The sequence below is a fragment of the Novosphingobium sp. ERN07 genome (genome assembly GCF_012641335.1).
Classification (GTDB): domain Bacteria; phylum Pseudomonadota; class Alphaproteobacteria; order Sphingomonadales; family Sphingomonadaceae; genus Novosphingobium.
The window spans coordinates 1-54098 of the sequence record NZ_JABAID010000001.1; the positions used below are offsets into that span (position 1 = coordinate 1).

General features: G+C 62.5%; 64 protein-coding genes, 1 tRNA gene and 1 pseudogene (1 of these 66 running past the window's edge). 32 read left to right on the top strand and 34 right to left on the bottom strand.

Annotated features, from left to right (window positions below; genetic code table 11):
- Window positions 1-285: 285 nt before the first annotated feature.
- Both HGI47_RS00005 and HGI47_RS00010 read right to left on the bottom strand, forming a co-directional pair.
- Window positions 286-528: a hypothetical protein gene (locus HGI47_RS00005; protein ID WP_168850743.1), complete on the bottom strand. Its 243-nt coding sequence runs from the start codon at window positions 526-528 to the stop codon at window positions 286-288.
- Complete coding sequence (locus HGI47_RS00010; RefSeq protein ID WP_168850744.1) at window positions 521-2575, bottom strand: DEAD/DEAH box helicase family protein; 2055 nt, start codon at window positions 2573-2575, stop codon at window positions 521-523. Before HGI47_RS00010 ends, HGI47_RS00005 begins: the two co-directional genes overlap by 8 nt.
- 177 nt (window positions 2576-2752) lie before the next feature.
- On the opposite strand from HGI47_RS00010, the gene HGI47_RS00015 reads away from it, so the two are divergent.
- Both HGI47_RS00015 and HGI47_RS22475 read left to right on the top strand, forming a co-directional pair.
- Window positions 2753-3343: a ComF family protein gene (locus HGI47_RS00015; protein WP_168850745.1), complete on the top strand. Its 591-nt coding sequence runs from the start codon at window positions 2753-2755 to the stop codon at window positions 3341-3343.
- Between the two features lie 4 nt (window positions 3344-3347).
- Window positions 3348-4223, top strand: coding sequence for a helix-turn-helix domain-containing protein (locus HGI47_RS22475; RefSeq protein ID WP_168850746.1), 876 nt, complete (start codon window positions 3348-3350; stop codon window positions 4221-4223).
- Between the two features lie 97 nt (window positions 4224-4320).
- On the opposite strand, the gene HGI47_RS22995 is transcribed toward HGI47_RS22475, so the two are convergent.
- From HGI47_RS22995 to HGI47_RS00040, 4 genes are all read right to left on the bottom strand, one after another.
- On the bottom strand, window positions 4321-4632 hold the full coding sequence (locus HGI47_RS22995; protein WP_168850747.1) for a tyrosine-type recombinase/integrase: 312 nt from the start codon (window positions 4630-4632) through the stop codon (window positions 4321-4323).
- The gene (locus tag HGI47_RS22480; RefSeq protein WP_168850748.1) at window positions 4590-5540 is read right to left on the bottom strand and encodes an integrase; all 951 of its coding nucleotides are present in this window, start codon (window positions 5538-5540) and stop codon (window positions 4590-4592) included. The genes HGI47_RS22995 and HGI47_RS22480 overlap by 43 nt, the downstream gene beginning before the upstream one ends.
- Window positions 5537-6889: a tyrosine-type recombinase/integrase gene (locus HGI47_RS00035; RefSeq protein WP_240949893.1), complete on the bottom strand. Its 1353-nt coding sequence runs from the start codon at window positions 6887-6889 to the stop codon at window positions 5537-5539. The genes HGI47_RS22480 and HGI47_RS00035 overlap by 4 nt, the downstream gene beginning before the upstream one ends.
- A gap of 199 nt (window positions 6890-7088) precedes the next feature.
- A tRNA-Gln gene (locus HGI47_RS00040) sits at window positions 7089-7162 on the bottom strand.
- Window positions 7163-7322: 160 nt separating this feature from the next.
- Here HGI47_RS00040 and HGI47_RS00045 point away from each other — a divergent pair.
- The 3 genes from HGI47_RS00045 to HGI47_RS00055 all read left to right on the top strand — a co-directional run bounded on the left by HGI47_RS00045 (window position 7323) and on the right by HGI47_RS00055 (window position 9834).
- Complete coding sequence (locus HGI47_RS00045; protein WP_206065898.1) at window positions 7323-8606, top strand: Ppx/GppA phosphatase family protein; 1284 nt, start codon at window positions 7323-7325, stop codon at window positions 8604-8606.
- Complete coding sequence (locus HGI47_RS00050) at window positions 8603-9271, top strand: RlmE family RNA methyltransferase (RefSeq protein WP_168850750.1); 669 nt, start codon at window positions 8603-8605, stop codon at window positions 9269-9271. The genes HGI47_RS00045 and HGI47_RS00050 overlap by 4 nt, the downstream gene beginning before the upstream one ends.
- Before the next feature lie 122 nt (window positions 9272-9393).
- Window positions 9394-9834, top strand: coding sequence for a hypothetical protein (locus HGI47_RS00055; protein WP_168850751.1), 441 nt, complete (start codon window positions 9394-9396; stop codon window positions 9832-9834).
- Between the two features lie 2 nt (window positions 9835-9836).
- Here HGI47_RS00055 and HGI47_RS00060 read toward each other — a convergent pair whose 3' ends face one another.
- Window positions 9837-10445, bottom strand: a complete 609-nt coding sequence (locus HGI47_RS00060) for an NAD(P)-dependent oxidoreductase (protein WP_168850752.1) — start codon at window positions 10443-10445, stop codon at window positions 9837-9839.
- A 94-nt stretch (window positions 10446-10539) separates the two neighbouring features.
- Here HGI47_RS00060 and HGI47_RS00065 point away from each other — a divergent pair, with 94 nt between their 5' ends.
- Window positions 10540-10932, top strand: a complete 393-nt coding sequence (locus tag HGI47_RS00065; RefSeq protein ID WP_370521572.1) for a winged helix-turn-helix transcriptional regulator — start codon at window positions 10540-10542, stop codon at window positions 10930-10932.
- 67 nt (window positions 10933-10999) lie between these two features.
- On the opposite strand, the gene HGI47_RS00070 is transcribed toward HGI47_RS00065, so the two are convergent.
- Window positions 11000-11626 carry a cytochrome c family protein gene (locus HGI47_RS00070; protein WP_168850754.1) on the bottom strand — a complete coding sequence of 209 codons (627 nt, stop codon included), beginning with the start codon at window positions 11624-11626 and terminating at the stop codon, window positions 11000-11002.
- Window positions 11627-11793: 167 nt separating this feature from the next.
- Here HGI47_RS00070 and HGI47_RS00075 point away from each other — a divergent pair, with 167 nt between their 5' ends.
- The 8 genes from HGI47_RS00075 to HGI47_RS00110 are packed head-to-tail and all read left to right on the top strand — an operon-like array spanning window position 11794 to window position 19504.
- Complete coding sequence (locus tag HGI47_RS00075) at window positions 11794-12684, top strand: prephenate dehydratase (protein ID WP_168850755.1); 891 nt, start codon at window positions 11794-11796, stop codon at window positions 12682-12684.
- A gap of 46 nt (window positions 12685-12730) precedes the next feature.
- Window positions 12731-13408 carry a hypothetical protein gene (locus HGI47_RS00080; RefSeq protein WP_370521573.1) on the top strand — a complete coding sequence of 226 codons (678 nt, stop codon included), beginning with the start codon at window positions 12731-12733 and terminating at the stop codon, window positions 13406-13408.
- The gene (locus HGI47_RS00085) at window positions 13405-14685 is read left to right on the top strand and encodes a DUF4350 domain-containing protein (protein WP_168850756.1); all 1281 of its coding nucleotides are present in this window, start codon (window positions 13405-13407) and stop codon (window positions 14683-14685) included. Before HGI47_RS00080 ends, HGI47_RS00085 begins: the two co-directional genes overlap by 4 nt.
- A gap of 17 nt (window positions 14686-14702) precedes the next feature.
- Window positions 14703-15659, top strand: coding sequence for a MoxR family ATPase (locus HGI47_RS00090; RefSeq protein WP_168850757.1), 957 nt, complete (start codon window positions 14703-14705; stop codon window positions 15657-15659).
- On the top strand, window positions 15656-16984 hold the full coding sequence (locus tag HGI47_RS00095) for a DUF58 domain-containing protein (RefSeq protein ID WP_168850758.1): 1329 nt from the start codon (window positions 15656-15658) through the stop codon (window positions 16982-16984). The genes HGI47_RS00090 and HGI47_RS00095 overlap by 4 nt, the downstream gene beginning before the upstream one ends.
- Complete coding sequence (locus tag HGI47_RS00100; protein WP_168850759.1) at window positions 16981-18048, top strand: stage II sporulation protein M; 1068 nt, start codon at window positions 16981-16983, stop codon at window positions 18046-18048. The genes HGI47_RS00095 and HGI47_RS00100 overlap by 4 nt, the downstream gene beginning before the upstream one ends.
- The gene (locus tag HGI47_RS00105; protein ID WP_370521574.1) at window positions 18048-19040 is read left to right on the top strand and encodes an RDD family protein; all 993 of its coding nucleotides are present in this window, start codon (window positions 18048-18050) and stop codon (window positions 19038-19040) included. The genes HGI47_RS00100 and HGI47_RS00105 overlap by 1 nt, the downstream gene beginning before the upstream one ends.
- On the top strand, window positions 19040-19504 hold the full coding sequence (locus tag HGI47_RS00110) for a GNAT family N-acetyltransferase (protein WP_168851288.1): 465 nt from the start codon (window positions 19040-19042) through the stop codon (window positions 19502-19504). The genes HGI47_RS00105 and HGI47_RS00110 overlap by 1 nt, the downstream gene beginning before the upstream one ends.
- Here HGI47_RS00110 and HGI47_RS00115 read toward each other — a convergent pair.
- The 4 genes from HGI47_RS00115 to mutM all read right to left on the bottom strand — a co-directional run bounded on the left by HGI47_RS00115 (window position 19488) and on the right by mutM (window position 23371).
- On the bottom strand, window positions 19488-20735 hold the full coding sequence (locus tag HGI47_RS00115; protein ID WP_255460540.1) for a TIGR00341 family protein: 1248 nt from the start codon (window positions 20733-20735) through the stop codon (window positions 19488-19490). The two genes, HGI47_RS00110 and HGI47_RS00115, sit on opposite strands and share 17 nt — an antisense overlap.
- Window positions 20736-20747: 12 nt before the next feature.
- Complete coding sequence (locus HGI47_RS00120) at window positions 20748-21680, bottom strand: electron transfer flavoprotein subunit alpha/FixB family protein (protein WP_168850761.1); 933 nt, start codon at window positions 21678-21680, stop codon at window positions 20748-20750.
- Window position 21681: 1 nt separating this feature from the next.
- Window positions 21682-22428, bottom strand: a complete 747-nt coding sequence (locus HGI47_RS00125; RefSeq protein ID WP_168850762.1) for an electron transfer flavoprotein subunit beta/FixA family protein — start codon at window positions 22426-22428, stop codon at window positions 21682-21684.
- 130 nt (window positions 22429-22558) lie between these two features.
- Window positions 22559-23371: a bifunctional DNA-formamidopyrimidine glycosylase/DNA-(apurinic or apyrimidinic site) lyase gene (gene mutM, locus HGI47_RS00130; protein ID WP_168850763.1), complete on the bottom strand. Its 813-nt coding sequence runs from the start codon at window positions 23369-23371 to the stop codon at window positions 22559-22561.
- A gap of 60 nt (window positions 23372-23431) precedes the next feature.
- Here mutM and ubiE point away from each other — a divergent pair, with 60 nt between their 5' ends.
- The 3 genes from ubiE to HGI47_RS00145 all read left to right on the top strand — a co-directional run bounded on the left by ubiE (window position 23432) and on the right by HGI47_RS00145 (window position 26985).
- Entirely contained in the window at window positions 23432-24169 is a 738-nt protein-coding gene (ubiE, locus tag HGI47_RS00135) for a bifunctional demethylmenaquinone methyltransferase/2-methoxy-6-polyprenyl-1,4-benzoquinol methylase UbiE (protein ID WP_168850764.1), read from the top strand.
- A 142-nt stretch (window positions 24170-24311) separates the two neighbouring features.
- Window positions 24312-25871 carry a 2-polyprenylphenol 6-hydroxylase gene (ubiB, locus tag HGI47_RS00140; protein WP_168850765.1) on the top strand — a complete coding sequence of 520 codons (1560 nt, stop codon included), beginning with the start codon at window positions 24312-24314 and terminating at the stop codon, window positions 25869-25871.
- Window positions 25872-25884: 13 nt separating this feature from the next.
- The gene (locus HGI47_RS00145) at window positions 25885-26985 is read left to right on the top strand and encodes an acyltransferase (protein ID WP_240949894.1); all 1101 of its coding nucleotides are present in this window, start codon (window positions 25885-25887) and stop codon (window positions 26983-26985) included.
- A gap of 75 nt (window positions 26986-27060) precedes the next feature.
- Here the strand turns inward: HGI47_RS00145 and HGI47_RS00150 are convergent, their stop codons facing one another.
- Together HGI47_RS00150 and HGI47_RS00155 are read right to left on the bottom strand one after the other, a co-directional pair.
- Window positions 27061-27795 (bottom strand): 2OG-Fe(II) oxygenase family protein, encoded by a 735-nt coding sequence (locus tag HGI47_RS00150; RefSeq protein ID WP_370521575.1) that lies wholly within the window; start codon window positions 27793-27795, stop codon window positions 27061-27063.
- Complete coding sequence (locus tag HGI47_RS00155) at window positions 27792-28214, bottom strand: hypothetical protein (protein ID WP_370521576.1); 423 nt, start codon at window positions 28212-28214, stop codon at window positions 27792-27794. The genes HGI47_RS00150 and HGI47_RS00155 overlap by 4 nt, the downstream gene beginning before the upstream one ends.
- 76 nt (window positions 28215-28290) lie before the next feature.
- On the opposite strand from HGI47_RS00155, the gene coaBC reads away from it, so the two are divergent.
- On the top strand, window positions 28291-29481 hold the full coding sequence (gene coaBC, locus HGI47_RS00160; RefSeq protein WP_168850766.1) for a bifunctional phosphopantothenoylcysteine decarboxylase/phosphopantothenate--cysteine ligase CoaBC: 1191 nt from the start codon (window positions 28291-28293) through the stop codon (window positions 29479-29481).
- On the top strand, window positions 29468-29935 hold the full coding sequence (dut, locus tag HGI47_RS00165) for a dUTP diphosphatase (RefSeq protein ID WP_168850767.1): 468 nt from the start codon (window positions 29468-29470) through the stop codon (window positions 29933-29935). Before coaBC ends, dut begins: the two co-directional genes overlap by 14 nt.
- Before the next feature lie 78 nt (window positions 29936-30013).
- Here the strand turns inward: dut and HGI47_RS00170 are convergent, their stop codons facing one another.
- The 4 genes from HGI47_RS00170 to secB all read right to left on the bottom strand — a co-directional run bounded on the left by HGI47_RS00170 (window position 30014) and on the right by secB (window position 34100).
- A complete protein-coding gene (locus HGI47_RS00170) occupies window positions 30014-30751 on the bottom strand; it encodes a DUF4136 domain-containing protein (RefSeq protein WP_240949895.1) in 738 nt (245 codons plus the stop codon).
- 189 nt (window positions 30752-30940) lie between these two features.
- Complete coding sequence (gene trpS, locus HGI47_RS00175) at window positions 30941-31960, bottom strand: tryptophan--tRNA ligase (RefSeq protein WP_168850768.1); 1020 nt, start codon at window positions 31958-31960, stop codon at window positions 30941-30943.
- Window positions 31961-31971: 11 nt separating this feature from the next.
- Window positions 31972-33543, bottom strand: coding sequence for a murein biosynthesis integral membrane protein MurJ (murJ, locus tag HGI47_RS00180; protein WP_168850769.1), 1572 nt, complete (start codon window positions 33541-33543; stop codon window positions 31972-31974).
- Window positions 33544-33581: 38 nt separating this feature from the next.
- Entirely contained in the window at window positions 33582-34100 is a 519-nt protein-coding gene (secB, locus tag HGI47_RS00185) for a protein-export chaperone SecB (protein WP_168850770.1), read from the bottom strand.
- A 238-nt stretch (window positions 34101-34338) separates the two neighbouring features.
- Between secB and HGI47_RS00190 the strand changes: the two genes are divergently transcribed.
- Genes HGI47_RS00190 through HGI47_RS00200 form a run of 3 tightly spaced genes read left to right on the top strand, consistent with a single transcriptional unit; the run spans window position 34339 to window position 36814 of the window.
- A complete protein-coding gene (locus tag HGI47_RS00190) occupies window positions 34339-35022 on the top strand; it encodes a Tim44/TimA family putative adaptor protein (RefSeq protein WP_168850771.1) in 684 nt (227 codons plus the stop codon).
- A gap of 8 nt (window positions 35023-35030) precedes the next feature.
- Window positions 35031-36248, top strand: a complete 1218-nt coding sequence (locus HGI47_RS00195) for a murein transglycosylase A (protein ID WP_168850772.1) — start codon at window positions 35031-35033, stop codon at window positions 36246-36248.
- Window positions 36248-36814: a Smr/MutS family protein gene (locus tag HGI47_RS00200; protein WP_206065899.1), complete on the top strand. Its 567-nt coding sequence runs from the start codon at window positions 36248-36250 to the stop codon at window positions 36812-36814. Before HGI47_RS00195 ends, HGI47_RS00200 begins: the two co-directional genes overlap by 1 nt.
- Here the strand turns inward: HGI47_RS00200 and HGI47_RS00205 are convergent.
- Window positions 36811-38070: an RsmB/NOP family class I SAM-dependent RNA methyltransferase gene (locus HGI47_RS00205; RefSeq protein ID WP_168850773.1), complete on the bottom strand. Its 1260-nt coding sequence runs from the start codon at window positions 38068-38070 to the stop codon at window positions 36811-36813. The two genes, HGI47_RS00200 and HGI47_RS00205, sit on opposite strands and share 4 nt — an antisense overlap.
- A gap of 73 nt (window positions 38071-38143) precedes the next feature.
- Here HGI47_RS00205 and HGI47_RS00210 point away from each other — a divergent pair, with 73 nt between their 5' ends.
- Window positions 38144-38320, top strand: coding sequence for a DUF1674 domain-containing protein (locus HGI47_RS00210; protein WP_168850774.1), 177 nt, complete (start codon window positions 38144-38146; stop codon window positions 38318-38320).
- Here HGI47_RS00210 and HGI47_RS00215 read toward each other — a convergent pair.
- The 4 genes from HGI47_RS00215 to dksA all read right to left on the bottom strand — a co-directional run bounded on the left by HGI47_RS00215 (window position 38317) and on the right by dksA (window position 41283).
- Window positions 38317-38742 carry a DUF4112 domain-containing protein gene (locus HGI47_RS00215; RefSeq protein WP_168850775.1) on the bottom strand — a complete coding sequence of 142 codons (426 nt, stop codon included), beginning with the start codon at window positions 38740-38742 and terminating at the stop codon, window positions 38317-38319. The genes HGI47_RS00210 and HGI47_RS00215 overlap by 4 nt on opposite strands.
- A gap of 5 nt (window positions 38743-38747) precedes the next feature.
- Window positions 38748-40229 (bottom strand): ABC transporter substrate-binding protein, encoded by a 1482-nt coding sequence (locus HGI47_RS00220; protein ID WP_168850776.1) that lies wholly within the window; start codon window positions 40227-40229, stop codon window positions 38748-38750.
- Between the two features lie 57 nt (window positions 40230-40286).
- A complete protein-coding gene (locus HGI47_RS00225; protein WP_370521577.1) occupies window positions 40287-40646 on the bottom strand; it encodes a PilZ domain-containing protein in 360 nt (119 codons plus the stop codon).
- Between the two features lie 178 nt (window positions 40647-40824).
- Window positions 40825-41283, bottom strand: a complete 459-nt coding sequence (gene dksA / locus HGI47_RS00230) for an RNA polymerase-binding protein DksA (protein ID WP_168850778.1) — start codon at window positions 41281-41283, stop codon at window positions 40825-40827.
- 318 nt (window positions 41284-41601) lie between these two features.
- On the opposite strand from dksA, the gene HGI47_RS00235 reads away from it, so the two are divergent.
- Window positions 41602-41946, top strand: coding sequence for a sel1 repeat family protein (locus HGI47_RS00235; protein ID WP_168850779.1), 345 nt, complete (start codon window positions 41602-41604; stop codon window positions 41944-41946).
- 360 nt (window positions 41947-42306) lie between these two features.
- Here the strand turns inward: HGI47_RS00235 and HGI47_RS00240 are convergent, their stop codons facing one another.
- The 6 genes from HGI47_RS00240 to HGI47_RS00265 form a co-directional block, all read right to left on the bottom strand.
- A complete protein-coding gene (locus HGI47_RS00240; RefSeq protein ID WP_168850780.1) occupies window positions 42307-43065 on the bottom strand; it encodes a TonB family protein in 759 nt (252 codons plus the stop codon).
- A gap of 242 nt (window positions 43066-43307) precedes the next feature.
- The gene (locus tag HGI47_RS00245) at window positions 43308-44438 is read right to left on the bottom strand and encodes a GNAT family N-acetyltransferase (RefSeq protein ID WP_168850781.1); all 1131 of its coding nucleotides are present in this window, start codon (window positions 44436-44438) and stop codon (window positions 43308-43310) included.
- Window positions 44439-44445: 7 nt separating this feature from the next.
- Window positions 44446-45213, bottom strand: a complete 768-nt coding sequence (locus tag HGI47_RS00250; protein ID WP_240949896.1) for a glycerophosphodiester phosphodiesterase family protein — start codon at window positions 45211-45213, stop codon at window positions 44446-44448.
- Window positions 45194-45661: a RidA family protein gene (locus HGI47_RS00255; protein ID WP_370521578.1), complete on the bottom strand. Its 468-nt coding sequence runs from the start codon at window positions 45659-45661 to the stop codon at window positions 45194-45196. Before HGI47_RS00255 ends, HGI47_RS00250 begins: the two co-directional genes overlap by 20 nt.
- Entirely contained in the window at window positions 45658-46287 is a 630-nt protein-coding gene (locus HGI47_RS00260; protein WP_168850784.1) for an HAD family hydrolase, read from the bottom strand. The genes HGI47_RS00255 and HGI47_RS00260 overlap by 4 nt, the downstream gene beginning before the upstream one ends.
- Entirely contained in the window at window positions 46284-46523 is a 240-nt protein-coding gene (locus HGI47_RS00265) for a DUF3572 family protein (protein WP_370521579.1), read from the bottom strand. Before HGI47_RS00265 ends, HGI47_RS00260 begins: the two co-directional genes overlap by 4 nt.
- A gap of 102 nt (window positions 46524-46625) precedes the next feature.
- Here HGI47_RS00265 and HGI47_RS00270 point away from each other — a divergent pair, with 102 nt between their 5' ends.
- The gene (locus tag HGI47_RS00270) at window positions 46626-46988 is read left to right on the top strand and encodes a response regulator (protein WP_168850786.1); all 363 of its coding nucleotides are present in this window, start codon (window positions 46626-46628) and stop codon (window positions 46986-46988) included.
- Window positions 46989-47037: 49 nt separating this feature from the next.
- Here HGI47_RS00270 and HGI47_RS00275 read toward each other — a convergent pair whose 3' ends face one another.
- Complete coding sequence (locus tag HGI47_RS00275; protein ID WP_240949897.1) at window positions 47038-47625, bottom strand: Pycsar system effector family protein; 588 nt, start codon at window positions 47623-47625, stop codon at window positions 47038-47040.
- A gap of 148 nt (window positions 47626-47773) precedes the next feature.
- Between HGI47_RS00275 and HGI47_RS00280 the strand changes: the two genes are divergently transcribed.
- The 3 genes from HGI47_RS00280 to HGI47_RS00290 are packed head-to-tail and all read left to right on the top strand — an operon-like array spanning window position 47774 to window position 49999.
- Complete coding sequence (locus HGI47_RS00280; protein ID WP_168850787.1) at window positions 47774-48013, top strand: acyl carrier protein; 240 nt, start codon at window positions 47774-47776, stop codon at window positions 48011-48013.
- A gap of 4 nt (window positions 48014-48017) precedes the next feature.
- Window positions 48018-49217, top strand: a complete 1200-nt coding sequence (locus tag HGI47_RS00285) for an aminotransferase class I/II-fold pyridoxal phosphate-dependent enzyme (protein WP_168850788.1) — start codon at window positions 48018-48020, stop codon at window positions 49215-49217.
- Window positions 49217-49999: a GDSL-type esterase/lipase family protein gene (locus HGI47_RS00290; RefSeq protein ID WP_168850789.1), complete on the top strand. Its 783-nt coding sequence runs from the start codon at window positions 49217-49219 to the stop codon at window positions 49997-49999. Before HGI47_RS00285 ends, HGI47_RS00290 begins: the two co-directional genes overlap by 1 nt.
- Window positions 50000-50001: 2 nt before the next feature.
- On the opposite strand, the gene HGI47_RS00295 is transcribed toward HGI47_RS00290, so the two are convergent.
- The 4 genes from HGI47_RS00295 to HGI47_RS00310 are packed head-to-tail and all read right to left on the bottom strand — an operon-like array spanning window position 50002 to window position 52048.
- Window positions 50002-50169 (bottom strand): hypothetical protein, encoded by a 168-nt coding sequence (locus HGI47_RS00295; RefSeq protein ID WP_206065901.1) that lies wholly within the window; start codon window positions 50167-50169, stop codon window positions 50002-50004.
- Entirely contained in the window at window positions 50169-50717 is a 549-nt protein-coding gene (locus HGI47_RS00300; protein ID WP_168850791.1) for a pseudouridine synthase, read from the bottom strand. The genes HGI47_RS00295 and HGI47_RS00300 overlap by 1 nt, the downstream gene beginning before the upstream one ends.
- Window positions 50718-50727: 10 nt before the next feature.
- Window positions 50728-51348, bottom strand: coding sequence for a glutathione S-transferase family protein (locus tag HGI47_RS00305; RefSeq protein ID WP_168850792.1), 621 nt, complete (start codon window positions 51346-51348; stop codon window positions 50728-50730).
- 55 nt (window positions 51349-51403) lie between these two features.
- Window positions 51404-52048 carry a YqaA family protein gene (locus HGI47_RS00310; RefSeq protein ID WP_168850793.1) on the bottom strand — a complete coding sequence of 215 codons (645 nt, stop codon included), beginning with the start codon at window positions 52046-52048 and terminating at the stop codon, window positions 51404-51406.
- A 220-nt stretch (window positions 52049-52268) separates the two neighbouring features.
- On the opposite strand from HGI47_RS00310, the gene HGI47_RS00315 reads away from it, so the two are divergent.
- The 4 genes and pseudogenes from HGI47_RS00315 to HGI47_RS00330 all read left to right on the top strand — a co-directional run.
- Window positions 52269-52751, top strand: a complete 483-nt coding sequence (locus tag HGI47_RS00315; protein ID WP_168850794.1) for a hypothetical protein — start codon at window positions 52269-52271, stop codon at window positions 52749-52751.
- 52 nt (window positions 52752-52803) lie between these two features.
- Window positions 52804-53196: pseudogene (locus HGI47_RS00320) on the top strand (terminase large subunit domain-containing protein); the annotation flags it as partial.
- A gap of 1 nt (window position 53197) precedes the next feature.
- Entirely contained in the window at window positions 53198-53599 is a 402-nt protein-coding gene (locus HGI47_RS00325; protein WP_370521609.1) for a DUF2793 domain-containing protein, read from the top strand.
- A gap of 189 nt (window positions 53600-53788) precedes the next feature.
- Window positions 53789-54098, top strand: the start of a protein-coding gene (locus tag HGI47_RS00330; protein ID WP_168850796.1) for an OmpA family protein. It continues 776 nt past the right edge of the window; the window shows 310 of its 1086 coding nt (coding positions 1-310); it begins with the start codon at window positions 53789-53791; its stop codon lies off the right edge, out of view.

The following is a 54098-nucleotide window of genomic DNA, read 5'->3' on the forward strand; positions in this document are numbered from 1 at the left end:
ACGGGATTATCATAGGAGTAGCGCCTCGGCCCAAATCAGGCCCGGCAAGCTCAACGCTGGGCATCACCCGCGCAAGGTGGGGGCCGCACAGCGCTTACGAAGATGGTACATAACTCGATTATTGGAAAATGGCCGCACGGACAGGTTTCGGGCTCGTCGGCTTCGGAAATCTTGACAAGACGCCATTCTTTTTTGGCCGCTTCCCAATCAGTGGCGCGGCTCAGCGCCAAATATCTCGGCCTTGAGCTGCTGAAAGTTATATCTGTCCCCCATACCCCCGTTCCTTCAGCTCCCAGGCGGTAACAATCCAAGCCCTTCGTAGATCGTCTTTAGCTTCGCCCAAGCCTCATCGAGCATCGGCTTCGCGGCGTCTCGGCTGTAGCTGTAGTCGTCGTTGGTCGCGTTAGTCCGAACGACTAGACACCACTCGCCCTTGGAGATCGTGTGCGAAGTATTCCGCCGACATTTGCGCTGGCGCTGTGCCTGCTCGATCCTAACGCCGATCAGAATATCCCTGACTTTAGCCATTCTTTCCCCCCTTCAGGGCATCGCGCACGTTGTCTCCCAGCATGTCGAGCGCAGCCAGTGCGTCCTCATTGTCGCCTGCGTCGGGCGCCTTCCGGCTCCCAGACTTGATCCCCAGATGTTCGTTGATCGCCTTATTCAGCAGCGATGTTACGGCGGCCCGGTTGTCACGACCCGCGACCGTCTTGTCTCGCTGACCAACCTCGCGGCCGGCGGGCGAGAGCTTCAGGTCCTTGAGAATGCGGGCGACGACGGAGCCTGTGCGTTCGGAGAGCCGCTTGCGCGCGCCAACCCGCCGCGCCTGCGGCTGCACTGGAAGGTCACCAGAACTGCTGACTTGGGACAGCTCTTCCTGCTTTCGGCGCAGCGTCTCCCTGAGCTTGTCCTTCGCGATGACGTCGCGCAGGCGCAGGCCCGCGCCGATCTCATGGTCCAGCATTTCCTCGAGGACGCGATCGTCTTCCGGATCAAGGAATGACCGATTGATGAACGAGCCGACGATCTCGTTGTCGACCAGCATTCCGATGTCGAAACGACGGGACTCTCCTAAGCCGTCGCCATCGCCCTTCTCGTCACCGGCCTCCAGCCACTTCTTGACCATCGCTTGGTCATCGAAATCCAGTTCGCGGAAATCGTCCCAATGGGCGTCAGTGTTCAAGCCTACATGGGAGACCACGAAGGCGTGGTTGTCCGGATGTTCGGGCTTCGCCTCATGGACGACGCGCATCACGCGCCCAACGAACTGGATGTAAGGCGACAAGCTTGCGAACGGCCGGAAGATGGCCGCCACGCTCAGGGGCGGATGATCGAAGCCTTCGCCGAGCATTTGCACCTGCACGATGCAATCGAGCTTGCCGCTGCGCAGATCGGCAAGAACAGCGTCCTGCTTGTCTCGATCCATCTCACCAAAGATTTCGGCCGCCTTCAGGCCCCGCTCTGCGTACAGCCCGCGCACTTGGCGGGCATGGTCGACGGAACAAGCGACGGCGATGACCTGGTGGCGAAAACCGCTGCGCTCGCGCAGCTCATGGAGGTATTTGATGCTGGCGTCGACGATGTGGCGATTGCACTCCGGCGCCAGCGCGACGCCGCGCCGGAACCAGGCATGTTCCCGCAAGGCCAACACCTCTTCCAAGGTGTGCCGCTTCGTGTCGTCACGGTAGGTGAAGGACAGCTCCGACGGCGCTACGTTCCGAGAGTGGATCTGCTTGATGTACCCCTTCACCATCGCGCGGGTGAACGGGTAGCGATAGATCACCTTGCCGACAGGCCGCGTTCCGTCGCCCCGGAACGGTGTCGCCGTCAGGCTGATGATCTTGGCGTTCGGAAAGCGATCGAAGACTTTTGCCCAGCTCGGGGCCACGTTATGGTGGCCCTCGTCGATCATGATAATGTCGAAATAGTTCGGCGGGAACTGCGGGAGCCAGCGATCAGCCGAGCTAGCCAATTGGTGGATGTTGGTCACGACGAACTGGCTTGCATTGCAATCGTGGAGATTGGCGTCGACGCCATCCAAAACAGCCCGAAATGGTCCTGCCGAAAAATCGTGGAGCGCGCCCGTCCGCCGCCAGAAATTCTTTGGGTTGCTGATGTCGAGCGATTCCGCGACGCCCGACCGGATCGTCAAATTCGGTGTGATGACGAGCGCGCGCCCTTTGGCGACGCCGAAGGGCAATGTCGCAATGACCCCGGTCTTTCCGCAGCCGACAGGAATCTGCAGGATCACCGGCTCGTTCGAGGTTTCGAAGTGCGTTCGCACTGCCCGGTGGGCGCCCTGCTGCGGCTCGCGAATCTTGGGGTTCGCCTCAATGTCCGCAGTCAGCGTCTGAAACATATGGTCCGGCTCGTCGGCAGCCTGTTCGGCGCGCCGGTACTCGAGGCGGAAGGGCTCGAGATCAGGCCGGCGATAGAAGCGATAGCCGCTTCCTGGGCGGCGCACCGGCTTGAGCTTGCCGGAGGCATCCCAGCGTCGAAGTGTGTCCTTCGAGACGCCAACATACTCGGCGGCCTCAGCAAGGGTTAGGAAATCGGGGGCGTCATTCTGTGACATAGGGCAACCTTATGCAACTCTATGCATGCGGTCAACCCTATGGTCGACGACCCCGGCACAGGAAGCGCTCATCAATGAAGCAGCCATGAGGCCCTTGCGGCTCATACAAGATTTTGTATATATGTTGGATGGCCCCGTGGACGGCGTTCTGAGGGCCTGCAAGGGACACTCTTCGTCATGCAGGTTCAAATTCGAAAGCTTGAAGGCAGTTGGGATCTCGGTTACGCGCTCCACAAGCATACGCTGTCGAGCGTTTACCTGGGCGACGACGAATACGGCCATCCTCGATTTGACACGACGCGTTCAGAGCCTGGCGAGGCGCTATACCAGCTTAAATATCGAGCCGATTGGAATCAGGTTCAGCCGCTTGCGGCCCAAGTGCAGCAATCCTTGCTGCCGCTATTCGGCAAGATCGGGCTGATTATTCCAATGCCTGCCTCCACGGTGCGGGCGCGCCAGCCGGTCAATGAGATCGCCAACGAACTCGGCAAACTGACGAAAACGCCGGTATTCGACAACATCATCGTCAAGGCGCCCGCGCCCGAAGGCAGCCCGCAGCTCAAGAACTTGCATGGTCGCGAGGCGAAGGACGCCGCATTGGAGGGAAGCTTCAGCATCAACCCGTCCATCACCAACGAAGGGTGTTGGAACGCGCTTGTCCTTGACGATCTTTTCGACACGGGCGCCACGATGGACGCCGTCTGCAAAACGCTGCGCACTTACAAGAAAATCAACCACGTCTACGCCGCTTCGATCACATGGAAATAATACCATGACCACTGTCTTCATTGCCGGATCAATCTCCATCAGTCGCCTGCATGATAAGGTGGTGGATAGGATCAACAAGATTGTGTCTTCAGACTTCAACGTCGTGGTCGGAGACGCCGATGGCGCCGATACCTCAATTCAGGAATGCCTGCAGCGATACCAGGCCGGAAATGTGACCGTATATTGCACCGGGGACTCGCCCCGGAACAATGTCGCAGAATGGCCGGTCCACAGGGTCGTGTCGAAGGCGAAGCCGGGGACTCGCGCCTATTTTACCGCCAAAGACCTGGAGATGGCCCGCGACAGCGACTATGGCCTCATGGTCTGGGACTGCAAGAGCACGGGCACGCTCAGCAATGTCATTGAGCTTATTCGAGAGAAAAAGAAATCCGTCGTCTTCGTGAATAAGAACAAGGATTTTGTTACTATATCAGACGTGGGTGGCCTGGAGCGCCTCGTCGCCTACATGTCAGATCATGCCCGCGCGAAGGCAGAAGAAAAGATTAATCTTACAGCAAAAATCTCCAGCATCGCACAGGAGCAATTTTCGTTGGATATCGGCGCGAATGGGCAATCGTCATCAAACCCGGTTAAGGACGCAGAGCCTCCCGTACCGGCCGACGCAAGTCCTGCGCTAAGCGAGAGTGCAAAGCTGCGCTCGGCCTTAATGTCGGCGCTTAGGGATCATATTTCTCGCGCTCATCTCAACCAGACTCAAGCCGCTAGAGTCTTTGGCGTAACTCAGCCGCGGATCTCCGATCTTAACCGCGGCAAGGTCGATCTCTTCGGACTCGACGCGCTGGTAAACATGGCTGCAGCCGCTGGCTTGCGCGTCGAAATGCGGGTCGGTGCGGCTGATCGTCCAATCGAGCTGCGCTGACCCTCTGGTTTGGGATCAATTGCGGCCTGAATGAAGGGCAGCTTCACCGCGTTGGCGCCGGATTCCAGTCAGTCTCCAAGGTCCCTAATCTTGGTCATTACCGTCCGGACTGAAATCTTGAAATGTTGAGGTACTCCCCGATCGCTGATCCGACGATCTCTGCCGCATCGAGCAGATGCGCATCATCCAGGTGAGCATACCTCGCCGTGGATCCCACCTTTGCATGCCCGAGCAGCTTCCCAATCATCGGCAGGCTTTCGCGGTTCAATGCCGCATGGCTTGCATAAGTATGGCGGAGATCATGAAGCCTTACATTGGTCAGTAGCGCTTCTTTCCTGATTGCGCACCAGACGTGCGAAACCGTTACTACCGGGCGCTGATAGCGCGAGTTCCAGAACACATAGTCCACCCTTGGATGGCGCGGGAAGGTGTCGAGAACATCCCGTGCAGGCTGGCCAAGCCAGACAGTTCGGGGCCAGCTTTGCCGTCGCGAAGATGCGCCCTTAGCCCACGAATATCCGACCACTTAAGGGCCAGGATTTCCCCAACTCGGCATCCCGTGAGGATGAGCAGTGTTATCGCCGATGCATAAGTCTGCACCATGCCGTCCGGCGAGGCACGCCGCTCCAAGAGAACCGAGCCCAATCGACCAAGTTCTTCAACTGACAGAAACCGCTTCCGGTGAATGCGTTTGTTTCGACGAACGTCCCGGCAGGGGTTAGAATTCTCTGCGCGATACCCCCACGCCTCGGCCTTGTTCAACGCGGCGTGAAGTATGTCGATGCAGCGATTGGCTGCAGCAGGTCCCGCTCGGTCGGTCAGGCTCACGAACCACCGGACGACCTGCTCTTCGGAAAGCGTATCGATGAATAGGTCAGGGAAGGCTCCGTCGATGTGGCTTTTTCGATAGTTCGTGCAGGTCGCAACGGTTGAAGGTTTCCATCCTGGCGAACACTTCTCCCAATACTCCCCCATGAAATCGTCCATTGTAGGCGAGGTTCGCGCAGCAAGTCGGGTTTCGGCCGGATCTTGGCCGACCAATGCTCGAGCCAGCACTCGCCGACCGACGGTTATAGCGAGATGCCGGGTGAGGACATTGGCTGATCCCAGCGTCACAGTTCGCAAGCGACCTGACATGCGAGCCTGCACCACATACATCTTTCGACCGCTCTCATATTGCCGAAGCCCAATGCCACGCTCACCTGGAAACCAGATTGTAGTGCGCGCGCTGCCCTGCCCCTTTTCGATCGGAGGCGAGGCCAGACCGACTTCGGCAAGCGCGCCAGCTACTATTTCCTGCAGCGATAGACGGGTCATGGCTCGATCCCCAAAGCCGCAGCAAGATGCGACGCAACTCTCGCCGCTGCATCGGCGATCGTCTGGTCGGCAAGATGCGCGTATCGCGCTGTAGTTTCGGGAAGGGCATGCCCGAGTAGGCCGCCGATGGTTGCCAGAGGCAGGCCCTCGCGAACGGCTACGGATGCAAAACTGTGCCGCAAGTCATGCAGTCTAACGTCTGGAAGTGCGCAAGTGCGTCGAAATTTGCGCCACCAATTGTTCAGGTCGAGGAAGCCCTCACCCCTACTTCTCGGAAAGACGTAAGAAGTTCCCGATCGGAGCGGGATTTGCGCCAGGACCTCGCTCGCCTGCCTGTTGAGGACAATGACTTTTGCGCCTGTTTTGCTGTCTGGGAGGACAAGCCTCGGCGGTTGGACCCAATCCCACTGCAGAGCGCAAATCTCGTTAAGACGAGCCCCCGTGAAAATCAGCAGACGCACGGCAGCAACTTCCAGTGGAGACTGCTCCGCTACCTCATCCAAACGCCGGACCAGGCGAACGTACTCGACCGGGCTGAGGTACCGCTCGAGCAGTTTCCGCTTGAAACGAGGGATCCCTCGACAGGGATTTTTGCCCTTGGGTCGCAGGCCTAGTTGCTCGGCATACTTCAACATCGACGCAAGAACAGGGACCGCGCGATTGAACCGTGCTTCTGCCACATGAGCGCAGGCATCGCGCCAGCGAACGATGTCGGTCCGGGAAATCTCTGAAAGCCGGAACTCGGCAAAGTAGGGCAGGATCTGACCATTGATGGCCGATCGATTTCTGTGTTGGGTCGATGGCTTCCAATGACGAGCGTAATCGCGCCAAAATTCGTCGGCGAAGTCGATGAATACCGGTGAAGCGGAAACCTTCTCCTGCCGTGGAAGCCCATCAAGCGCGACATCGAGAAGAATGCGCCTCGCCTCGCGCCTTGCAGCCAGTGCATCGACATCGCAGCAGCGCCCCAAGGTCACGCGCCTGTTGGAGCCACGGTGCCGCTTTCGTACGAACCAGCAGCTGCGGCCATTTGGCTGGATCCGCATGCCAAAGCCAATCAGCACGGTGTCCCAGATTTCGTATTCTTTAGGCTGCGAGGCAACGTACTGTCGCGCAAAATTACCGTCGAGGAATGCTCTTCTCACCCCGCTGTCGGTCTGCGGGTGCAAATGGCTCCTGATCGGGTCCGAAAGCTCATCCGAATGCGCTGAATTTCCAGCATTTTCAGGGTGCAGACAGCCACCAGGAGACCCCAAACTGGAAGGCGTTTTCGGACCCGCCAACTTTGAATTTACAGGGTTTTTTCTCATAAAAATGCGATTAGTCGCGTAGGGTGTGTGCACAGTCATCTACCGCAGACCCAGCTCCAGTGCCTTTGCCCGCAATTCGTAGTGGAGCCATGCAAGCCAGTCCAGTCGGCTCCGCGATGCGCCGATACCACTGAAAGCTATTTCACCAACAATTAGACGCGATGTGGGGTAAAATGTGGGGATGGACTTTTACGCAATGCATCAATGTCTTGATAATTAAAGATAATATGTAGGAAATTGGATGCCCCGCGAGGATTCGAACCTCGATAGACGGAATCAGAATCCGTAGTCTTACCATTAGACGACGGGGCAGTGTGAGGCGCGCAACTAGGGGGCGGTTGCGTGCAAGTCAAGCGGGGGAAATGGCATTTTTGGGTGCTGGCCTTGCGGGCGGGGCGCTGCGGCGCTAGCATTGCGGGCAAGTACCCGGCAGGCATTGAGCGGCGCGGGAAAACATAAGTGAATTTGTGACATGGCGGGAACCATTCCGCCGGCCAGTGGGCAAGGTGCGCGTTTCGGCAGGAAGAAGGGGCAAAGGAAAAGGCCCCGCAAGCCACGCGGCAATGCGGGGAGCAACCTCCCGCCCGGATCTGCCGGCAAGACGAAACCGCCCGCAGCGCACAGCGCGGGCAGCACCGACACTTGCGTAACCGCGCCCGTTGTATCCGTGCCGATAGTATCCGTGCCCGCCCCTGCCCCGCCGCTTGCCGAATCGTCGCGCGCCGCTGGCTGGATCAAGCCACTGCCGCACTACCGTCAGGCCTATGCCGCAATCGATCTTGGCACCAACAACTGCCGCCTGCTGATCGCGCGGCCGTCGGGCGAACATTTCGTGGTGATCGATGCGTTCAGCCGCGTGGTGCGGCTGGGCGAAGGTCTGGCGCAGACCGGTCGGCTTTCCGATGCGGCAATGGACCGCGCGCTGGCCGCGCTGCATGTCTGCGCCGACAAACTGCGCAAGCGCAACGTCCACCTCGCCCGTTCGGTTGCAACCGAGGCGTGCCGCCGCGCCACAAACGGGCAGCAGTTCATCGACCGCGTGCTGGCGGAAACCGGCATTCACCTGAATATCATCACGGCGCAGGAAGAGGCGCGGCTGGCTGTGCTGGGCTGTCACATCCTGCTCGAACAGGGCACCGGCCCCGCCATGATCTTCGACATCGGCGGCGGATCGACCGAGATGGTTCTGGTGGAAACCGGTGAGACCGTGCCCCGCATCCTTGATTGGCAATCGGTGCCTTGGGGCGTGGTTTCCCTTACCGAAAGCATCGGCGCGATTGCCGACGATCCACATGCACGCGCCGTCGCCTACGCCGAAATGCGCCGCCGCGTGGACGAAGGCTTTGCCGATTTTGCCGAACGAGTCAGCCCGATGCGCAGCGCCGCGCGGGGCGAAGGGCGCATTCGCCTGCTTGGCACCAGCGGCACTGTCACCACGCTGGCCAGCGTCCATCTGGAACTCCCGCAATATGACCGGCGCGCGGTGGACGGGCTGGTCATGCCTGCGGAATCGATGCGCAGCATCAGCCAGCGTCTTTCGGTAATGACACCGGCAGAGCGTGTTGCCCTGCCCTGCATCGGGCGCGAGCGGTCCGATCTGGTCGTGGCAGGCTGCGCAATACTCGAATCGATTCTCGACATCTGGCCCGCAGACCGGCTTGGCATTGCCGACCGCGGCATTCGCGAAGGTATCTTGCGCAGCCTCATGGCCATCGGCGCAGACCCGCGCGGTCCAAAACGAACGGAAGCAGCATGAGCCGGTCAGGTAAAAACCCCAACGAGCGCCTGAAAACCGCCAAAGGCCGCAGCGCCTCGTCCGTCCGCTGGCTTTCGCGCCAGTTGAACGATCCTTACGTCAAGCAGGCGAAGGCCGATGGCTGGCGCAGCCGCGCAGCGTACAAGCTGATCGAACTGGACGAGAAATTCGGCCTGTTGCGCGGATCGAAGCGCGTGGTCGATCTTGGCATCGCGCCAGGCGGGTGGGCGCAAGTGGTGCGCAAAATGGCCCCGGCCGCAAGTGTCGTCGGCATCGACCTGCTGCCTACGGACCCGATTGAGGGCGTGACGATCTTCCAGATGGACTTCATGGCAGACGAAGCCCCTCAAGCCCTGCAGGACGCGCTGGACGGCCCGCCAGACCTCGTAATTTCCGACATGGCCGCCAATACCGTCGGCCACAAGCAAACCGATCACTTGCGCACGATGGGGCTGGTGGAAACGGCGGTGGACTTTGCGGTGCAGACGCTGGCTCCGGGTGGGGCGTTCGTGGCCAAAGTCTTTGCGGGCGGCACCGACACCGAATTGCTGGGCATCCTGAAGAAGAATTTCACCACGGTGAAACACGCCAAACCACCCGCCAGCCGCAAGGATTCATCGGAATGGTATGTCATCGCGCAAGGGTTCAAGGGCCGCGCGGAGTGATGCGTTAACCCGCTCTGCCAGCGCTGTAGCACATCGGGACTCAGGAAAACTCCTTAGCTGGCAGCAACGTTCGACGTGGTTATCAGCGCGTTAACCCGAACGCTAATTCGAGAACCACACCGATGACTTTCCGGCGCAACCTGCTGCTCCCTCTCGCTTTCCTCGGCTTCTCCGGCGGGGCTGCGGCGGAAGGGGATGTGGCAAGAGGATGGTCTGCCGACTGGAAAGTCATCGGCGTGGCGCAAGACCGCACCGAAGTTCTGGTGCGCCCCGAATCGGTCCGCGAATTGCCGCCCAGCACCGAACGGGCCTTCGCCGTCAGGCAGGTCTGGGCCGGTTTCGATTTCGCCGGAGCCGCAGCGCTCGATACCGGGCGCAAGCTGGTGCTGTTCCGCTATGATTGCACCGGCGAGCGCGTGCTGATCGCAGCGGCGACAGACTATGCCGTCGATGGCGGCGTGATCGCCCGCAATGCCGTGGACGCGGATCGGGCCGACCGGTACGAACCGGTCGAACCCGAAACGCTGAACGCCGCCATCATGGCAGAGGCCTGCCCGGCCTGAGATCAATAGGCCGCTGTAAACCGCGCGCGCGAGTGGCGGTGCTGTTCCAGTTCATCGACCATCGCGATGGCATAGTCGGCAAAGCTGATGCGGCTTTCGCCCTTCTCGTCCACCACCAGTTGATCGGTGCCCAGCCGGAACGCGCCAGTGCGCGGGCCTTCTTCGATAAAGGCGGCGGGCGAAAAGAACGTCCAGTCGATTTCGGTTTCAGCGCGCAGGTCTTTGAGGAAGGCAATGCCGCCAAGGATCGCGGGCTTCCATTCCTCCGGCAGGTCCATCGCATCGAACAGAATCTTGCCCGATGCAACTTCAAGGCTCGCCGCCCCGCCGGTCACCAACAAACGCGGCACGCCCGCCTCCTTGAGCGCGGAAAGCAGCGTTTGCGCCTTCACGTCGAAATGCAGCGCACTGATCACCGCATCCACACCCGCGATCAACGACGCCAGCGCTTGCGGATCGGAAGCGTCCCCCTGAACGGCAGTCACACCCGGCGCGGCGGCGATCGCTTCGGGCTTGCGCGCAATCGCCACCACATCATGCCCCCGTCGCGCCAGTTCGGCAGTGATTTCCGACCCAGCCCGACCGCTTGCACCCAGCACTGCAACTTTCATCGTATTCTCCATTGGCGGTTTCCAATGGATACCAAGTGCGCTATCGAAATCACCCATGCAAGAAGGCACGATTTCCATACCTGGTCACCGCGAAGTGACTGCACCAGCCCAAAGCCGCCCGCGCGGCGATGTCTATGCTGCCAATTGCCCCACACGGCAGTTGCTTGATCGCATTGCCGACAAGTGGAGCACATTGATCCTGATGCTGCTGGCGGCCGAGGATATGCGCTTCAACGCGCTCAAGCGCCGCATTCAAGGCGTCAGCCAGAAAATGCTTAGCCAGACCCTGCGTTCGCTGGAACGGGATGGATTGGTAAGCCGCAGCGTGGAGCCGACCGTGCCGGTTACCGTCACATATGCGATCACCCCGCTGGGGCGCGGGTTGTTCGGTTCGCTTTCAGCCATGATCGAATGGGCCGAAACCTGCATGATCGAAGTCACGGCCGCGCAACGCGCTTATGATTTGAAGCAGGCGTCAGCGGGTTAAATTTATACGAAAAAGGCGCCGGGAGCGATGCTCCGGGCGCCTTTTCATTCAGGGCACCTTGCGCGAATCAGGCACCCGGTGTGGCCTCGCTGGCTGCTGCATCAGGAGCAGCTTCGCTCGCTCCTGCGTCTGCCGGCGCGTCTGCCGCCGGAGCCGCTTCGGCGGCCGGCAGTGGCAGGTTGGAACCGAGCGAGTTGAGATAGAGGATCACGTTGGCGCGGTCTTCACCCTTGGGCAGACCCGCGAATGACATCTTGGTGCCCGCTGCGAACGCCTTGGGGTTCTTCAGCCAAGCGTCGAGGTTGGCGAAATCCCAGTTGCCACCGTGGCCAGAAAGATCAGCCGAATAGGCGAAGCCAGCGGCGTGCTTGCCGATGGGCTTGCCAACGATGCCGAAAAGATTTGGACCGATGCCGCTTGCCCCGCCCTGATCCGCCGTATGGCAGGCCTTACACTTGGCAAATGTTGCTTCGCCCTTGGCGACGTCGCCAGCAGCAAGGCGATTCGGCAGGGGCAGTTCGGCAGCGCCGCCAGCGCCCGCTTCTTCCTCAACGCCTTCGATGGCATATCCCATCTTTTCAGGGCGATGTTCCTTGTCAGCCTGAAAATAATGGCCAGACAGGCTCGAAAGCCCCAGAGCCACGATGCCCCCGAACAAGGCCCATCCGGCGATGGTATTGAAGCGGTCGTCCATTTAGAAGCCCCATAGGCGCACGCCGACACCTTGCCGACACCCGCGCGAGTTGCCGGACCCTCTAGTAAGCGGCTTGCCGCAGCGCAAGATGGTTTGACACCCATAAAGCCCACAAAAAAGTGTTGTCGCTTGCCGGAAAACACGCACAAGCCTAACGGACGCGCGTTATGCAGAGCTATCCCGCCCCCGCACTCGCCCTTGTTGAACAGATGGCCGCCGCCGCCGCCGCCGATCCGACGCGCGCCGTGTCGTTTCAGGGCGCACCGGGGGCCAATTCACATCGTGCGGCGATGGAAGCCCTGCCCAATTGCCTGCCACTGCCCTGCTTTTCGTTCGAAGATGCGCTGGATGCGGTAAAGGAAGGGCGTGCCGGATGCGCGATCATCCCTATCGAAAATTCGCAGCATGGGCGCGTGGCCGATATCCACTTTCTGCTGCCCGAAAGCGGGCTTTCCATCGTGGGCGAACACTTTCTTGAAATCCACGCCAGCCTGATGGCGCTGGGCGATGGTCCCTTCACCGCAGCCTACAGCCACCCGCAAGCGCTTGGCCAATCGCGCTTCTATCTGCGCAATCTGGGCATCGTGCCAATGAGCTATGCAGATACGGCAGGTGCTGCGGCCTATGTGGCAGAACTTGGCGATCCCACGGTAGCGGCTCTCGCCCCGCGAATCGCGGCAGACCTCTATGGCCTCAAAGTGATCGAAGACAACGTTGAGGACGCGCACGACAATACCACGCGCTTTGTGATTCTTTCGAAAACCCCGCTCGATCCAGCAACGATCACCGGCCCGGCGATGACGACTTTCGTCTTCGAAGTGCGCAACATTCCCGCCGCGCTCTACAAGGCGCTGGGCGGCTTTGCCACCAATGGCGTGAACATGACCAAGCTGGAAAGCTACCAGCGTGGCGCCAGCTTTGCCGCTACCGAGTTCTTCGTCGATATCGTCGGCGCACCGGGCGAACGCGCGGTCGATCTCGCGTTCGATGAACTGGGCTTCTTCGCCAAGGATCTGCGGATGCTCGGCACTTATCCGATGGAGCGCATCCGAGGCTGATACAGTTGCGCTTGAACCGGTGGGTCGCGCGTGCAAGTTTGCGTGCGTGACATTCGGTGCGGCGGCAAATTCGGACACGGCAGTTCCCACTGGCGATGATGCTGCGGCAGCCGAAGCGGCATGGCGCTCCATGCGCGATTCGGCGGATATCCAGTTCGCGCCGGTGCCCCCCGATCCTCCGAAGCCAACGCCCGAATGGATGAAAGTGCTGGGCGAATGGCTGGAATGGCTGCTTTCACCGCTCGGCAATCTGCTTGGCAAAGGCTGGGGCGTGATCGAGATCGTGCTGCTGGTCGGCGCCGGACTTGGCGTGGCATGGATCGCATGGGCACTGCTCTGGCCGCTGTGGCGTGATCGCAAGGGCCGCAGCAAAGTCGCCGCGCCTGAATGGACCCCGCCACGCGAAGAAGCGCTGGCCCTGCTTGAAGATGCCGACAGACTAGCCGCATCGGGCCTTTTTGGAGAAGCCGCGCACCTCCTGCTCCAGCGCAGCGTCGGCCAGATCGCACGCGCGCGCCCCGATTGGTTGAGACCTGCCAGTACCGCACGCGAAATCAGCGCGATCGAGGGGCTTCCCGGTGAAGCACGCACCGCTTTCGGCACCATCGCCAGCCTCGTCGAACGCGCACGTTATGCCCTGCGCCCACTGGGCGCCGATGATTGGTCCGCCGCGCGCGGCGCCTATGCTCGCTTCGCGCTCGAATCCTTGGGACCGCGTAGTTGAGCGCCGCGCCTTCGCCCTTTTCACGCGGCACGGTGATCGGCATGTTGCTGGTCGGCGCACTGGCTTTCGTCGCGCTGCTCTGGTTCCTTGGGAATAACACCGGCGGCAGCGGCAACGATGGCGGCGCGCATGTCGGCGGCAAGGGGCTGAACGGCTTTGCCGGCCTTGCGCAAATGCTGGAAACCGAAGGGCTGGACGTGCAGCGCCTGCGCAATCGCAAGACCATAGAAAGCACGCCCGGCCTGCTCATCCTCACTCCGCCCGCCGGGGCTGAGGGGAAGGAAATCTCGAAGATCGTGGATGCCCGGCGCTATATCGGGCCGACGCTGGTCATCGCGCCCAAATGGTTTGCAACGGCTGTCCAGTCCACCAAGGCAAAACAGGGCTGGGTGCAAATCCTTTCCACCAACCCGCCCGAATGGCCGGGCTTTGCCGACAATGTAACGGTCGAGATTGGCGACAAGAAATCCACGCCCGCAGGCGGCTGGCGCGTGGGCGCGCGGCGTGGAAAGCTGCCGGATGACCGTCAGGTGGAATACGGTTCCGGCAAAGGCCTTGTCCCTATCGTCAACGCCGGAAACGGCAAGATCCTCGCCGCGTGGCTGGATGACGATGGCTATTATCCCGGCCTCAACGCCCTTGCCGGGATCGACCCTGACTATGGCGGAGACGATGAAGACATCTACCCGGTGGTCATGGTGTTCGAACCGGACCTGATGGACAACTGGGGCCTTGCCGACAAAGCCACCGCCCTGCTGGCCCGCGATCTGGTACTGGCGACGGCAGACAACCGTTCGCAACCTTTCGCTTTTGACATGACATTCAATGGCTTCGGCGCAAGCCGCAACCTGCTGACGCTGGCGTTCGAACCGCCCTTCCTTGCCGCCACCATCTGCCTGCTGCTGGCCGCGCTGGCAGTGGCATGGCGCGCGCTGCATCGTTTTGGCCCGGCCCTGTCGCAGGGGCCGGAAATCGCGTTTGGCAAGGCCGCGCTGGTGGGCAATGCCGCCGGGCTGATCCGCCGCGCAGGCCGCGTCCACCTCGCCGCCGCGCCCTATGCCGATGCGATGCGGGAAAGGATCGCGCTGGCGCTGGGATTGCCGCGCGGTCTTTCGCATGACGAGATCGAACGCCTGATCGATGCCGCGCAAGACCGGCGCGGCGTTCCCGGCCCAACATTTTCCAGCGCTGCCCGCCACTTGCGCGATGCACGCAAGCCGCATGACGTGACCAGACGCGCGCTGGTCCTGCAACAGATCGAAAGGCTTCTGAAGTGAACCTAGATGCACCTAACATGACGCTGGCAGATCTTGGCGCACTGTCAGCCGCCATCCGGGCAGAGGTCGGCAAGGCTGTGGTCGGGCAGGAACAGGTGCTCGATCATCTCCTCGTCGCGCTCTTCGCAGGCGGGCACGTTCTGCTCGAAGGACCGCCCGGAACCGCCAAGACGTTCCTCGCGCAGACCTTCGCCGCCACGCTGGGTCTGGACTTTGGCCGCATCCAGTTCACCCCCGATCTGATGCCGGGCGATATCCTCGGCTCCAACCTGTTCAACTTCCAGACCAGCCAGTTCACACTGACGCGCGGCCCGATTTTCCACGAGCTGCTGCTGGCCGACGAAATCAACCGCACTCCGCCCAAGACGCAGGCCGCGTTGCTGGAAGCGATGCAGGAACGCCGGGTGACGTTGGATGGCGAAGCGCACGCGCTGTCCGACCGTTTCATGGTGGTGGCAACGCAGAACCCCATCGAGAGTCAGGGGGTCTACCCCTTGCCCGAAGCGCAGCTTGATCGTTTCCTGTTCAAGCTGCTGGTCGAATACCCCTCCGCCGAGGAAGAAGCCCGCATCGTCACCCGCTATGGCGAAGGGCGCGGCGCGCCAAAGCCTGCGGACCTTGGCGTTTTGGCCGTGGCCGATGCCGCGCAGCTCAAGGCAGCGCAGGCGGCGGTCGCTTCGGTCACGATGGCAGAATCGGTGGTCGATTATGTCGTCCGCCTGATCCGTGCCACGCGCGAAAGCGGCGATCTGGTGGTGGGCGCCAGCCCCCGCGCCGCCGTTGTGCTGGCGGGCGCAGCGCGGGCACGGGCCGCGTTGGATGGCCGCGAATACGTGATTCCTGATGACGTGAAGGCCCTTGCCACCGCCGTCCTGCGCCACCGCCTGATGCTCAGCCCGGCGGCAGAGATTGAAGGCAAGCAGGTGGAAGCCATTGTCGCGGCACTTGTTGAGGGCACGGAAGCCCCGCGGTGACCAAACCGCCTGCCCTCCTGCCCACAGGCCGCGCGGTCCTGCTGATTGCAGGGCTGGCCCCGGTGGCGTTGCTGCTGGCCGCAGCGGCCCCCGGCGCTTGGATTGCCGCGCCCGCGCTGGGCGGCGCACTGCTGGTGCTGGTGCTGCTCGACGGGCTGTTCGCCGGATCGCTCGACGATCTGCGCGTGATCGTCCCCGGCGATGCCGAAGTCGGAGAGCCGACACGCCTTACCGTGATGGCCGATCTTTCGCGCACCGCCCCCCGCGCCCGGCCTGAAGCCGCGCTGGAATGCAATCCGCGCCTCAGCCCCGGCGGGCGCTTCGCCCTGCCGCTGGCGTTCAGCGATGGTGCGTGGAGCGGCACGACAGACCTCGTGCCCAACCGGCGCGGCACTGGGGCCGTCTCGCGCATATGGCTACGTTGGAGCGGGCCGCTCGGCCTCGCCCACCGGCAGGTTGCGCGCCCGCTCGACGCCGAAGTGCGCGTGTGGCCGAACATCGCCCCCGTGCGCAGCCCAGCTCTGCAAATCTTTCTGCGCGATGCCCAGTTCGGCATGATCGCGCGGCGCATCCGGGGCGAAGGCACCGATTTCGAAGCGCTGGCCGAATACGAACCGGGCATGGACCGCCGCCGCATCGACTGGAAAAGCTCGGCCCGCCACGCCCGCCTCTATGCCAAGGAATACGAGGTCGAGCGCAATAACCAGATCGTCTTCGCCTTCGATTGCGGACAGGCGATGTGCGAACCGATCGAGGACCTGCCCCGCATCGACCGCGCCGTCACCGCCGCGCTGACCACCGCCTATGTCGCCCTGAAAGCGCAGGATCGCGTGGCGCTGTTCGGCTTTGCCGCGCGGCCAGAAGTCGCCACGCCCTTCGTCACCGACAGCCGCGATTTCGCCCGCCTGCAACGCGCCGCCGCCAAGCTGGATTACCACCCTGGAGAGCCGAACTTCACGCTCGCCCTGTCTACCTTGGCGGCCCGGCTTCAACGCCGCTCGCTGATCGTGCTGTTCTCAGACTTTGCCGATCCCACCAGCGCCGAATTGATGGTGGAGAACGTGGGCCGACTGGTAGACAAGCATCTAGTGCTGTTCGTGGTGATGACCGACGCCGAACTGGCCGGGGTCACCACGGCGGACGTGACCGACATGCAGAGCGTGGCCGAAGCCGTGACCGCCAGCAGCCTGATCCGCCAGCGCGCCCTTGTCCTGCAACGCCTGCGCCACCTTGGCGTGCGCGTGCTTGAGGCGCGCCATGACCAGATCGGCACGCGCCTGCTCGACGCCTACCTTGCGATCAAGCGCGAAGGGAGGATCGGGTGAACGCGGTCACAACCGGCATCACAAAGCGCATCGGTGGCTGGTTCGCCAAACCGTCCGAACAGGCCATTGCCGCCGAACAGGCCGCGCTGCGGTCAGACCGCTTCCGGCTTGAACGCGAGGCCGACTGGAAGCGGCTCGACGCCATCCTCAAACGCATGGAAGCAGGCCGCACCCGCGCGCTGTCTGATGAAGACCTGCTCGCTCTCCCCGCGCTCTATCGCACCGCCGCCTCCAGCCTTGCCATCGCGCGCGAAACCTCGCTCGATGCGGCGCTCGTTGCCTATCTCGAAGCGCTCACGCAGCGCGCATGGTTCCTTGTCTATGGTCCGCGCGCATCACTGTGGTCATGGTTTCGCAGCTTCCTTGGCGGGGGGTGGAGCGCCAGCGTGCGCGGGCTTGGCATCGATCTGCTGATCGCGCTGGCGCTGATGGTCGCAGGCACCGTGGTCGGCTGGCTGCTGGTCGCATCGAACCCCGAATGGTATTATTCGCTGGTGCCCGGCGGTTTTGCCGATGAACGAGTGCCGGGGGCCAGCCGCGAGGTTCTGCACGGCACGCTGTTCGGCAATGAGAATCAGGATGGGATGAGCGTTTTCGCCGCCAGCCTGTTCAGCAACAATGCGCAAGTCTCGATCCTGTGTTTCGCGCTGGGCTTTGCCTTCGGATTGCCGACGATGCTGCTGCTGATCCACAACACCGCGCTGCTGGGGGCTTTGCTGTGGCTCTATCACGGGCAGGGGCTGCTGCTCGATCTGGTGGGCTGGCTTTCGATCCACGGAACGACAGAACTGTTCGCCATCCTGCTGGCGGGCGCTGCGGGCATCCATGTCGGGCGGTCGATGGCGTTTCCCGGAAACCTGCCGGTGCTGGACGCGGCGGCTGAAGCCGGGCGCCGCGCCGCCCAAGTGATGACCGGCGTGGTGCTGATGCTGGTGATCGCGGCCCTGCTCGAAGGGTTCGCGCGCCAGATGGTGGATGCCACGCCTTCGCGTCTGATCGTGGGCGGTTTCATGCTTGTGTTCTGGGTCGGTTACTTCTTCGCCTTCCGCAGGAATCCGCGCTGATGGCGCTTGTCCTGATAATGCCGTTCCGTCGCAGCAAGCGCAGCGCCCGCCCCCAAGGCGAAAGCGGTTTGCGCGCCGACAGCGAAAAGCGGCGGCGCATGGTGATCTCGCCCGAAGGCGTGCCCATCCCGTTCATGCTGGCATCGAGCGGTGCAAGGGCAGCCGCACTGTTCCTCGATCTGGCGATGATTTTCGGCGCAATGATCGGCTCGACGCTGATCCTCGCGTGGATTGCCGATGGCGTCGGTCTTAACTTTGACGACAAGGATAGCCCTGCTGGCCGCGCGGTGCAGGCGCTGATCATTGTCTGGATCGTGGCGCTTTTCCTGTTCCGCAACGCATGGTTCCTGTTCTTCGAACTCGGCCCGCGCGGCGCAACGCCCGGCAAACGCATCTGCGGCATCCGCGTAGCGGCGCGGGCGCGAGGTCAGAACGGCGGGCGGTTGACCACCGAAGCCGTGATCGCGCGCAATCTGGTGCGCGATATCGAACTGTTCATGCCGCTGATCTTCTTCATTTCCGCCAGCGTGCAGGGCAGCAATACCGACATGGCCGGATGGGCGGGCCTTGGCTGGTTCCTGATCTTCGTGCTGTTCCCCTTCTTCAACCGTGATCGGCTGCGCTGCGGCGATATGATCGCGGGCACTTGGGTGGTCGAAGCGCCGAAGAAGAAGCTGGAGCAGGCGCTTTCGGTGGGCGAAGCCGCGCGCGGACGATCAACCGAAACCGGCGCGCAATATCGCTTCAACGACGATGACCTTGCGGTTTACGGCGAATACGAATTGCAGGTGCTTGAGCGCGTCCTGCGCGAAAATCGCACCGACGGTATGCGCGATGTGACCGAAGCGATCTGCCGCAAGATCGGCTGGAATGCCGGAGCGGGCGATGAACGCGCCTTCCTCGAAGCATACTACGCCCAGCTTCGCGCAAGACTGGAAACCGGAATGCGCTTTGGAAAACGCAAGGCCGACAAGCACAGCGGGGGCGCGTGATGCAGCACCTTCGGATCATCGAAGACGATCTTTCCGGCGAGCCAATCCGCGAACTGGTGGCGCTGCATCTTTCGGGAATGCACGCGCACTCCCCCGCCTGCAAGGTTCACGCCTTGCCCGTCGAGAAGCTGCGCCAGCCCGGGGTCACGTTCTTCTCGGCATGGGTGGCCAAGGCTCTCGCAGGCATGGGCGCGATCCGTGAACTTGATGCGACACATGGAGAATTGAAGTCCATGCGCGTTGCTCCCGATTGGCTGGGCAAGGGCGTTGGCGAAGCGATGCTTCTGCACCTCCTGAGTGTCGCCCGTGCGCGCGGGTACGAGCGTGTTAGTCTCGAAACCGGCAGCGGCCCTGCCTTCGCCCCGGCCCTTGCGCTCTATCGCAAGCACGGCTTCGAAAACTGCGCAGCCTTTGCAGATTACGTGCTGGACGAATTCAGCCAGTGTCTCACTCTGCGGCTGTAGTCGCCTCGACAGCAGGTTCAGCCTCACCCCAACTCAACGTCCAGCCCGGAAAGGCGATTTGCAGTGCTGCGATTGTCGCATCGGGCAACGGCTCTGCCGAAAAGACCCGCGCGGATCGCCGTTCCGGGTCGACAAGAACCGATGTGACGTCACCGTCAACTATCCGTGCCAGCGTTGCCCGCAGGCGGGTAATTTCTTCCTTGCGCGCGCGTTCGGTTGCAACGGCATCTTCCAGCGCGCGGCGGGCGTCATCCGCTTCGGGCGTGCCGCTGCGGATCTGGACGAGCCGCACGTTCACATCGCGCCCCAGCAGCCCCTCCACGCGGTCGGCGAATCGATCCTGCAGCCCGTCGCTATAGGCAGGGGCCATGACCACGGCATCAATCTGCGCAGGCGCTGCGGCGAGATTGCTGTCGAGCCGGTCGATCCGTGCGGCAGGCCCCGCCAGTTCCTGCAACTGGCGATTGATCGCCGATTGCGCCCGCGCCTCGCGCACGTTGGCTGCAAGACGAAGCCCCAGCGGAATGGCCAACGCCACCAGCGTAATGATGATCCCGGTGGTCTGCGCCCAGCTTTGACGGGGCGATAGCTGGGTTCCGAATCCGCGAATGCGCGCTGTGATCGTCGCCATCAACGCGATGGCCGTGGCATTCGTGATGAACAGCAGCAGCGCGCCCCAGGCATAGTCCCAGCGCATGGTCGCTATGGAAAAGCCCACCACGGCCAGCGGCGGCACCAGCGCGGTGGCAATGGCCACGCCCACCAGACTGATCGCCTCGCGCCGTACCGTGGCATAGGCCCCGGCGATACCGCCAAATACGGCAACCAGCAGATCAAGCAGATTGGGGCGCACCCGCGCCAGAATGCTGGGTGTCACATCCTGAATCGGAGAAATCCACGTCAACACGATGGCGATAAAGATCGCCAGCACCATGCCTGCACCAAGCGCCTTTGCAGCGCGCCGCAGCAGGGCGAGTTCGAAAATGGCTACGCCGAAACCGAAGCCCATGATCGGCCCAAGCAGCGGCGAAATCAGCATCGCGCCGATAATCACCGGCGACGAATCCATCAGCAGCCCCACGTGGGCAAGCGCCGTGGCCAGCGCCACCAGCATCAGATACGTCGGCGAAAGCCGCGCCCCGCGTGCGATAGATGCCAAAAGGGCAGCGCGGCCGTGGCTCGGCTTCGCGCTGCCCTCTGGGTTCGTGCTATTCTGTGAGTTCCCGCCCATCGGGCGTCTAACTCACAGTTTCCCGGTGAGTTCCGGTACGATGGTGAAGAGGTCACCTACGAGGCCGATGTCGGCGACCTGGAAGATCGGTGCGTCTTCGTCCTTGTTGATGGCGATGATGGTCTTGCTATCCTTCATGCCCGCAAGGTGCTGGATCGCGCCGGAGATGCCGACGGCGATGTAGACTTCAGGCGCGACGATCTTGCCGGTCTGGCCGACCTGGTAGTCGTTGGGCACGTAGCCTGCGTCGACCGCGGCGCGCGATGCGCCGATGCCTGCGTTCAGCTTGTCGGCCAGCGGGGTGATGACCTGCTCGAAAGTGGCGGCGTCCTTCAAGGCGCGGCCGCCCGAGACGATGATCTTGGCGCTGGTCAGTTCAGGGCGTTCGCTCTTGGCGATCTCGGCGCTGACGAAGGTGCTGAGGCCGCTGTCGGGGGTGGCCGGTACGGCTTCGACCGCTGCGCTGCCACCGGTTGTGGCAGCCTTGGCAAAGGCAGTGCCGCGCACGGTGATCACCAGCTTTGCGTCGCTGGATTCGACCGTGGCGATGGCGTTGCCGGCGTAGATCGGGCGGGTGAACGTCTTCGGCCCTTCGACCGAGAGGATGTCGGACACCTGCATCACGTCGAGCAGCGCGGCGACGCGCGGGGCGACGTTCTTGCCGGTGGTGGTGGCAGGCGCGACGAAGGCGTCGTAATCTGCCATCAGCCCTGCAACCAGCGGGGCGACATTTTCAGCGAGCGCGTTTTCCAGCGCGGCGTCATCGGCCTTGAGCACCTTGGCCACGCCAGCGATCTGCGCGGCGGCACTTGCGGCGCCATCGCAGTTGCTGCCTGCGACCAGCGCGGTCACTTCGCCAAGCTGGGCTGCGGCGGTGACGGCGGCGAGCGTGGCGTCCTTTACCGATGCGTTGTCGTGTTCGACCAGAACGAGAACCTTGGCCATGTCAGGCTACTCCCATTTCCTTGAGCTTGGCGACCAGCGTGTCGACGTCGGGCACCTTGATGCCCGCGCTGCGCACCGGCGGTTCGCTGACCTTGAGCGTCTTGAGGCGCGGCGCGATGTCCACGCCATAGTCGGCGGGCGTCTTGTTGGCGAGCGGCTTGCTCTTCGCCTTCATGATGTTGGGCAGCGAGGCATAGCGCGGCTCGTTCAGGCGAAGGTCGGTGGTGACCACGGCGGGCAGCGCAAGGCGCACGGTCTGAAGGCCCCCATCGATCTCGCGCTTCACGACAACGGCATCGCCTTCGACGCTGACTTCGTTGGCAAACGTGCCCTGCGGACGGCCGAGCAGCGCGGCGACCATCTGGCCCACCTGGTTGCTGTCATCGTCAATCGCCTGCTTGCCGGTGATGATCAGACCGGGGGTCTCTTCACCCGCGATGCCCGCAATGATCTTGGCCACGGCCAGAGGCTCTACCTCGTCCTCGCTCGTCACCAGAACCGCACGGTCCGCGCCCATCGCCAGCGCCGTGCGCAGCGTTTCCTGTGCCTTCGCCGGACCAACCGAAACCGCCACGATCTCGGTCACAACGCCCTTCTCCTTCAGGCGTATCGCTTCCTCAACCGCAATCTCGTCAAACGGGTTCATGCTCATCTTCACGTTCGCAAGATCGACGCCACTCCCATCCGCCTTCACCCGAGGCTTCACGTTGTAGTCAATCACGCGCTTTACGCACACCAGGGCTTTCATACTGTTTGCTCCTGCGGTTTGTCCGGCATGGTGCATTCGCACCTCTGACCGTCGCGATGGCTCGGTTCGCCCGCACTGTCCACCGTAAACTTGCAAAGGTGCAAAGCGAAACTTTGCAGTTTCTAGCGTGCTACTTCTGGCAGTTCGCACAGAAAAAGCTCGATCGCCCACCCTGGACGATCCGCTGCACCGTTCCGCCGCAAGCGCAAGGCTCACCCTCGCGGCCATAGACGCGCCAGTCCTTGGCGAAGTAACCCAGTTCGCCATCGGGCTGTGCATAGTCGCGCAAGGTCGATCCGCCCGCTGCAATCGCTTCATCCAGCACTTCACGGATCAGCGGAACCAGCTTGTCCAGCGCCTTGGCCGAAACTTTCCCGCCTTCCCGCTCAGGGTGGATGCCCGCGCGGTTAAGCGCCTCGCACACATAGATATTCCCCAATCCCGCAACGATCCGCTGATCCAGCAGCAGCAGCTTCACCGCCGCGATCCGGTCCTTGAACGCCGCGCGCAGATGCTTTGCGCTCAAACCCTCGCCCAGCGGTTCCGGCCCCAGTGCCGCAAACGGCCCCCAGGTTTCCAGCACACCGCTGTCGACCAGATCGACCGAGCCGAACCGCCGCGCATCGTTGAGCGCCAGAACGCGCCCCTCCTCTGTTTCCAACACCAGATGATCGTGCTTGCCGATATCGCCGGGGTCGATTCGCCAGCGGCCCGACATGCCTAAGTGGAACACCATCGTCCGCGCCCGGTCGGTATGGATCAGCCCATATTTCGCCCGTCGCCCCATGCCGGTCACCCGCGCGCCCGTCATCGACTGGACCAGATCCACCGGGAAGGGCCGCCGCAGATCGGGCCGATTCACAGCCACTCGGGCGATAACCTGCCCATCCAGCACGGTTGCAAGGCCACGGACGGTCGTCTCTACTTCTGGCAATTCGGGCATAACCTCTTCACCCCTAACAGGCTTTGCCGTCCGGGCAATTCCCCACTAAAGGCCCTAGCCATGACGACTCCTGAAACCGCATCTTTCGGCTACGAAGACATTCCCGCAGACCAGAAGGAAGAGCGCGTCGGTGCGATCTTCTCGAACGTGGCGCGCAAGTATGACGTGATGAACGATGCCATGTCGGTCGGTATGCACCGGTTATGGAAGGACAAGTTCGTGCGTCGCGTCCGCCCGCAAAGCGGCGAGGCGATCCTCGACATGGCGGGCGGCACGGGCGATATCGCCTTCCGCATGGCCCCGTCCGGCGCGGCGATCACTGTGTCCGACATCAATCAGGACATGCTCAACGTCGGCATCGAACGCGCACAAAAGCGCGGGCTGGAAGGACTCGAATGGTCTCGCCAGAATGCCGAAGAACTGACCTTCGCAGATCGCAGCTTCGATGCCTACACCATCGCTTTCGGCATCCGCAACGTCACGCATATCGACCGCGCCCTGGCCGAAGCCCACCGCGTGCTAAAATTCGGTGGCCGCTTCTTCTGCCTCGAATTTTCGACGACGGAATGGCCCGGCTTTTCCGAAATCTACGACACCTATTCGCACAAGCTGGTGCCCAAGATCGGCCAGATGATCGCGGGCGACGCCGATTCCTACCGCTACCTGATCGAATCGATCCGCCGCTTCCCGCCGATGCCGGAATTCGAGAAGATGATCCGCACCGCCGGGTTCAAACGCACGAAGGTGGAGCCTATCCTCGGCGGCCTCGTCGCGATCCATTCGGGGTGGAAAGTGTGACGATGCATGGCACAGACCTTCTCCCCCTCCTCTTCAGAGGAGGGGGCCGGGGGGTGGTGGCCTCCAAAGCGCCACGCCTGCAAAACACCACCCCCAAACCCCCTCCTCTGAAGAGGAGGGGGCTTACGCTCATCGCCAGGGCATGACTCTCCCTGCCACGCATATCCGCCGCTTGCTCGGCTGGGGCCGCACGCTTGCGCGCCACGGCGCGCTGCGCGGGATCGAGAACGATCCGAACACACCCGCGCCGGTCCGCACACTGTGCAAGATCGCCCGCTTCGGCACGATCCAGCCCAAGGCGCCCGACTATGCCGGGGCCTTCCGCGCGATCGGCCCCGCCGCGATCAAGCTGGGCCAGACGCTCGCCACTCGCCCCGATCTGGTCGGCGATGAAGCCGCGCACAACCTGCTGGAACTGCAGGACAAGCTACCCCCGGTAGACTTCACGCTGATCCGGCGCGAGATCGAAAGCACTTTCGGCAAACCGCTCGAAGGCCTCTATTCCTCGTTCGATCCCGAACCTGTTGGCGCCGCCTCGGTCGCACAGGTCCACCGCGCCGTCACCACCGATGGCCGTAAGGTTGCGGTCAAGGTGTTGCGCCCCGGCGTGCGCGAGAAATTCGCCCGCGATATCGAGACGTACGAATGGGCTGCCGCCCATCTCGAAGCCTTCGGCGCTGAAGCCGCCCGCCTGCGACCGCGCATGGTCATCGCCAATTTCAAGCGCTGGACCGTGCGCGAACTCGATCTGCGCCGCGAAGCCGCTTCGGCCTCGGAACTCGCAGAAACCATGCGCGCCCACGCCGGTTACCGCGTCCCTGCGATTGACTGGGACCGCACCAATGGCCGCGTGATGACGCTCGACTGGATCGATGGCGTCAAGATCAGCGATGTCGCCGCGTTGGAAGCCGCAGGCCATGATCGCAAGGAACTGGCCCAGCGGCTCGTCCTCGCCTTCCTCACGCAAGCTATCAACGGCGGATTCTTCCACGCCGATATGCACCAGGGCAACCTGTTCGTGGAAGCTGACGGCACCATCGTCGCCATCGATTTCGGCATCATGGGCCGGATCGACCGGCGCGCCCGCCAGTGGCTGGCCGAAATTCTCTATGGCCTGACCACAGGCAACTACCGCCGCGTCGCCGAAATCCATTTCGAAGCGCAATACGTGCCGAGCTACCATTCAGTCGATGAATTCGCCACGGCCCTGCGCGCCGTGGGCGAACCGATGCGCGGCAAGCCGGTAAGCGAACTCTCGGTCGGCCAGATGCTCGATGGCCTTTTCGCCATCACCCGCGATTTCGACATGCAGACCCAGCCGCACTTGCTGCTGCTGCAAAAAACGATGGTCATGGTCGAAGGCATCGCAACCCAACTCGATCCGCAGATCAACATGTGGGAAACCTCGGCCCCGTTCGTGCGCGCGTGGGTACGCGATGAACTCGGCCCCGAAGCCGCGATATCGGACCGCATCCGCACGGATACGCAAACCCTGCTGCGCATCCCCGATCTGATCCGCCGCATCGAAGACCGTTTCCCGGCAAAGGGCGGCGCGCCCGAAGCTCCGCCGCTGCCCAAGGTAGACCTGATGTGGCAGCGTAAGCGCCGAAAGCGCGGCTCCGGGCTGACAGGCCAGATCGTCACTTTCCTCGCTGGCGGCGCATTGGTGTTTGGCACCCACGCCTTTGGCTGGTGGGGCTGAAGAAACCCGCCTGTTGACGCACGACCTCTCAACCTTGCGCGTGACCAAGCGCCACTTCCACGCGCTCGACCTGTCGCGCTTGCTGGCCGCGATCATGGTGCTGTTCTGGCACTATCAGCACATCTTCGTGCCGCCGGTACCCTATCACGTGAACGTGGATCGTGCGATCCAACCCTGGTACGGCACGCTGCACTGGCTTTATAACCACGGCCACACCGCTGTGCAGTATTTCTGGGCTGTTTCGGGCTTCGTCTTCGCTCACGTCTATCTGGCGGACAGGCATTACAAGGCGCGCTTCTGGCCAGCGCGCATCGCGCGGCTATGGCCGCTGCACCTGTTGACGCTGGGCCTCATGGCAGTGCTGCAGGGTATGTATTTCGCCCGCAGCGGCACGGAATTCATCTACCACACGAACGATATCAAGCACTTCCTGCTTTCGATCCCCCTGATGCAATATTGGGGCTGGCAGGAAAACCAGTCGTTCAACGGCCCCTCATGGTCGCTCTCGACCGAGATACTAGCCTATCTCGCCTTCTTCGTGATGCTGCCCGCCTTGCGCCGCGCGCCGCTGGCGCTGGCGGCGATTGTCGGCACCGTGCTGCTGTGGGTCATGCTGATCGGCGGGCCGAACAAGGACGTGCTGTCCTGCCTCGGCTACTTCTTCCTCGGCTGCGCGGCCTATGGCGCGCTGCTGAAGGGCTGGCTGCGCCCCGCCAGCCTGCTGCCGCTCGGCCTTGCCCTGCTGGTCGGCGCATTCTGGCTGAAGGCGACATACCGCGAGGGCGATGCCGCCACCGTCGCGGGCACGTTCGCGGTGCTGTTCCTCACCCTCGCCGCAGACCTGTCAGACAGCAAGGGCCGCCTCACCTTCGGCCAGAAACTGGGCGATGCCAGCTATGGCATCTACCTCTGGCATATCCCCCTGCAACTCGCGCTCGTCCTGCTGATCGATTCCACCGGCAACAGCCGCGACGTCGCGCGCCAACCGTGGTTCCTCGTGTTCTACGTAAGCCTCGCCATCGCCGCAGGCTTCATCAGCCACGCCAAATTCGAACGCCCCGCTCAGCGCGCGGTCTTCACGTTCTGGACGAAATGGAAAGCGCGAAAGACCTGAAATCGTCCCTGATTTTCCGAAGGGCAATCGGGGAGGGCGACCGCCCGCAAAGCGGGTGGTGGAGGGGCAGAAAACCTACCGCCCCCCGCTGCGCAACCACCCCGTAATCGAATAGCGCCGATAGGCTGCCGCCCGCGTCACCTCGCTCACGCTATGCATCTGCGGCACGCGGAACATGTTCAGCGTAGTGAATGCCGGGGCAAATCCGCGCACCTCAGGTTCGTGGAACAGCAGCAACCCACCCCACTCAGTGCGCCACACCGGTGTCAGGTTCATCACATAGGCAGCGTGGCGGTTCTTGCCTGTCACCGCATCGTCATGCCCGGTCAGGAAATCGCCCGGTGCATAGGCCGTCGCCTGCGCATCGGCAAACGCGATGGCATCCACTCCCACGATCTGCCGCAACAGATCGCGGGCCTCGCCGGTAGACATCCATTCGGCAAACGCCGCCAGCGGATCGTCACTCACCGCCCGCGCATCTGCCCCATCAGGTACGCGGATCGATTCATAGCGATACTGAAAGCCGCTGCGCGCCTGCGCATAGATCGCGTTGTCCAGATCGGCGCACGCAGCTGGCGTCATCTCCGCGCGGGTCTGACGGGAAAGTTCGAAGACCTTGCCGTTGGAATTGAGCACCTGCACCCAATCGCCGCGTTCGCGCAGCAGCAAATGCAGGGCCTCGGCGCAGTCAGGCGTCAAAAAATTCTTCACCTGCACCCGCCCGTGCCGCGCGAACTGCTCGGCCAGCGCAGGCGCATCGATATCGGGATTCAACGCAAACCGGATCATCGTTTCGGCGGCGCTCGTCACCCGGCAATTTCCTCAAGTCGATGGTGCGGCAACATGCGCCATGCCGCCAGCATCAGCACAACGTGCCCGGCCTCGACCGCCATCGGCACCGGCCAGCCCGGATAGGCTCCGTTCGCCACCAGATCGATGGCGCGGCCAACGAACGATGTGCCAAACAGCAGCGCGGGCACCAGCAGCAAATCGGCGTTGCGCCGCCACGCGCCCCACATCATGCAGAATGCCGCCACGCCGAAAAACGAGGTGAAGTCTGCCCGGATCGTGGAAACTCCGCCAACCCCGGTTGCCGCGATGCCAAACCCGGTCGCTGCCGCCTCAGGCCCGGTCAGGAACCCGATGGCAAGAAACAGGTCGAACAGTCCCGCCAGAAATACCAGCGCCGTCAGGATCAATCGCATCGTCAGCCCCGCTTGTTGGTTCACGCCTGACTTGTGCCTCAAGCCTTCGCCACACGCAAAAGGATTGCGCGCAAGGCCCCGCCATTGCACAAGCGCGGCCATGAAGGGAAAGCGCATCCTGCTCATCATCGGCGGCGGCATCGCGGCCTACAAGGCCTGCGAACTGGTGCGGCTGATCCGCAAACAGGGGGCCGATGTCACCTGTGTCCTGACCGAAGGCGGATCGCACTTCGTCACCGCGATGACGCTGGCAGCGCTGAGCGAAAATCCCGTTCATACAACGCTTTGGGATCTCAAGAACGAGGTCGAGATGGGGCACATCCAACTGTCCCGCCAGGCCGATCTCGTCGTGGTCTGCCCCGCCACGGCAGACCTGATGGCGCGCATGGCAGCAGGCATTGCCGACGATCTGGCCACCACGCTCCTACTCGCCACAGACAAGCCGGTGCTGGCGGTTCCCGCCATGAACGTGCGCATGTGGCAGCATCCGGCCACAGTCCGCAATGTCGCCACGCTGCGCGGCGATGGGGTGACTGTGATGGAACCGGATGAAGGCGCGATGGCCTGCGGCGAGTTCGGCCCCGGTCGCTTGCCCAACCCCGTTGAAATCTGCGCGGAAATTGCGCGGAAGCTGGGCGGGGTAACCGGCCCGCTTTCAGGCAAGCACGTCCTCATCACCGCTGGCCCCACGCACGAACCCATCGATCCGGTGCGCTACATCGCCAACCGCTCCAGCGGAAAGCAGGGTTTTGCCATCGCCGCTGCCGCCGCGCAAGCGGGGGCAAAGGTTACGCTTGTTGCAGGCCCGGTAAATCTCGATACACCGCAAGGGGTTACGCGGGTGGATGTGGAAACGGCGCGGCAGATGGCGGCTGCGGTGGACGCCGCCCTCCCCGCCGATGTGGCCATTATGGTCGCCGCCGTGGCGGACTGGCGCAGCGCCGGAGAGGCCTCGCAGAAGATCAAGAAGGACGGTTCAGGGCAAGTTCCACCGCTGCAACTGGTTGAAAATCCTGATATTCTTGCAACACTCTGCAAATCCGACCGCCGCCCGCCACTGGTCGTCGGCTTCGCCGCTGAAACCAATGACGTTCTCGACCACGCCCGCGCCAAACTGGCGCGCAAGGGCGCGGACTGGATCGTTGCCAATGATGTTGCCACCCACGCAATGGGCGGGGAAATCAATGGCTTGCACATCGTCAGCGCGGCTGGCGTGGAAAGCTTGCCCGAACTGCCCAAGGCCGCCGCCGCCGCCGCCCTGATCGAAAGAATCGCCAATGCACTCGCCTGAAGTTCCCGTCCTCGTAAAGCGTCTGCCCCACGGCGAGGGCCTGCCGCTGCCCGCCTATGCCACCGAAGGCGCTGCCGGAATGGATGTCGTCTCGGCAGAGGATCTGGACCTGGCCCCCGGCGCGCGCCATGCCGTGGCCACCGGACTTTCTATCGCGATTCCAGCAGGTTACGAAATTCAGGTACGCCCGCGTTCGGGCCTTGCGCTGAAGCACGGCGTCACCGTTCCCAACACGCCGGGCACCATCGACAGCGATTATCGCGGCGAATTGAAAGTCATCATGATCAACCTCGGGCAGACAAGCTTCTCGATCCGCCGGGGGGACCGCGTGGCGCAGCTCGTGCTCGCCCCGGTCACGCGCGGGACGTGGTTGGAAGTGGAAGAACTCGATGCCACCGTGCGCGGCGAAGGCGGGTTCGGATCGACTGGCGGCCTTGCCGCGCTGAAGGGTTAGAAAAGGGGCCTCACATCGCTGCAAGGCCCCTCTTGGTGCTTCTAGGTGCGCGTAGGTGCATCTAGGTGCACTTCAGGATCAGTTGATCTTTTTCACCGTCGTCTTCTCAGGAGCGATTGAAATCCTTACCGTTTCTCCGTTGTGGCCGGGGAAATCGGTAAACATCGCTTCGACAAGGTTGGGCACCACATAGGACAACCGGTTGGACTGCGATGCAGCCTCAGCCTTGCCTTCGAACAGGCGCTGGCCATCGGAGCGGCGATCGATCTTGAGGTCAATGCCAGAGGTATAGACGGTCACCACGTCAACGCCGCCGCCCCAGCCGCCACCGCCGTAGAAGAACGGATCATACCATCCCCAGCCCCAGCCGCCGCGGCCATAGAAACCGGGCCGTCCCCAACCGGGACGCCCCCAGCCGGGACCAAAGCCGCCCCAGCCACCCCAACCGCCCCAATAGGGATCGTTGAAGCCGGTGGAGCGCACGCGATCACGCCCGCCATCCACGCCATAGTCGAACTTGACGATCAGATCGGCAACTTCTGCGTTAGCAGGGCGGTAGCCCAGCTTTTCCATCTGCCGCCCGACCAGCGACGCGTATTGCGAAAATTCAAGGCCGCCAGCGTCTTTGGGATCATCGGCCACCACCGCAAAAGTCGTGCCCGCAGGCGCGGGAAGCTGCGTCTGGAACCGCTTCACGTCCGCCTTGAACGGCGTGGCGCAACCCGCCAGCGAAACCATCAGCAGCGAAACCGCCGAAAGCCCCAGCAGGCGGCGCCGGGCGGGCGATCTTGGCTTGTTGTGCATATGAAAATTCATCCTGCGACTCCTATCGTGCCGTCCGCCGCCCCATGCCCCGCGCAGACCTGTATGAACTGCAAACGAAGATGCCGGACGCAACTGTGCTTAGCATGTCCATAAATTGGACGGGAAGTGCTGAATGCACGTTGAATGGTGCCTGCAACATATGTTGCAGGCAGGCATTGTTTTGCAACGAAACGGCAGAAATCAGCCGCGAACGAGGCCGAGCGCCTGATAGGTGCGTGCCAGAGTGGGCGCCGCCAGATCCCGTGCTTTCAAAGCGCCCTTCGCCAGAATCGCATCGAGCGCTTCTCCATCGGCGCGCAGTTCGCGATAGCGCGCCGCCATTGGCGAAAGCGTTTCGACCAGGAGTTCGCCCAGTGCGGGCTTGAACTGACCAAACCCCTTGCCTTCGAACTGCGCCAGCACTTCTGCCGTCGAAGTGCCTGCCATTGCAGCATAAATGCCGACAAGGTTGTTGGCTTCAGGGCGGCCCGCCAAGCCTTCGACCGCACCGGGCAGCGGTTCGGGATCGGTCTTGGCCTTCTTCACCTTCTGCATGATCGCATCGGCATCGTCGGTCAGGTTGATGCGGCTCATATCCGAAGGATCGGACTTGCTCATCTTGGCCGTGCCATCGCGCAGAGACATGATGCGCGCGGCTTCAGGCGGGATGATCGGATCGGGCAGGGTGAACAGCGGCGCGTCTTCGGCACAGAAATCGTTGTTGAACTTCTGCGCAATATCGCGCGCCAGCTCCAGATGCTGCTTCTGATCCTCACCCACAGGCACGTGCGTTGCCTGATAAAGCAGCACGTCTGCCGCCTGCAGCACCGGATAGGTGAACAGCGCAACCGAAGCGCCTTCGCGGTTCTTGCCCGCCTTGTCCTTCCACTGCGTCATCCGGTTCAACCAGCCCATGCGCGCGGTGCCATTGAGCAGCCATTGCAGTTCTGCATGGGCGGGAACCTGCGCCTGGTTGAACAGGATCGACTTGTCCGGGTCGATCCCGCAGGAAACCAGCGCAGCGACCATTTCGCGCGTGTTGGCCGCCAACTCTGCCGGGGTGTGCGGCATCGAGATGGCGTGCAGATCGGCAAGGAAATAGAGGCACTGCCCACCCTTGGCCGACCATTCATCCTGCATCCGCACCCAGTTCCGAATCGCCCCAAGGTAGTTGCCGAGGTGGAGATTGCCGGTGGGCTGGATGCCGGAAACGATACGCATCGAATGTGCCTTCAGTTGGAGCGGCGGCGCCGCAGGAGAAGTTTCAAATCGTCCACCCGGAAAGCCCCGGTGAGGACGGCGGCGAGGCCATAGACCACCACCCCGCCAGTGACCAGTGCAGCCATCGCCGCGATGCGGATGGTCCAGGTGCCATGAACATAGGGCATGATCAGCCCCTGCCCGGCCCACAGCACGCCACCCATCGCGAGCGCCGCCAGCGCCAGCCGCCAGACGCGGCGCTTCAATCGGGGATCGGCCACAAAGTGCCCGCGCCTTTTGAGCGTGTTATAGAGCAGCCAGACATTGACCGTTGAGGCAATCGCGGTGGCCAGCGGCGGTCCCATGTGTTTGAGCGGCACGATCAACAGCAGGTTACCGACAAGGTTCACCGCCATCGAAATGGTGGCATAGCGCACCGGGGTTTTCGTATCCTGCCGGGCATAATATCCCGGCGTCAGCACTTTCACCAGAATGTAGCTGGGCAAGCCGATGGAAAACGCGGCCAGCGCCTGCGCGGTGTAGAACGTGTCCATCGCATCGAACTTGCCATAGCCGAACAGGGCAGCGGCAATCGGCTCTCCACACAGCACCAGCGCGACCGTGGCGGGCAGGGTCAGCAGCAGGGCCAGTTCCATGCCCCGGTTCTGCGTGTCCATCGCGGCGGCTTCTTCCCCGCCACCCAACTGTCGCGAAATCGTGGGGAGCAGCACGGTGCCAAGGCCGATGCCGATCAGTCCCAAGGGCAACTGGTTCAGCCGGTCCGCCATGTAGATATAGGTGACAGAGCCGTGATCGAGCAACGATGCGGCAAGCGCAGTGGAGATGACGAGGTTGATCTGCACTGCTCCGGCGCCTGCGGCAGCGGGCCAGATCAGCTTGAGCAACTGTTTTACTTCAGGCGAAAGGCGTGGGCGGCGCAGGCGCAGGCTCACCCCGTTCTGGCGGCAGGCCCATGCCAGCCACAGAAGTTGCAGCGCGCCCGAAACCGAAACGCCAATCGCCTGATTGCGCGCGGTGACCAGCGGATCGTCCGAATGGAAGCCCAGCAGCGCGACAATCAATGTGACATTGAGCAGGATCGGCGCGGCCGCATTGACCCAGAATTTCTGCAGCGAATTGAGGATGCCGCCCAGCAGCGAAACGAGGCTGATCAGCATCAGATAGGGGATCGTCCAGCGCGACAGTTCCACCGCATAGGCGAACTGTTCGGCACTCACACCATTGAAACGCCCCGAAAGCACGAGCGTGACCGGCCATGCGAAGACTTCGAGCAGCACGGTCATCACAATGAGGACCGGCAGCAGCACGGCCAGCGCGGCTTCGGCAAAGTCCAGTCCATCGCGCAGGCCGTTGCCCTCAGGGTCGGCCACGCGCTTGTTGAACATGGGGATGAAGGCGGCGGCGAAGGCCCCTTCGGCAAAGAGCGCGCGGAACATGTTGGGCAGGCGGAACGCGACGAGGAAAGCGTCCGAGGCGAAAGCCGCGCCGACGAAGCGCGCGAACAGGCTATCGCGCACAAGGCCCAGAATGCGGCTGAGCAAGGTCAGCCCGCCAATGGACCCGGTGGCTTTCAGAAGGTTCAATGCTGCCTCCTTCGGGCCACCGGGATCAAGGGATCAGATCAGGCCTGCCCTGCGGGCGTTGCCTCTGCCGTGGCCTGGGCCTGCGCGAGCTGCTGCATGTACAAACCATTGAAATCGATGGGTTCGAGCATCAGCGGCGGATAGCCGAGGTCGCGCACGGCATCGGCTATCACGCGGCGTGCGAAGGGGAACAAGATGCGCGGGCCTTCGGCAAACAGGAACGGGTGCGCCTGTTCATCGGGCACGTTGCGCATACCGATGAGGCCGCAATAGGCCAGTTCGACGATGAAAGCGGTGCCCTGCGGCCCCTTCGATGTCACGTTGATCTTCAGTTCGATCTCGTGAATTTCGGGCTGGATCGAACGGGCCGAGATGTTGAAATCAACCGCCATTTCGGGCGCATCGGTCCACTGATAGGATTCCGGCGCGTTCGGATTCTCGACCGACAGATCCTTTACGTACTGCGAGATCAGGCCAATCGCGGGCGAGGTGTCTTCGCCATTGGGAACAGGACCATCGAGGTTGAGATTCGAGATGATGTTGCCTTCGTCGGCCATGAGATCGCTACTTTCTGCGTGGTTTCCCTTGGGCCGCGCGCCTAGCATTATGGGGAATGGGCCGCAATGCGCCTTTGTCTGGCGCGAGGATACAACAGCAGATCGGGAATCTTGCCCAAGTGATCGGCCCAAAAGGCCATGCACACGTTGTTCATTTGTAATCCGTACCTATTTGAGGCAGGTTGGCATGGTGCCATGCGCCCAAAGCGGGTGCAGCGGCAGTATCGGGAATTTGCGCGTGATTGTTCAGATTGTGATCCTGGCGATGATTGCGGCCTTTCTGGGCCTGCGTCTCTATTCGGTTCTGGGCCGTCGGCCCGAACATGACGAAGAGCCGATGCGCCGTCGGATCGAACAGCCCGATCCTTCGGCACAGAATCGCCCGCCAGTGAACCAGCGCACGGCCGAAGGCGGCCAACTGGCCCCCCGCGCGCGCGAACTGGCGCAGCCCGAACCCAGCACCTTCGACAACAGCGCCGAAGCAGGCGTGCGCGCGATTATCGCAGCAGACCGCCGGTTCGATCTGGGCCAGTTCCTTGCCGGATCGAAGGCCGCTTACACGATGATTCTCGAAGCCTTCTGGCGCGGGGACAAGGATGAACTTCGCCAGCTTTGCGACGATGACGTGTTTGCCGGGTTCGAATCGGCCATCGACGCGCGCCTTGCAGCAGGTGAAACCATCGACGCCCGCGTGATCCGCATCGAAGAAGCGCGCATCGTGGGTGCTTCGATCGAGGCGAAGACCGCGCGCATCACCGTTCGCTTTATGGCCGATATCGCTTCGGTCACTCGCGACGCCGATGGCAATGTGATTGCCGGATCGCTGGATGACGCCATTGAGGCGCGAGACCTGTGGACTTTCCGCCGCGACATTACCGCGCGCGATCCTGACTGGCTGCTTGACGAGACCGACGAAGCCTGAGGCTTTCCGTGCGGGGTTTTTCAAGGTTTGGCAAAAGCAAGAGCGCTGCGATCATCGCGGCGCTCTTTCTGCTTGGCGGCTGTGTGCGGCTGGTGCCCGAAACCGGCGGGCCGCGCCCGGTAACACCGTCGCCCCCGCCGGTCGTGGCAGGGCAGACGGCGGCGCTTTCCGGCATCACGCGCGGGCCGGTGGTGGCAGGGCTGGGCTTCAAGACTGATAATGCCGCACTGGCGCTGCGCAGTTTCGTGACATCGTGCCCGCGCCTGACCAAGCGCACCGACAGTTCCGGCCTGACCGTGCCGGGGGACTGGGTTCCGGCCTGCACGGCGGCGGCCACATGGCCTGCGGCGGATGCGGCGCGGTTCTTTGCCAGCTATTTCGAAAGCGCCGAAGTGGCGGGCGGTAATGCCTTTGTTACCGGCTATTTCGAACCGGAAATCGCCGGGGTGCGCGCGCGGCAGCCGGGGTTCGGCGTGCCGGTCTATGCCATGCCGCCTGATCTGGTGCGCGCAAAGCCCGGCGATGCGCAACCGCTGGCGGACGGCAAGATGCCGCTGGGCCGCTATGACGAAGCGGGCGTGTTCACCGCATATTGGGACCGCGCACAGATCGAAGCGGGCGCACTGGCGGGCATGGGGCTGGAAATCGGCTGGGCGGCCGATCCGGTGGAGTTCTTCTTCCTGCAAATTCAGGGGTCTGGCCGGTTGCGCGCGCCAGATGGCAGCGTGATCCGCATCGGCTTTGCCGGGCAGAACGGCCATGCCTATACCGGCATTGGCACGCTGATGCGCGAACGCGGGCTGATCGGCAGCAGTCCGGGCCAATATGACGGATCGTTGCAGGGCATCCAGAAGTATCTGCGCGATTTTCCCGATGCCGGGCGGCGGCTGATGCAGCAGAACCGCAGCTTCGTGTTCTTCCGCGAAATGACCGGCCCAGGCCCGGTGGGCGCGCTGAATGTGCCGGTGACGGGCCGCTCCACCGTGGCGGCAGACCCGGCCTTCGTGCCGCTGGGCGCGCCGGTATGGTTGCAGGTGGACCGGGCTGAGGCCAGCGGGCTGTGGGTGGCGCAGGACACCGGCGGGGCAATTCAGGGCGCAAACCGATTCGACAGCTTCTGGGGCGCGGGCGCGGAAGCGCGGCGCATCGCGGGCGGCATGTCTGCGCGCGGGCGAGCGCTGATCCTCCTGCCGAAGGGCGTGCTGACGCGGCTGGGGCAGCGATAATGAAAGCGCCGCGCGGGCTTTCCGCCGAAGAGGCCGAGTTGTGGCAGAAAGTGGCGGCAACGATCACGCCCATCCATCCTGCTCGCCCGAAGATCAAGGCCATAGATGCGGTGGTAGCGGTGCCGAATGCGGCCTTGCCAAAGCGCGTGAAGGGGCGCGTGCCGCCACTTCCACCGCCTACTCCAGCGCCCACGCCGATCAAGCGCCCGCTGGAAAGCCACGGGCTGGATTCGAGCTGGGAGCGCAAGCTGGCGCGCGGCGCGATTGCGCCCGATGTAACGATCGACCTACACGGCATGGGGTTGGACGCGGCGCACGCGCGGCTCAACGGCGGCATCGCACAAGCGTTGGCGATCGGCGCGCGGATCATGCTGCTGATCGCGGGCAAGCACCGCCCGCATGACGAACACGACGCGCGGGGAAACCGACGCGGCGCGATCCGGGCCAAGCTGCTCGATTGGCTGGCCCACAGCCCCCACGCCAGCCGCATAGCCGCCGTGCGCCCCGCCCAGCCGAGACATGGCGGAGCAGGCGCAGTTTACATTGTTCTCAAGCGGCCGCGTTAGACTTTTACCCAGCGGGCGGCGAAGAAGCCGTCGATCCCGCCGTGGTCTGCCAACAGGCCGGGATCGGTGCGGAAATGGCCAGTGCTGGCGGTAAGGCCTTCGGGCAGCTCGGCATCGGTAACCGGCTTGGGCGTAAGCGCGGTGAAGGCTGCGGCCTGCTGTTCACCCTCTTCCGGTTCCAGCGAGCACACTGCGTAGACCAGCGTGCCGCCGGGAGCGAGCCAGCCCGCAGCACGTTCGAGCAGGGTGGCTTGCAGGGCCGTCAGTTCATTCAGTCCGGCGTGGCGGTGCAGCACGTCGGGGTGACGGCGGCAGGTTCCGGTGGCGCTGCACGGCGCATCGAGAAGGATTGCATCGAACGGGGCGTCCGGCGTCCATGTCAACGCATCGGCCACGACGATTTCGGCGGAAAGGCCGCTACGCTCGAGGTTTTCGGCCAGCCGCTCTGTCCGGCGAGAGGACTTGTCGAGCGCGGTGACGGTCCAGCCGGCAGCGGCGAGTTGCAGCGTCTTGCCTCCCGGTGCGGCGCAAAGGTCAAGCGCGCGGCGGCCCTGTCCTGCGCCAAGCAGGCGCGCGGGGACGCTGGCGGCAAGATCCTGCACCCACCATGCGCCATCCTTGAAGCCTTCAAGCGCCTCGATAGCTCCAGCCCGCGCAAGGCGGACATGGCCGGGGGCGAGCGAGTGACCACCAAGGCGCTCTGCCCAGAGCCCGGCTTCGGAAGGATCGCGCAAAGTGAGATCGAGCGGGGGCGGTTCGGCAAGGCCCGCCGCAATGGCATCGATCCGGCCCGGCCATACCGCCTGCCAGCGGGTAGCCGCGGCTTCGGGCAGGGTCGGCGCATCGGGGAGCGTTGCCCCGCTCTTCGTCACTGCCGAAAACACGCCATGCGCAAGGCGGCGCGGGCCGCCAATCAGCAGCGGCAGGCCCGTAGCGACAACGGCGTGGCCCGGCAGGTTCAGCCGCAGCGCCTGCGCCAGCATAATGCGCAGAACTGATCGCGCCTTGGCATCATCGGGCAGCACCTGCTTTGTCGCGCCATCGATCAGCGCATCGAGATCGGCCATCCAACGCAAGGCCTCTTGCGCGATGGCGAGCGCGAGCGCGCGGTCATCGCCGCGTTCGATCCCGCGCAGGATCGGTGGCGCAGCCTGATCGAGCGGATCGCCACGGCGCAGCACCGCATCGAGCAGGCGCAAGGCGGCACGGCGTGCGGGGACGCCGGGGACTTCATCGGGAGCGGTGGATCGGACCATGACCGTGGCCTATCGGCGCTTGTGCCCCAATATGCAATTGCAAGTGCGCGCGCGAAGGCCCATCTGAAGGCGCATGGACAAGCCAATCCCTCGCGCGACCAAGCGCCCGGCGGACTTCACCCCGCCCGCGCACTGGACCAATGACCCGGTTCCCGCACCCAAAGCCATCGAGCGTGGCGACGACCCCGATGGCCTTGATCCCACCCGCTTTGGCGATTGGGAGAAGAACGGGATTGCTATCGACTTCTAACCCTCGATCACCCGCGCCTGCGGGTGGTGCTTGTCGAGATGCTTGCGCAGAATCTTCAGGTTGCGCGAATTCGAGCGGAAGAACAGATCGAAGGCATCGCCCACCAGCGGCACCGCGCCGATAGCCGTATCCACCGCCACGTTTGCCCCCATGCGCCACAGCTTCCATTTGGGCAGGCCAAGGTTGCGCGCTTCCCAAACGATATAAGCACCCATCGCGGCGGTCAGCACATCGCCCAGCACTGGCACCAGACCGGCGATGGCATCAAGGCCCACATCACGGCGCAGCACCGGGATGGTAAAGCTGCGCTCCAGAACACGCTCCAGCATTTCCACACGCTGGCGAACCGAGGCGGGATCGTTGCCTAGGCCGGGGATTTCAGCCTGAAGGCGCTGGGGGCGAATGGCGGAGGGCTTGTCCATCGACCCTATCTGGGAAGCCATGCCATCGGCGGCAAGGGATGCCAGCCCCACGGGTTCTGTGCAAAGCCGGTGGTGCCGCTGCGCAACAAGGACCAGCGCAAGGGCCGTGCGATCGGGATAAAACCATTGGCGGCGGTAATCTCTGCCTCCGCCTCGGCCAGCAGAGCCGCGCGCGCAGCAGGATCGAGCGCACGGCGCGCTTCGGCGACGCGTTCGTCCCCGGCGGGGCTGCACACCGCCTTTTGCACCGTGCACGAAAGCTGGTTGAGGAACCACGTGGCCCGGCCATAGCGCGCGGCCACATCGACCAGCCGCAGATCGCCCCGGTCATTTTCAGGAATGCGGCGCACCGCGATGCCGATCCGCGCAAAATCGCGGCGCAAGGCATCGAACACCAGTGTGGAGCCAGCACCATCGGGCATGGAAATGTTCATGGTAGGCAGCGCGCGGCCCGCATCCCTCCACGCCTTGACCCGTGCCTCTGCCTGAATATGCCGCTCCTCAAGGCTCATGCCCTGCCAGCGCTCGCCAATCGTGCCCAGATCGTCCTCGGCATCGGGGGAAACGATCCGCGTGGTCGGCAACCAGCCGCCGATGTTGAAGCTGCCAAGCAGCGTATCGCGATCAATCGCCATCGCCAGCGCCTCGCGATTGGCGGCAGCGCCAAGGAAGCCTTCGGTGCGCGTCACGACAAGGCCGAACAGCCCGGTCACAGGATCAAGCTGCACATTGCCGCGCGTCAGCCCGATCCGCCCGGCCAGAGGCACCGTATCGATCCTGCCGCCCAGCACGACATCAACGTCGCCCGCATCGAACTGCGCCACGGCACGCGCCGCCTTGGCAAAGGTGAGCGAAACCGCACGGGCGCGGCTGGCAAATCCGGCTTGCTGTGGAAGTCCCCGCTTTTCCGGCGGGATCAGCGTGAACACCTGCGCCCCTGCATCACCTGCGGCAAAAGCCATCGGACCGGTGCCCACCGCCTGCCCTTTACCGTTCTGCCAGTTCAGCGCCAGTTCGGGTTGCGCCAGCAGGATCAGCAATTCAGGCACCGGGGCGGCCAGATCGATCTCGATCACGCGGTCCGCCATCACCCGCACTTCATCAATCGCCGCCAGATCAAGGCCCAGCGCCGTGCCTTTCAGCCCGGTGATCGCCTTGCGCAACAGCGTGGCCGCGGCATCTGCACTGATTCGCTTGCCATCGGGCCAGGTGCCATCGCGCAGGCGGAAGATGTAGCTTTGGCCATTGTCGGTCACGATCCAGCGGTCGGCCAGCGACGGCACCACGCGGCCCCGCTCGTCAAAGCCGACCAGTCCTTCATAGGTTGCGGCGCGGACCAGTTGCGCCGACGGCGAAAGGCGTGTCCCCCGCTCTTTCAAAGCCGCCGCATCGCCAATCACGGCAACACCCAGCGTGCCGTCCTGCCCTTTTCCGCAGGACGCAAGCAGCAGCGAAATCAATGCAATTGAGGCGAGCCTACCAGCCATCGGCAGCAGACTAGGCGAGGGAAACCCGTGCGTCCACAACGCACCTGCCATCTGCGGTCAGATCTTGCGCACTGGTCCCAGCGGCTGGTTCAACAGCGGCGGCTTTACGAAACGCGGGGTTTGCGCCCCACTGCCAACCGGCGCACGCGCCAGTTTGGGATCGACTTCATCGTGAAAGGCGATGCCAAAGCGGTTGTCCTGAATCCAGGCCACCACGCCTTCGACCCAACCGATATTGCGCAAGTTCACCTCGATAGAGGTGCCGCGCTGCACTTTCACTGCGCCTTCGGCCATCATGCCGCCGGCCGAAAGATTGCGCACTTTCACGCGGTGTTCGGCGTCTGCCTCAGGCAGGCGCACTTCGGCCATGAGGAACAGGCTGTCTCGCCCAAGATGCCTATGGTCGATTTCAGTCACCAGAAGTCCCACCATTCCCGTGATTGCGTGCGCATCGGGCAATAATTAGACCCGATGCGGACTTATCCCATCAATTGCTGGCCAATCCCTAAACCAGCAAGGTAAACGTCGGGTTATCAGGCGGGAACGTTAACCGCATTCGGGCGGACAAAAAGCCCGCCCGGCCGCAGTAAACATTTCACATATCGCGGGAAATCTTTTCCCTGCGCTCATGCGCTTCCTGCGCTTCCACCGTCATCGTCGCGATGGGGCGCGCGATCAGGCGGCCAAGGCCGATAGGTTCGCCGGTCACTTCGCAGTAACCATATTCGCCCTCATCGATCCGGCGCATGGCAGAATCGATCTTGGCGATCAGCTTGCGCTGACGGTCACGGGTGCGCAGTTCGATGCCCCAGTCCGTCTCGCTCGATGCGCGATCGTTAAGATCGGGCTCGCGAATCGGGCCATCCTGCAGCGCCGAAAGCGTTCCGGCAGCGGCAGAGAGGATCGACTTCTTCCATTCAAGCAGCAGACGGCGGAAATAATCCTGCTGCGCTTCATTCATATAGGGTTCGTCATCGCCCGGAACGTAATCGCCCGGCATCGCACGGCGTGCCTTTGCCAGTACGTCAATCTCGTCACTCAAAACGCCAGCCATTCGGCCCTCCGCATTACAAGCTATCCGCCCCTCCCGGCCTGCATTCTCCCGTTTCCGGCGCGCAAGCTCTTGTGCTGGCGCGCCTATAGGATTGGCCTGTGACAGGCACAAGCAATTAGGCGGCTATCCTGCATTAAGGTGGCGTGAAGCGTGAGGGCGCGCACAGGTTTTTCCCAAACTGTTTCAACCGAAAACAGATCGATGTGTCAGGCCCACTTCGCCGTTAACCATTTATTGACCAAGATTGGTGACTTTCGGCCCATCGGAAGCACCCCCGGAAGGTTTGGGGACAGGCTTTCCTCAAGGGGGTAATGGTAAATGACACAGGCATGGATCAAGCTCGTCCCCGATGACGCAGCGCAAAGCGTAACCGCCCAATCGACCGAAGCGGGCGACTTGCTCGTGGCGACCTGTCTGGCCGCCGCCGCCAATGGCGATTGCAACGCGCTGTTCGATCTGGGCGTGGCCTATTCCACCGGCAGCCACGGCGTGGACTGCGATCTGATCGAAGCCCACAAATGGTTCAACCTCGCCGCCGTGGGCGGGCACGAAGAAGCCGCACACTGCCGGGCGGATGTCTCGGACGAAATGACCGCACGCGAGATTGCCGAAGCCCAGCGCCGTGCGCGTGAGTGGCTGCGCAGTGGCCGGGCGGCTGCTTGAATTAAAGATCAGTTTTTGCGGTTGCGGACGATGATGGCGTCAGCCGTCATTTCAACGTAGGCCGAAGCTGGTGCGGCGAATGCTTCAGCAAGAGTTTGCTTGAGGTGCTGCAGCACTGCGGATTCAGGCGGCGGCGACCAATCGGACTCCGTTGCGTGAGAGCGGGATGTCGTTAAGTGCTTCAGTTGCTGATCTCCGACTTGCATCAATCCGAGAATAATTAGCGAAAATCGTATTTCCGCCGATCGTATGTTGAACACTTAGAGCTGCCGCGCCGGTTACGAAGCGATTTTGGACATTCAAGCCAGCGTTAGCTTGCCGAAAATGTCAATCTGGCAGAGCGTATTTTGTCTGAGCGGTCTAAGGGGCCAATTTGCTGACTGGGATCGGTGCCGCCGGGTCAGCGAAAAAGAATGTCTCGATCTCCATGTGCGCTTTTAGGGCTTCTTCCCCGGGTAGTGGCTGATACCGCCAATTCATGGCGATGGCACAGGCGCGCTTGTCGAGCAGGTTGACACCCGAACTCCAGCGAACGATGCACCTTTTGACTGTTCCATCGGAAGTCACATCTAGATAGAGTCCCAGATTAACTCGCCGTCCCTTCGGCAACTCGCCGGTGTTTGTCCTGTTTACTCCCCGAGTCGCATCGGGGACACGACGAGCGAAGGGACTGCCATCGTCCCCATCGTCAAGAGTCCAGTTTAGAGAAACGCTGTACGGACCAACTGCTTGCGGGTTCGGATTTTTGAAGCGCATCCTAACCAAAGCGGCGCAAGAGGCGTCATCGAGTTTTGGAAAACCGCTCGACGTGACGATGGAGCAACGTTGAGGTTTGCCGGATGAGTCAATCCAAAACGCCACCCGGACAAACCCTTCTTCGTCAAGCCGACGCGACAAATCAGGATAATCGAGTCGGGCAGAAGTCGTGATTGGCGGCAAGGGGAAAAGAAAAGCCTCAGCGGACGAATCCGAGGGTGGTGTATCCGGAGTTGTGTGCGCACGCGACACAGTGATAGGCAAAGCCATGCCCACCAGCGTCAGCAATGACATGATTGTCATTGGCGTAACCGCTAACGCCGCTTTCCCAAACATCGTTTCCGATTCGCCTTGCCCAACCATCCCAGCTTGAAGCACAGAATTGTCGAGCGCAAGTCAGAAGCAAGAAGGAGAGGCCCGCCCCCCTTTGTACCGCCTCAGTTCACCTCACTCTATCCCAAAACTTGGCGTCACCTCGGGCTTGATCCGGGGGCTCGCTACCTTTGGCACGGCGGTGCGCCTTGATCTGGTCGTGCATGAGAAAGCGGGAATCCGGGGCAAGCCCGAGTAACGGGGTAGGAAGGTTGGCGCAGATGCAACACCCCTCACCCCTTCCTGAACGGCGTCCGCGTGCCCAGCACCAGTTGGTCCTGCGCCACGCCTGCGCGCTCCTGCCGCAAGAAATCGGCTACGGCACGGCGGAAGTTGGGGTCTGCGATGTAGTGCGCCGATAGGGTCTGCACCGGTTCATAACCCCGCGCCAGTTTGTGACCGCCCTGTGCGCCTGCCTCAACGCGGGAAAGGCCCAGCGCGATGGCGGCGTCTATCGCCTGATAATAGCACAGTTCGAAGTGGAGGAAGGGCTTCTCCACCAGCGCGCCCCAGTAGCGGCCATAGAGCGCATCGCGCCCGATGAAGTTCAAGGCGCCTGCCACCGGTTCATCATCGAGGAAGGCCATGACCAGCAGCACCTTGTCTGCCATCCGCTCCCCGATCAGGTCGAACGCTTCGCGCGTCAGATAGGGGCGGCCCCATTTGCGCGCGCCGGTGTCCTGATAGAACAGCCAGAAGGCGTCCCAGTGTTCAGGGCGAATCATGTCACCGGTCAACTGGCGGATGTCCACGCCGTCCTGCGCACGGGCGCGCTCTTTGCGCAGGTTCTTGCGTTTGTCGGAACTCAGAACCCCAAGGAAATCGGCAAAGCTGGCGTATCCGCGATTTTCCCAGTGGAACTGGATGTCGCTGCGGGGAAGCCAGCCAGCCGCTTCAAACAGTGGCATCTGTTCGGGCGCGATGAACGTGGCGTGGGCGGATGACAACCCGTTGTTATCGCACAATTGCTCTGCCGCGCGCAGCAATGGGGCGGCAAGGTCCGGGCGATCCCCCAGCAGCAGACGCGGGCCGGTAGCGGGGGTAAAGGGCGCGGCGATCTGCAGCTTGGGGTAATAGTCCCCACCGGCGCGGTGCCAAGCGTCCGCCCATGCGTGGTCGAACACATATTCGCCTTGGCTGTGCGTTTTAAGGTAAGCCGGGAGCGCTGCGGCGGGGCGGCCTCCTTCCCCCTCGATCACGATGGGCAGCGGCGACCAGCCGGAGCGGCCACCAACCGAGCCGGATTCCTCCAGCAACGTCAGGAAAGTGTGGGATACGAAGGGGTTGCCATCACCGGCCAGCCGGTCCCAATCCTCGGCGGCGATTTCCGATACAGCTTTGTGGATGCGCGCGGTGTAAGTCACGCAGGCTTTATGCCCCCACGCCAGCGCCTTCGGCAATAGGTCCATCGGCACAGTCTGCCGCGCGCGCGGCGTGCTCGGCGGAGCGCACCGTCCATGTCAGCACCGGAAAACCGCGCCAGCGCTGCGCCGCCACGAACTTGCTGGGCAAGTCGCGCACGTCCCACGCCAGAAACTGCGGGCGCGCCTGCCAGAAGGCCAGATGCAGCTCCACCGTAGCGGGCAGCGTGCGGCTGCCGTTCTCCGTCACCACAAGGCCGTGGACGATGTGCGGCGAATGGCGCGAGAACCAGCGACTGACGCGCGGATCGAAGCTCATCACCGCCACTTCGCCGCGATAGCCTTCGAGCGCGCGGCGCACGGCAAGGCACAGCGGGGCGGCACGGATTTCCTTCTTGGATTTCAATTCGATCAGCACCGGAACCTTGCCCGCCACCTGATCAAGAAACGCGCGCAAGGTGGGGATGCAATCGGTGCCGCCCGTCAGCGGGATCTTCGCCAGATCATCGGCCCGGCGATCGATCACCGCGCCCGTCTCGGCGGTCAGGCGATCAAGCTCCCAATCGTGGAACACCACCGCGTGTCCATCGACGGTGCGCTGCACATCGCATTCGATGCCCAAGCCGCGCTCGATGGCGAGCGCAAAAGCCTTGGGCGAGTTTTCAGGCGCGCCGGGACCATGCAGCCCGCGATGGGCATAAATGCGCCCCTTCAGCCAGCCGACCCGCGCCTCTTTCGGCGCGGGGGCAAGGAAGCGGTCAAGAAGGGCGAACGGCAAGGACAGCATCGACTTCCACCGCAGCGCCAAGCGGCAACACCGGCACACCCACCGCACTGCGCGCGTGCTTTCCGGCATCGCCAAAGGCGGCGACCATCAGTTCGGACGCGCCGTTGGCCACTTTGGGCTGATCGGTGAACGTGCCGTTCGAGGAGATGAACGCGCCCAGCTTCACCACGCGCTCTACCCGGTCGAGCGAGCCGAGCGCGGCCTTTACCTGCGCGAGGATCATCAGTCCGCAGGCCTGCGCGGCGGCGGTGCCCTGTTCGGTCGAAACGTCTTCGCCCAAGCGGCCGGTCACCAGTTTGCCATCGATGAACGGCAGTTGTCCCGATACGTGGAGCAGGCCGTTCACCTCGACCGTAGGAACATAGGCGGCCACGGGCGCGGCGGCCTGCGGCAGGGTGTGGCCGAGTTCCGCCAGCCGGGCTTCTACGCTGTCAGTCACGCATCTTCTCCATGAATTTGTTCGAGGATCCAGGGCAGCGCCGCTTCCCATTGATCGATCCGCGCATGGGCATGACCCGCCTGATGCGCGCAATCGATGTGCGGGGCAAGCAACGGTTCGCCGCAAAGGTGCAGACGGATCACGTCCGGCGTCAGTTGCGAAACCGAATCATGGTGCTGCGGCAGATCATCGATGAACAGCGCGCGCGACGGATTGTATTCATCCAGAATCGCCTTGAGCGCCGGGCCTTTCGGCCCCTGATTGGTAAAGACGCGCGCATTAATGCCCACATCGGCCAGTTGGCGCGCGCGCATATCGCGGCGGTGATCGTTGAGGTTGGTCAGGATCACCACATCTGCGTCTTCGGCAACCTTGTTGATCCCGGCAACTGCCCCTGCGATGGCCTGCTGACGATACATTTCCGTGTCGAAGAACTTGTTGAGCAAGCTCCAGATCTGCTCCGGCGCAACCAGGCTGCCATCCTTGGCATAACGCATCGCCTTGGAAAAATCGGCGCTGTCCATCTTGAACGACACGCCTTCCTTTTCCCCCAGCCAGTCACGGAACGGGGCGACCATGTGCAGCAGCACCTCGTCACAATCGCTGACGATCAGGGGGCGGCTCATGACAATTCCTTCTGGGCTGCGATCAGGGCTTCGGGCGAAATGTCGAGCGCGAAGGCCGCGTTGACAAGATCGGCTTCGTGATTGGCGAGAAATTCCAGAACTGCCGCCAGAATGGAAGAATCTCCAAGACCGGCTCGCAGTTCATCGGGTGTCAGTCCCGTAAGTCCAAGGAAGCGCTCGGCGCGATCACCATCGGACAGCACCCAGCCGAGCGCTTGCAGGGCAAGGGCTGCCACATCTGGCGTGGAGGAAGGCTCTCGGATGATTGTCAGGGCCTTTCGCGGGGCATAAGGGGCGTTTAGGTGCATCTAGGTGCAGTTCGGAAAACAGGCGTGTCAGTGGCAAAAAGAATTCTGGTTGTCGAGGACAACGACCTTAACCGCAAGCTGTTCTGCGACCTTTTGCGCGCCAAGGGATTCGAGGTGGAGCCCGTGGCAGACGGGCGCGAGGCGATAGAAAAGACGCGCCTGTTCATGCCGCACCTTGTCATCATGGACATTCAGTTGCCCGACGTTTCCGGCATGGACCTGATTGAACAATTGAAAGCGGACGAGGAACTTAAAGCCATACCGGTCCTCGCCGTCACCGCCTATGCCGGCAAGGGCGATGAAGAGGCGATCCGCGATGCGGGGGCAGAGGGTTATCTAGCAAAGCCGGTGTCGATCGGGCCGTTCATGGTGGCGGTGAACGCGCTGGTTTAGTGCACATGCCCTCCCCCGGCCCCTCACGCCTGCGGGAGGGGAGAAGCGTTCAGGAATACCGCACGACGTATTCGACCACAAAGGTGATCGAGGTGAGGCACAAGCCGACCATGAAACTGCGATAGGCGATTGAGAGATAACGGTATTTCTTGCGCTGCAAGACCTGCCCGTTCTGGTAGATATCGTGCAGCATGGTGCGGAAGATCGTTTCGTCGGCGCGCAGATCGTCAAGGATGGATTGGGTCCATTCCTCTTCGTCCATGTGCGTGAAATAGCCGAAGAAAAGCTTGTTCGGCTTGCCATCGTTCAGTTTCGCCGCCTTTGGCCCGCTGATTGATGGCAGTACAGTGAACACGGCACACATCGCTGAAACGAAAGCGAAAAGGGCCAGCACGCCAAGCGACCACGGCATTGCCCCGCTCTTTGCCTGTCCCACCGAAATGGTGAAGACCACGAAGGTCGCGCCCATCAGGATCGACGCTTTGGAATCGGCCATCTGGCTCAGCGAAAGGTTGATCTGCTGGCTGGTGCGGACGAGGTGGATGGCGTGGTTGGAAAAGCCGGACGGCGAAGGCATCGACGGCGCAGCTTTAGGCGGTTCGGGTGCCGGTTCAGGCTGCGTTACAGTCTCTGCCATGATTCCCCCACACGTACATTTCCGTCGAGTTTCGCGGATAACCGGGATGACACAAGGGGCGAGTGCTTGACAAGCGGCGGCAATGGCCGCTTTTCGGCCTCAATCGTCTGGCAGGGGCGCGTGTCTCTTGCCCATTGGAGAAGAATTGATGGATCGCGCCGCAACCGCTGAAAAGATTGCCGAACTGATCGAGCCTTTCAACAAGAAGGGCGTAGCGATCACCGAGGCGACGACATTTGCCGGTGACCTTGAATGGGACAGCCTGACCGTGATGGACTTTGTGGCGGCAATCGAGGACGATTTCGACATCATCATCAGCATGAACCAACAGGCCGAGATCGAGAACTACGGCCAATTGATCGATGCGGTGACGAAGCTTCAGGGATAAGCCGATGACGGATCTTTTCAACAAGTTCGACCCGTTGATCGAACAGCGCCGCGCACTGCTGGCGGGTGGGGTGGAAGACCCGTTCAATCTGGTGATGGAGCGGGTGATTTCGCCCACCGTGGCCGTGTGCAACGGGCGCGAGACGATCCTGCTGGGCACCTACAACTACATGGGCATGACCTTTGACCCCGACGTGATCGCGGCGGGCAAGGAGGCGCTGGACGACTACGGTTCGGGCACGACCGGCAGCCGCGTGCTGAACGGCACCTACGCCGGGCACAAGGCCTGCGAAGAGGCGCTGAAAGAGTTCTATGGAATGGACCACGCGATGGTCTTTTCCACCGGCTATCAGGCGAACCTTGGCATCATCAGCACGATGGCGGGCAAGGGCGATTACATCGTGCTCGACATCGACAGCCATGCTTCCATCTGGGACGGCTGCAAGATGGGCGACGCCGAAGTGGTGCCGTTCAAGCACAACGATATCGTGGCGATGGAAAAACGCCTGAAGCGCATTCCCGAAGGTGCGGGCAAGCTGGTGGTGCTGGAAGGCGTCTATTCGATGCTGGGCGACATCGCCCCGCTGAAGGAGATGATCCGCGTCGCCAAGGAAAACGGCGCGATGGTGCTGGTGGACGAGGCGCATTCGATGGGCTTCATCGGCCCCAACGGGCGCGGCGTGGCCGAGGATCAGGGCTGTCTTGAAGACGTGGATTTCGTGATCGGCACGTTCTCCAAATCGGTCGGCACGGTGGGCGGATTCTGCGTTTCGAACCATCCGAAGTTCGAGATTCTGCGACTGGTCTGCCGCCCCTATGTGTTCACCGCATCGCTTCCGCCGAGCGTTGTGCACACGGCCGCCACTTCGATCCGCAAGCTGATGCACGGCGCAAACAAGCGCGCGCATCTATGGGAAAATTCCAAAACGCTGCACAAGGGTCTTCGCGACAAGGGTTTCACTCTAGGCACCGACGAGCCGCAGAGCGCGATCATCGCGGTGATCATGCCCGATCTGGAACGCGGCGCGGCGATGTGGGAAGCGCTGCTCAAGGAAGGGCTTTACGTGAACCTTGCCCGCCCACCTGCAACGCCTGCGGGGATGACGCTGCTGCGCTGTTCGCTGTGCGCGGAGCATTCCGCAGATCAGGTGCAGACGATCATCGGCATGTTCGAACGCGCTGGAAAGGCCGTGGGGATCATCTGATGCGGTTTGCGTTGTGGGCTTTGATAGCGCTGGCGGCAACGCCGGTTCTGGCGCAGAATGCCCCGCCCACGGTGGTTACGCCACCGGGCGAAGGCATGATGGACAAGCCCTGCCCCGCAGACCAGCGCGGGCTGAACTTTGCTCATCCTTATGTCCGGCAATACGACTGGGCGTGGCAGTGTCGCTTTGCCGAGGCGGACAAGCAACTCGCGCAGCGCCCGCGCGTGGTGTTCATCGGGGATTCCATTACCGAAAACTGGGTGGGTCTTGCGCCTTCACTGTTCGTGAGCGGTGCGGTCGGTCGCGGGATCAGCGGGCAGACCAGCCCGCAGATTCTGGTGCGGTTCTATCAGGATGTGGTGCGGCTGAAACCCAAGGTCGTCCACATCATGATCGGCACCAACGATCTGGCCGGCAACACCGGGCCGAGCAGCCCGGAAATGTACACCAACCACGTGACTGCAATGGTCGATCTGGCGCAGGCCAACGGTATTGCCGTGGTGATCGGCAGCATCTTGCCCGCCGCGAAGTTTCCGTGGAAGCCCCAGCTTATGCCAGCAAAGCAGGTGGTGGCGCTGAATACGTGGCTAAAGGCTTTCGCCAAGACGCGCGGGGCGGCGTTTGCAGATTATCACGCAGCGCTGGTGAATGCCGAAGGCGGGATCAATCCCGATCTTGCGCCCGATGGGATTCATCCGAATGCCAAGGGTTATGCGGTGATGGAGCCGATTGCCAAGGCGGCGATTGCCGAGGCGGAGAAGCTGGGCGCGAAGAAGCGCTGAAGTCAGCCTTCAACCGGGCGCGCGCCGTAACAATAGTTTCCGCGCGTTTCCCAGCGCCCGCCTGCATCGAGACAAGCGTCACGATCAACAAAGGCCTTGGCGAGCCAGCCGACCGCAAACCCAGATGCGAGGAAAGCGGCGGCGAAGACCATTATTCGAAAGAAGTGCATTATAGCCCCGAAACTTCGCGCCATTCGCCAGGCGCGAGGCCTTCCAGCGACCAGTCTCCGATTTGCCAGCGGACGAGGCGTAGGGTGGGGTGGCCGACGGCGGCGGTCATGCGGCGGATCTGGCGGTTTCGGCCTTCGCGGATAGTGAGGCGCACCCAAGTGTCGGGGATGGATTTGCGGACGCGGATCGGGGGATCGCGGGGCCAAAGGGCAGGGTCTTCGATCAGGGCTGCTTCGGCGGGGAGCGTCAATCCGTCTTTCAGGCGGACGCCTTTGCGCAGGGCGTTTAGCGCAGCTTCGTCGGGGATGCCTTCGACTTGGGCAAGATAGGTTTTGGGCAGTTTGAAGCGTGGATCGGCAATGCGCGCTTGCAGACGGCCATCGTCAGTCAGCAGAAGCAGGCCTTCGCTATCGTGATCGAGGCGGCCTGCGGGATAGACGCCGGGGCGCTGGATATAGTCCGCTAGCGTGGGGCGCGGCGGACCGGTGCGTTCATCGGTGAACTGACACAGGACGCCGTAGGGTTTGTTGAAGGCGATAAGGGTCATTGAGGGCGGCTTAGAGCTTGGGCTGCTGCGCGGCAATCGCGCGTTGGAAAGCGGGGCGCTGTTTCAGGTGCGCAAAGTAGGCGCGCATTGGTTCGGACACGAATTCTTCGAGGCCGACCGAAAGCGCGAGCATTACCGCGTAGCCGACCGAAATGTCGGCCATCGTGAAGCGGTTGGCGGCGGCATAGTCTGCACCCATCAGCGTTTCGGCATTGCGCAGGCGCGAGCCGAACCATTCGGCGTAATCGCGCGCAATTTCGGGGCGGCGGTCTTCTGGCTTGGCGAAGACCTGATAGCGCAAGTGGATGGTCTGCGGGAAGGTGAGCGTAGCTTCGCCCATGACGAGGAAGTTGAGATAGGCGGCGTAATCGGGCTCTTGCGGGGCCACGGCAAGATCGGTGGGACCGTATCTGGTGGCGAGATAGTGCGGAATGGCGACGCTTTCGGTCAGCCGCGCATCGCCATCGAACAGGACCGGGATCGTGCCCAGCGGGTTGAGATCGTGCATCCCTTCGTGCCGTTTACGCGGGGGGAACGGCAGGACGTGGAGTTCATAGGGCAGGCCCATTTCCTCCAGCGCCCAGAGTGCGCGGAAAGAGCGGGCGTTGTGGCAGTGATAGAGCGTCAACATGAGCGCAAGGATGGCGCGACGGCGGTGGCCAAGGCAAGGGGATGATCTTGGCGGATTATCCTGCGGTAATCGCCGATGCCTGTTCGCACTTCGCCTTGGTTTCCGCCGTTTCACCACCACCGCCAAGCATGGTGACGGCAAGGAAGCCACCGACGACGAGCAGCACGAAGCCGACCGTGACGAGGCCCAGATACTTGTCGATGAAGCGCTTGATCGGGGCGCCGAACAGGCGGAACAGGACGCCGACGATCATGAAGCTGATCGAGCGCGAGACCACGCTCGACAGGATGAACGGGACGAGCGGCATCTGGATGAAGCCTGCGGTGATGGTCAGTAGCTTGAACGGGATGGGCGTGGCGCCCTTTAGCATGATGATCTCTGCCCCGTATTCGCGCAGGTAGCACGCGGCCTTGGGGAAGCTTTCCGACAGGCCCAGCGCGGCGAGGAGTTGGGTGCCGACGGTATCATATAGGCCATAACCGATGGCATAGCCGAGCATCCCGCCCACGACCGAGGCAACGGTGGCGATGGCAGCGAAGCGCACGGCTTTTTTGGGTTCGGCAAGGCACATCAGGCCGAGCAGCGGGTGCGGCGGGATGGGGAAGAAGCTGGCTTCCATGAACGCGAACAGCGCCAGCCACCATTCGGCATGGGGGTGCGCGGCCTTGGCCATTGTCCATTCGTAGAGACGGCGGAGCATCTTCGGTCCTGCGGTTGTTGCGGTGCAGCGTTTAGGGAAGACGCGCGCTTTCTGCCAGCGGAATTGCCGCGAACCTATTTGGCACTTTTTGGTTGACATCGTCACGCTCATTCGGTACATAACAGGAACATCGCAAAAGACCGAGTCGTTCCCAAGTGAAGGGAGGACGGGCCGCGAGACGCCTTTGACCATATCAATCTAGCACCGAGGATGGGCACGCATGGCCGGATCGACTCCGTCCAAGTCCGGCACGCGCCGGACGAGGATTTCTGCTGCGCACAAGACATCGGACAAGCCGAACAACCGCCATTGGAGAAAGCACTTTCTGGCCACGCTGGCCGAAACATCGAACGTGAGCGCGGCGGCGCGCAAGGCCAGGATCGATCCCAGCCACGCCTACAAGGTGAAGCGGACCGAGAACGAATTTGCCACGCAATGGCGCGAGGCGCTGTGCGAAGGGTACGACCTGCTGGAAATGGAAGTGCTGCACCGCTTGCGCTTTGGCGAACCGAAGGATGGGGACGCCAAGTTCGACAATGCCACCGCGCTGCGGCTGCTTTCGCAGCACCGCGAAACGGTCGCTAAGGAGCGGGCGATCCGCGACAACGCCGATGTGGAAGAGGTGCGCGCATCGCTGCACAAACGGTTGCTGGATATGCGCGACGAAGTGCTGGCCAGCCGCAAGGCCGCTTGTGGTGAGTGACGGCTTTCTGAACTGGCTGGCCGAGGCGAGCGACGAGCAGATTGCAGCGCTGATGAAGCGCATTCCCAAGAAGGAGATCGAAGAATGGCCCTATGACTGGAAAGTCTGGGGGCGGGAAAGCCAGCAGGCCCCAGTTGGAGACTGGCGGGTGTGGCTGGTCATGGCCGGGCGCGGGTTCGGCAAGACACGGCTGGGTGCCGAATGGGTGCGCAAGGTGGCCGAAAGCAACCCCGATGCGCGGATCGCGCTGGTGGGGGCTTCGCTGCACGAAGCGCGCAGCGTGATGGTGGAAGGCGAAAGCGGTCTTCTGTCCATTGGCGCACCGTGGCAGCGGCCCGTGTTCGAAAGTTCGGTGCGCCGTGTGGTGTGGCCAAACGGAGCGCAGGCTTTCCTGTATTCGGCAGCGGAGCCGGAGAGTTTGCGCGGGCCGCAGCATAGCCATGCTCGTGGGCCAATCGCAGAAGGAGGCGACCGTCAACGAAGCTCTTGTCGTTCTCGACATGCTTGTTGGCGGCGGCGTGGAAGGTGTGCGGAATTCACCACCATCATCTCCCGTAACGGGGCAGGTCTGGATTGTGGGAAATCTTCCGACAGGAGCTTTTTCAGGCCAAGCAAGCGCCTTGGCGAGCTGGTCAGACGGAGGCTGGCGCTTTGTCCTCCCTTCACGCGGTTTGCGCGTGCAGGATCTGGAAGCCGGAGCTATGCGCATTTTCGCGGACGACTGGCAGCTTGCCAACGCTCCTGCTGCACCGGCCGGCGGCGCAGTAATTGATGTCGAAGCGCGCGATGCAATTAGTGCAATTATAGCAGCGTTGAAGGTTGTCGGAATTTTTTCGACGCCCGTTTAGGAACCAAACAGGCATCCTTGCATTCCACCGGCACATGAGGGCGCAACCAGCCGAGCGTTGTATTGCACAATGGAGCAATTCCGTTGTTTTTGTGCAACAGTCGGTGTGTTTGTCCGCTTGCATGACCACTTTGGAACCGGTAGACAACCTGCACGACGTGGCATGATGTCGCTTAAAGGGGAAACGATAATGCGGAAAATGGTCCTAGGCGTAGCCTTGGCTTCTAGTGCCTTGGCATCGCCGGCATTCGCACGAGATGACTCGTGGTATGTCGAAGTCGATGCGGGTTCGATGATTCTCGAAGATATCGAAAACCTGCGTGGTTCGAACCAGCAGGGTGTGCTTAACACGCGCACCGGTTATGACTTCGGTGGTATCGTCGGTTATGACTTCGGCGGCTTCCGCCTTGAAAGCGAAGTCAGCTATCGTCGTGCTGAAGAAGATTCGTACGACACCGGCGCGTCGCGTGTCGTCCCTGAAGGCGCATTGGGCGGTGGCG

Excerpts from the sequence above, each read along its gene's own strand:
- HGI47_RS00005 (WP_168850743.1), bottom strand. The coding sequence starts at position 528 with ATGGCTAAAGTCAGGGATATTCTGATCGGCGTTAGGATCGAGCAGGCA.
- HGI47_RS00010 (WP_168850744.1), bottom strand. The coding sequence starts at position 2,575 with ATGTCACAGAATGACGCCCCCGATTTCCTAACCCTTGCTGAGGCCGCC.
- HGI47_RS00015 (WP_168850745.1), top strand. The coding sequence starts at position 2,753 with ATGCAGGTTCAAATTCGAAAGCTTGAAGGCAGTTGGGATCTCGGTTAC.
- HGI47_RS22475 (WP_168850746.1), top strand. The coding sequence starts at position 3,348 with ATGACCACTGTCTTCATTGCCGGATCAATCTCCATCAGTCGCCTGCAT.
- HGI47_RS22480 (WP_168850748.1), bottom strand. The coding sequence starts at position 5,540 with ATGACCCGTCTATCGCTGCAGGAAATAGTAGCTGGCGCGCTTGCCGAA.
- HGI47_RS00035 (WP_240949893.1), bottom strand. The coding sequence starts at position 6,889 with ATGACTGTGCACACACCCTACGCGACTAATCGCATTTTTATGAGAAAA.
- HGI47_RS00045 (WP_206065898.1), top strand. The coding sequence starts at position 7,323 with ATGGCGGGAACCATTCCGCCGGCCAGTGGGCAAGGTGCGCGTTTCGGC.
- HGI47_RS00050 (WP_168850750.1), top strand. The coding sequence starts at position 8,603 with ATGAGCCGGTCAGGTAAAAACCCCAACGAGCGCCTGAAAACCGCCAAA.
- HGI47_RS00055 (WP_168850751.1), top strand. The coding sequence starts at position 9,394 with ATGACTTTCCGGCGCAACCTGCTGCTCCCTCTCGCTTTCCTCGGCTTC.
- HGI47_RS00060 (WP_168850752.1), bottom strand. The coding sequence starts at position 10,445 with ATGAAAGTTGCAGTGCTGGGTGCAAGCGGTCGGGCTGGGTCGGAAATC.
- HGI47_RS00070 (WP_168850754.1), bottom strand. The coding sequence starts at position 11,626 with ATGGACGACCGCTTCAATACCATCGCCGGATGGGCCTTGTTCGGGGGC.
- HGI47_RS00075 (WP_168850755.1), top strand. The coding sequence starts at position 11,794 with ATGCAGAGCTATCCCGCCCCCGCACTCGCCCTTGTTGAACAGATGGCC.
- HGI47_RS00090 (WP_168850757.1), top strand. The coding sequence starts at position 14,703 with ATGACGCTGGCAGATCTTGGCGCACTGTCAGCCGCCATCCGGGCAGAG.
- HGI47_RS00105 (WP_370521574.1), top strand. The coding sequence starts at position 18,048 with ATGGCGCTTGTCCTGATAATGCCGTTCCGTCGCAGCAAGCGCAGCGCC.
- HGI47_RS00110 (WP_168851288.1), top strand. The coding sequence starts at position 19,040 with ATGCAGCACCTTCGGATCATCGAAGACGATCTTTCCGGCGAGCCAATC.
- HGI47_RS00115 (WP_255460540.1), bottom strand. The coding sequence starts at position 20,735 with ATGGGCGGGAACTCACAGAATAGCACGAACCCAGAGGGCAGCGCGAAG.
- HGI47_RS00120 (WP_168850761.1), bottom strand. The coding sequence starts at position 21,680 with ATGGCCAAGGTTCTCGTTCTGGTCGAACACGACAACGCATCGGTAAAG.
- HGI47_RS00125 (WP_168850762.1), bottom strand. The coding sequence starts at position 22,428 with ATGAAAGCCCTGGTGTGCGTAAAGCGCGTGATTGACTACAACGTGAAG.
- mutM (WP_168850763.1), bottom strand. The coding sequence starts at position 23,371 with ATGCCCGAATTGCCAGAAGTAGAGACGACCGTCCGTGGCCTTGCAACC.
- ubiE (WP_168850764.1), top strand. The coding sequence starts at position 23,432 with ATGACGACTCCTGAAACCGCATCTTTCGGCTACGAAGACATTCCCGCA.
- ubiB (WP_168850765.1), top strand. The coding sequence starts at position 24,312 with ATGACTCTCCCTGCCACGCATATCCGCCGCTTGCTCGGCTGGGGCCGC.
- coaBC (WP_168850766.1), top strand. The coding sequence starts at position 28,291 with ATGAAGGGAAAGCGCATCCTGCTCATCATCGGCGGCGGCATCGCGGCC.
- dut (WP_168850767.1), top strand. The coding sequence starts at position 29,468 with ATGCACTCGCCTGAAGTTCCCGTCCTCGTAAAGCGTCTGCCCCACGGC.
- HGI47_RS00170 (WP_240949895.1), bottom strand. The coding sequence starts at position 30,751 with ATGAATTTTCATATGCACAACAAGCCAAGATCGCCCGCCCGGCGCCGC.
- trpS (WP_168850768.1), bottom strand. The coding sequence starts at position 31,960 with ATGCGTATCGTTTCCGGCATCCAGCCCACCGGCAATCTCCACCTCGGC.
- secB (WP_168850770.1), bottom strand. The coding sequence starts at position 34,100 with ATGGCCGACGAAGGCAACATCATCTCGAATCTCAACCTCGATGGTCCT.
- HGI47_RS00200 (WP_206065899.1), top strand. The coding sequence starts at position 36,248 with ATGAAAGCGCCGCGCGGGCTTTCCGCCGAAGAGGCCGAGTTGTGGCAG.
- HGI47_RS00205 (WP_168850773.1), bottom strand. The coding sequence starts at position 38,070 with ATGGTCCGATCCACCGCTCCCGATGAAGTCCCCGGCGTCCCCGCACGC.
- HGI47_RS00210 (WP_168850774.1), top strand. The coding sequence starts at position 38,144 with ATGGACAAGCCAATCCCTCGCGCGACCAAGCGCCCGGCGGACTTCACC.
- HGI47_RS00215 (WP_168850775.1), bottom strand. The coding sequence starts at position 38,742 with ATGGACAAGCCCTCCGCCATTCGCCCCCAGCGCCTTCAGGCTGAAATC.
- HGI47_RS00220 (WP_168850776.1), bottom strand. The coding sequence starts at position 40,229 with ATGGCTGGTAGGCTCGCCTCAATTGCATTGATTTCGCTGCTGCTTGCG.
- dksA (WP_168850778.1), bottom strand. The coding sequence starts at position 41,283 with ATGGCTGGCGTTTTGAGTGACGAGATTGACGTACTGGCAAAGGCACGC.
- HGI47_RS00235 (WP_168850779.1), top strand. The coding sequence starts at position 41,602 with ATGACACAGGCATGGATCAAGCTCGTCCCCGATGACGCAGCGCAAAGC.
- HGI47_RS00240 (WP_168850780.1), bottom strand. The coding sequence starts at position 43,065 with ATGGTTGGGCAAGGCGAATCGGAAACGATGTTTGGGAAAGCGGCGTTA.
- HGI47_RS00260 (WP_168850784.1), bottom strand. The coding sequence starts at position 46,287 with ATGAGCCGCCCCCTGATCGTCAGCGATTGTGACGAGGTGCTGCTGCAC.
- HGI47_RS00275 (WP_240949897.1), bottom strand. The coding sequence starts at position 47,625 with ATGGCAGAGACTGTAACGCAGCCTGAACCGGCACCCGAACCGCCTAAA.
- HGI47_RS00280 (WP_168850787.1), top strand. The coding sequence starts at position 47,774 with ATGGATCGCGCCGCAACCGCTGAAAAGATTGCCGAACTGATCGAGCCT.
- HGI47_RS00285 (WP_168850788.1), top strand. The coding sequence starts at position 48,018 with ATGACGGATCTTTTCAACAAGTTCGACCCGTTGATCGAACAGCGCCGC.
- HGI47_RS00290 (WP_168850789.1), top strand. The coding sequence starts at position 49,217 with ATGCGGTTTGCGTTGTGGGCTTTGATAGCGCTGGCGGCAACGCCGGTT.
- HGI47_RS00295 (WP_206065901.1), bottom strand. The coding sequence starts at position 50,169 with ATGCACTTCTTTCGAATAATGGTCTTCGCCGCCGCTTTCCTCGCATCT.
- HGI47_RS00300 (WP_168850791.1), bottom strand. The coding sequence starts at position 50,717 with ATGACCCTTATCGCCTTCAACAAACCCTACGGCGTCCTGTGTCAGTTC.
- HGI47_RS00305 (WP_168850792.1), bottom strand. The coding sequence starts at position 51,348 with ATGTTGACGCTCTATCACTGCCACAACGCCCGCTCTTTCCGCGCACTC.
- HGI47_RS00310 (WP_168850793.1), bottom strand. The coding sequence starts at position 52,048 with ATGCTCCGCCGTCTCTACGAATGGACAATGGCCAAGGCCGCGCACCCC.
- HGI47_RS00315 (WP_168850794.1), top strand. The coding sequence starts at position 52,269 with ATGGCCGGATCGACTCCGTCCAAGTCCGGCACGCGCCGGACGAGGATT.